Origin of the sequence: uncultured Gemmiger sp. (assembly GCF_934561205.1) — a bacterium.
Taxonomy (GTDB): domain Bacteria; phylum Bacillota; class Clostridia; order Oscillospirales; family Ruminococcaceae; genus Gemmiger.
Window position 1 is genome coordinate 55,293 of record NZ_CAKTFU010000006.1, and the last position, 55,078, is coordinate 110,370.

The 55,078-nt window shown below is 57.1% G+C and carries 63 protein-coding genes and 2 tRNA genes (2 of these 65 only partly in view); 20 read left to right on the forward strand and 45 right to left on the reverse strand.

What is annotated here, in order from left to right:
- The 4 genes from ybeY to Q0I19_RS05340 form a co-directional block, all read right to left on the reverse strand.
- Positions 1-270, reverse strand: partial view of an rRNA maturation RNase YbeY gene (ybeY, locus tag Q0I19_RS05325; protein ID WP_294759147.1) — the 5' portion only. Its footprint begins 231 nt before the window's first position; 270 of the gene's 501 nt are visible here — the first part of the coding sequence; the start codon lies at positions 268-270; its stop codon lies off the left edge, out of view.
- A 47-nt stretch (positions 271-317) separates the two neighbouring features.
- On the reverse strand, positions 318-1,316 hold the full coding sequence (locus tag Q0I19_RS05330) for a PhoH family protein (protein ID WP_294759148.1): 999 nt from the start codon (positions 1,314-1,316) through the stop codon (positions 318-320).
- Positions 1,317-1,453: 137 nt separating this feature from the next.
- The gene (locus Q0I19_RS05335; protein ID WP_294759149.1) at positions 1,454-2,626 is read right to left on the reverse strand and encodes a sporulation protein YqfD; all 1,173 of its coding nucleotides are present in this window, start codon (positions 2,624-2,626) and stop codon (positions 1,454-1,456) included.
- On the reverse strand, positions 2,580-2,894 hold the full coding sequence (locus Q0I19_RS05340; protein WP_294759151.1) for a YabP/YqfC family sporulation protein: 315 nt from the start codon (positions 2,892-2,894) through the stop codon (positions 2,580-2,582). The genes Q0I19_RS05335 and Q0I19_RS05340 overlap by 47 nt, the downstream gene beginning before the upstream one ends.
- A 56-nt stretch (positions 2,895-2,950) precedes the next feature.
- Here Q0I19_RS05340 and Q0I19_RS05345 point away from each other — a divergent pair, with 56 nt between their 5' ends.
- From Q0I19_RS05345 to Q0I19_RS05355, 3 genes are read left to right on the forward strand one after another with little or no spacing between them, the layout of a single operon-like run.
- Positions 2,951-3,979: a hypothetical protein gene (locus Q0I19_RS05345; protein WP_294759152.1), complete on the forward strand. Its 1,029-nt coding sequence runs from the start codon at positions 2,951-2,953 to the stop codon at positions 3,977-3,979.
- Between the two features lie 4 nt (positions 3,980-3,983).
- Positions 3,984-4,205, forward strand: a complete 222-nt coding sequence (locus tag Q0I19_RS05350; RefSeq protein ID WP_294759155.1) for a hypothetical protein — start codon at positions 3,984-3,986, stop codon at positions 4,203-4,205.
- Positions 4,206-4,208: 3 nt separating this feature from the next.
- Entirely contained in the window at positions 4,209-5,060 is an 852-nt protein-coding gene (locus Q0I19_RS05355) for a hypothetical protein (protein ID WP_294759157.1), read from the forward strand.
- Between the two features lie 329 nt (positions 5,061-5,389).
- Here Q0I19_RS05355 and Q0I19_RS05360 read toward each other — a convergent pair whose 3' ends face one another.
- The 4 genes from Q0I19_RS05360 to Q0I19_RS05375 form a co-directional block, all read right to left on the reverse strand.
- Entirely contained in the window at positions 5,390-6,004 is a 615-nt protein-coding gene (locus Q0I19_RS05360; RefSeq protein WP_294759158.1) for a hypothetical protein, read from the reverse strand.
- Positions 5,994-6,896, reverse strand: a complete 903-nt coding sequence (locus tag Q0I19_RS05365) for a Bro-N domain-containing protein (protein WP_294759160.1) — start codon at positions 6,894-6,896, stop codon at positions 5,994-5,996. Before Q0I19_RS05365 ends, Q0I19_RS05360 begins: the two co-directional genes overlap by 11 nt.
- Before the next feature lie 104 nt (positions 6,897-7,000).
- Entirely contained in the window at positions 7,001-7,909 is a 909-nt protein-coding gene (locus tag Q0I19_RS05370) for a recombinase family protein (protein WP_294759161.1), read from the reverse strand.
- A gap of 98 nt (positions 7,910-8,007) precedes the next feature.
- Positions 8,008-8,083: transfer RNA gene (locus Q0I19_RS05375), tRNA-Thr, on the reverse strand.
- Between the two features lie 134 nt (positions 8,084-8,217).
- Here Q0I19_RS05375 and Q0I19_RS05380 point away from each other — a divergent pair.
- Positions 8,218-8,787 (forward strand): rhomboid family intramembrane serine protease, encoded by a 570-nt coding sequence (locus tag Q0I19_RS05380; RefSeq protein ID WP_294759163.1) that lies wholly within the window; start codon positions 8,218-8,220, stop codon positions 8,785-8,787.
- A 166-nt stretch (positions 8,788-8,953) separates the two neighbouring features.
- A complete protein-coding gene (locus Q0I19_RS05385) occupies positions 8,954-10,309 on the forward strand; it encodes an MATE family efflux transporter (RefSeq protein ID WP_294759164.1) in 1,356 nt (451 codons plus the stop codon).
- A 126-nt stretch (positions 10,310-10,435) separates the two neighbouring features.
- Here Q0I19_RS05385 and Q0I19_RS05390 read toward each other — a convergent pair whose 3' ends face one another.
- The 8 genes from Q0I19_RS05390 to Q0I19_RS05425 form a co-directional block, all read right to left on the reverse strand.
- Positions 10,436-11,038 carry a sporulation protein YunB gene (locus Q0I19_RS05390; protein WP_294759166.1) on the reverse strand — a complete coding sequence of 201 codons (603 nt, stop codon included), beginning with the start codon at positions 11,036-11,038 and terminating at the stop codon, positions 10,436-10,438.
- An 85-nt stretch (positions 11,039-11,123) separates the two neighbouring features.
- A tRNA-Ala gene (locus tag Q0I19_RS05395) sits at positions 11,124-11,199 on the reverse strand.
- Between the two features lie 277 nt (positions 11,200-11,476).
- Positions 11,477-12,868 (reverse strand): aminopeptidase, encoded by a 1,392-nt coding sequence (locus Q0I19_RS05400; protein WP_294759167.1) that lies wholly within the window; start codon positions 12,866-12,868, stop codon positions 11,477-11,479.
- A gap of 58 nt (positions 12,869-12,926) precedes the next feature.
- Positions 12,927-13,520 (reverse strand): lytic transglycosylase domain-containing protein, encoded by a 594-nt coding sequence (locus Q0I19_RS05405; RefSeq protein ID WP_294759169.1) that lies wholly within the window; start codon positions 13,518-13,520, stop codon positions 12,927-12,929.
- Positions 13,517-14,119, reverse strand: a complete 603-nt coding sequence (gene coaE / locus Q0I19_RS05410) for a dephospho-CoA kinase (protein ID WP_294759170.1) — start codon at positions 14,117-14,119, stop codon at positions 13,517-13,519. Before coaE ends, Q0I19_RS05405 begins: the two co-directional genes overlap by 4 nt.
- Positions 14,116-15,135 (reverse strand): L-threonylcarbamoyladenylate synthase, encoded by a 1,020-nt coding sequence (locus tag Q0I19_RS05415; RefSeq protein WP_294759172.1) that lies wholly within the window; start codon positions 15,133-15,135, stop codon positions 14,116-14,118. Before Q0I19_RS05415 ends, coaE begins: the two co-directional genes overlap by 4 nt.
- Entirely contained in the window at positions 15,132-16,214 is a 1,083-nt protein-coding gene (gene prfA / locus Q0I19_RS05420; RefSeq protein ID WP_294759174.1) for a peptide chain release factor 1, read from the reverse strand. The genes Q0I19_RS05415 and prfA overlap by 4 nt, the downstream gene beginning before the upstream one ends.
- Positions 16,215-16,261: 47 nt before the next feature.
- Positions 16,262-16,450 (reverse strand): DUF951 domain-containing protein, encoded by a 189-nt coding sequence (locus Q0I19_RS05425; RefSeq protein ID WP_294759176.1) that lies wholly within the window; start codon positions 16,448-16,450, stop codon positions 16,262-16,264.
- Between the two features lie 128 nt (positions 16,451-16,578).
- On the opposite strand from Q0I19_RS05425, the gene Q0I19_RS05430 reads away from it, so the two are divergent.
- Positions 16,579-17,487 carry a S1 RNA-binding domain-containing protein gene (locus Q0I19_RS05430; RefSeq protein ID WP_294759178.1) on the forward strand — a complete coding sequence of 303 codons (909 nt, stop codon included), beginning with the start codon at positions 16,579-16,581 and terminating at the stop codon, positions 17,485-17,487.
- Between the two features lie 63 nt (positions 17,488-17,550).
- Positions 17,551-18,138 carry a DUF4364 family protein gene (locus Q0I19_RS05435; RefSeq protein WP_294759179.1) on the forward strand — a complete coding sequence of 196 codons (588 nt, stop codon included), beginning with the start codon at positions 17,551-17,553 and terminating at the stop codon, positions 18,136-18,138.
- A 286-nt stretch (positions 18,139-18,424) separates the two neighbouring features.
- On the opposite strand, the gene Q0I19_RS05440 is transcribed toward Q0I19_RS05435, so the two are convergent.
- From Q0I19_RS05440 to Q0I19_RS05460, 5 genes are all read right to left on the reverse strand, one after another.
- Complete coding sequence (locus tag Q0I19_RS05440; protein WP_294759180.1) at positions 18,425-19,141, reverse strand: ABC transporter ATP-binding protein; 717 nt, start codon at positions 19,139-19,141, stop codon at positions 18,425-18,427.
- Positions 19,142-19,143: 2 nt separating this feature from the next.
- Complete coding sequence (locus tag Q0I19_RS05445) at positions 19,144-19,905, reverse strand: ABC transporter ATP-binding protein (RefSeq protein WP_294759182.1); 762 nt, start codon at positions 19,903-19,905, stop codon at positions 19,144-19,146.
- On the reverse strand, positions 19,906-20,976 hold the full coding sequence (locus Q0I19_RS05450) for a branched-chain amino acid ABC transporter permease (RefSeq protein ID WP_294759183.1): 1,071 nt from the start codon (positions 20,974-20,976) through the stop codon (positions 19,906-19,908).
- Between the two features lie 10 nt (positions 20,977-20,986).
- On the reverse strand, positions 20,987-21,871 hold the full coding sequence (locus Q0I19_RS05455; RefSeq protein ID WP_294759184.1) for a branched-chain amino acid ABC transporter permease: 885 nt from the start codon (positions 21,869-21,871) through the stop codon (positions 20,987-20,989).
- A 133-nt stretch (positions 21,872-22,004) separates the two neighbouring features.
- Positions 22,005-23,201, reverse strand: coding sequence for an ABC transporter substrate-binding protein (locus Q0I19_RS05460; RefSeq protein WP_294759186.1), 1,197 nt, complete (start codon positions 23,199-23,201; stop codon positions 22,005-22,007).
- 319 nt (positions 23,202-23,520) lie between these two features.
- Here Q0I19_RS05460 and Q0I19_RS05465 point away from each other — a divergent pair, with 319 nt between their 5' ends.
- Positions 23,521-24,096 (forward strand): xanthine phosphoribosyltransferase, encoded by a 576-nt coding sequence (locus Q0I19_RS05465; protein ID WP_294759188.1) that lies wholly within the window; start codon positions 23,521-23,523, stop codon positions 24,094-24,096.
- A gap of 505 nt (positions 24,097-24,601) precedes the next feature.
- Here Q0I19_RS05465 and tsf read toward each other — a convergent pair.
- From tsf to Q0I19_RS05575, 22 genes are all read right to left on the reverse strand, one after another.
- On the reverse strand, positions 24,602-25,519 hold the full coding sequence (gene tsf / locus Q0I19_RS05470; protein ID WP_294759190.1) for a translation elongation factor Ts: 918 nt from the start codon (positions 25,517-25,519) through the stop codon (positions 24,602-24,604).
- A 41-nt stretch (positions 25,520-25,560) separates the two neighbouring features.
- Complete coding sequence (gene rpsB, locus Q0I19_RS05475; protein WP_294804678.1) at positions 25,561-26,286, reverse strand: 30S ribosomal protein S2; 726 nt, start codon at positions 26,284-26,286, stop codon at positions 25,561-25,563.
- Positions 26,287-26,502: 216 nt separating this feature from the next.
- The gene (pfkA, locus tag Q0I19_RS05480; RefSeq protein WP_294759194.1) at positions 26,503-27,477 is read right to left on the reverse strand and encodes a 6-phosphofructokinase; all 975 of its coding nucleotides are present in this window, start codon (positions 27,475-27,477) and stop codon (positions 26,503-26,505) included.
- Positions 27,478-27,631: 154 nt separating this feature from the next.
- Positions 27,632-31,165: a DNA polymerase III subunit alpha gene (locus Q0I19_RS05485; protein ID WP_294759196.1), complete on the reverse strand. Its 3,534-nt coding sequence runs from the start codon at positions 31,163-31,165 to the stop codon at positions 27,632-27,634.
- Positions 31,158-32,090, reverse strand: coding sequence for a DNA-binding protein WhiA (gene whiA / locus Q0I19_RS05490; protein ID WP_294759198.1), 933 nt, complete (start codon positions 32,088-32,090; stop codon positions 31,158-31,160). Before whiA ends, Q0I19_RS05485 begins: the two co-directional genes overlap by 8 nt.
- An 18-nt stretch (positions 32,091-32,108) precedes the next feature.
- Positions 32,109-32,972 (reverse strand): RNase adapter RapZ, encoded by an 864-nt coding sequence (gene rapZ / locus Q0I19_RS05495; protein WP_294759199.1) that lies wholly within the window; start codon positions 32,970-32,972, stop codon positions 32,109-32,111.
- Between the two features lie 17 nt (positions 32,973-32,989).
- Positions 32,990-33,919 (reverse strand): UDP-N-acetylmuramate dehydrogenase, encoded by a 930-nt coding sequence (gene murB, locus Q0I19_RS05500; RefSeq protein ID WP_294759200.1) that lies wholly within the window; start codon positions 33,917-33,919, stop codon positions 32,990-32,992.
- Between the two features lie 16 nt (positions 33,920-33,935).
- The gene (locus Q0I19_RS05505; RefSeq protein ID WP_294759201.1) at positions 33,936-34,892 is read right to left on the reverse strand and encodes an ROK family protein; all 957 of its coding nucleotides are present in this window, start codon (positions 34,890-34,892) and stop codon (positions 33,936-33,938) included.
- Positions 34,889-35,638: a phosphatase gene (locus Q0I19_RS05510; protein WP_294759202.1), complete on the reverse strand. Its 750-nt coding sequence runs from the start codon at positions 35,636-35,638 to the stop codon at positions 34,889-34,891. Before Q0I19_RS05510 ends, Q0I19_RS05505 begins: the two co-directional genes overlap by 4 nt.
- A gap of 31 nt (positions 35,639-35,669) precedes the next feature.
- Positions 35,670-36,602, reverse strand: a complete 933-nt coding sequence (gene hprK / locus Q0I19_RS05515) for an HPr(Ser) kinase/phosphatase (RefSeq protein ID WP_294759204.1) — start codon at positions 36,600-36,602, stop codon at positions 35,670-35,672.
- Positions 36,603-36,741: 139 nt separating this feature from the next.
- Positions 36,742-38,631 carry an ABC-F family ATP-binding cassette domain-containing protein gene (locus Q0I19_RS05520; protein WP_294759206.1) on the reverse strand — a complete coding sequence of 630 codons (1,890 nt, stop codon included), beginning with the start codon at positions 38,629-38,631 and terminating at the stop codon, positions 36,742-36,744.
- Between the two features lie 57 nt (positions 38,632-38,688).
- Positions 38,689-39,441, reverse strand: a complete 753-nt coding sequence (locus Q0I19_RS05525) for a YjjG family noncanonical pyrimidine nucleotidase (RefSeq protein ID WP_294759208.1) — start codon at positions 39,439-39,441, stop codon at positions 38,689-38,691.
- A 15-nt stretch (positions 39,442-39,456) separates the two neighbouring features.
- On the reverse strand, positions 39,457-39,591 hold the full coding sequence (locus Q0I19_RS05530) for a hypothetical protein (RefSeq protein ID WP_294759209.1): 135 nt from the start codon (positions 39,589-39,591) through the stop codon (positions 39,457-39,459).
- 44 nt (positions 39,592-39,635) lie between these two features.
- A complete protein-coding gene (locus tag Q0I19_RS05535) occupies positions 39,636-41,366 on the reverse strand; it encodes a GDSL-type esterase/lipase family protein (RefSeq protein WP_294759210.1) in 1,731 nt (576 codons plus the stop codon).
- Between the two features lie 257 nt (positions 41,367-41,623).
- Positions 41,624-42,418: an ABC transporter ATP-binding protein gene (locus Q0I19_RS05540; protein ID WP_294759212.1), complete on the reverse strand. Its 795-nt coding sequence runs from the start codon at positions 42,416-42,418 to the stop codon at positions 41,624-41,626.
- Positions 42,411-43,358 carry an ABC transporter permease gene (locus Q0I19_RS05545; protein ID WP_294759214.1) on the reverse strand — a complete coding sequence of 316 codons (948 nt, stop codon included), beginning with the start codon at positions 43,356-43,358 and terminating at the stop codon, positions 42,411-42,413. The genes Q0I19_RS05540 and Q0I19_RS05545 overlap by 8 nt, the downstream gene beginning before the upstream one ends.
- Before the next feature lie 97 nt (positions 43,359-43,455).
- Positions 43,456-44,460 carry an ABC transporter substrate-binding protein gene (locus Q0I19_RS05550; protein ID WP_294759216.1) on the reverse strand — a complete coding sequence of 335 codons (1,005 nt, stop codon included), beginning with the start codon at positions 44,458-44,460 and terminating at the stop codon, positions 43,456-43,458.
- Between the two features lie 796 nt (positions 44,461-45,256).
- The gene (locus Q0I19_RS05555) at positions 45,257-46,345 is read right to left on the reverse strand and encodes a tyrosine-type recombinase/integrase (protein WP_294759217.1); all 1,089 of its coding nucleotides are present in this window, start codon (positions 46,343-46,345) and stop codon (positions 45,257-45,259) included.
- 138 nt (positions 46,346-46,483) lie between these two features.
- Positions 46,484-46,870, reverse strand: a complete 387-nt coding sequence (locus tag Q0I19_RS05560; RefSeq protein ID WP_294759219.1) for a nucleotidyltransferase substrate binding protein — start codon at positions 46,868-46,870, stop codon at positions 46,484-46,486.
- Positions 46,854-47,138 (reverse strand): nucleotidyltransferase domain-containing protein, encoded by a 285-nt coding sequence (locus Q0I19_RS05565; protein WP_294759220.1) that lies wholly within the window; start codon positions 47,136-47,138, stop codon positions 46,854-46,856. The genes Q0I19_RS05560 and Q0I19_RS05565 overlap by 17 nt, the downstream gene beginning before the upstream one ends.
- A gap of 65 nt (positions 47,139-47,203) precedes the next feature.
- Positions 47,204-48,340 carry an exonuclease domain-containing protein gene (locus Q0I19_RS05570; RefSeq protein WP_294759221.1) on the reverse strand — a complete coding sequence of 379 codons (1,137 nt, stop codon included), beginning with the start codon at positions 48,338-48,340 and terminating at the stop codon, positions 47,204-47,206.
- A gap of 21 nt (positions 48,341-48,361) precedes the next feature.
- Positions 48,362-48,979: a LexA family transcriptional regulator gene (locus Q0I19_RS05575; protein ID WP_294759223.1), complete on the reverse strand. Its 618-nt coding sequence runs from the start codon at positions 48,977-48,979 to the stop codon at positions 48,362-48,364.
- A 159-nt stretch (positions 48,980-49,138) separates the two neighbouring features.
- Here Q0I19_RS05575 and Q0I19_RS05580 point away from each other — a divergent pair, with 159 nt between their 5' ends.
- On the forward strand, positions 49,139-49,348 hold the full coding sequence (locus tag Q0I19_RS05580; RefSeq protein ID WP_294759225.1) for a helix-turn-helix transcriptional regulator: 210 nt from the start codon (positions 49,139-49,141) through the stop codon (positions 49,346-49,348).
- Between the two features lie 108 nt (positions 49,349-49,456).
- Positions 49,457-49,663, forward strand: a complete 207-nt coding sequence (locus tag Q0I19_RS05585; RefSeq protein ID WP_294759227.1) for a helix-turn-helix transcriptional regulator — start codon at positions 49,457-49,459, stop codon at positions 49,661-49,663.
- A gap of 40 nt (positions 49,664-49,703) precedes the next feature.
- Here the strand turns inward: Q0I19_RS05585 and Q0I19_RS05590 are convergent, their stop codons facing one another.
- Complete coding sequence (locus Q0I19_RS05590; protein WP_294759228.1) at positions 49,704-49,844, reverse strand: hypothetical protein; 141 nt, start codon at positions 49,842-49,844, stop codon at positions 49,704-49,706.
- Positions 49,845-50,064: 220 nt separating this feature from the next.
- On the opposite strand from Q0I19_RS05590, the gene Q0I19_RS05595 reads away from it, so the two are divergent.
- Together Q0I19_RS05595 and Q0I19_RS05600 are read left to right on the forward strand one after the other, a co-directional pair.
- A complete protein-coding gene (locus tag Q0I19_RS05595) occupies positions 50,065-50,238 on the forward strand; it encodes a hypothetical protein (RefSeq protein WP_294759230.1) in 174 nt (57 codons plus the stop codon).
- The gene (locus tag Q0I19_RS05600; protein ID WP_294759231.1) at positions 50,198-50,659 is read left to right on the forward strand and encodes a hypothetical protein; all 462 of its coding nucleotides are present in this window, start codon (positions 50,198-50,200) and stop codon (positions 50,657-50,659) included. Before Q0I19_RS05595 ends, Q0I19_RS05600 begins: the two co-directional genes overlap by 41 nt.
- A 26-nt stretch (positions 50,660-50,685) precedes the next feature.
- Here Q0I19_RS05600 and Q0I19_RS05605 read toward each other — a convergent pair whose 3' ends face one another.
- Complete coding sequence (locus Q0I19_RS05605) at positions 50,686-51,510, reverse strand: DUF4393 domain-containing protein (protein ID WP_294759233.1); 825 nt, start codon at positions 51,508-51,510, stop codon at positions 50,686-50,688.
- 169 nt (positions 51,511-51,679) lie between these two features.
- On the opposite strand from Q0I19_RS05605, the gene Q0I19_RS05610 reads away from it, so the two are divergent.
- From Q0I19_RS05610 to Q0I19_RS05645, 8 genes are all read left to right on the forward strand, one after another.
- On the forward strand, positions 51,680-51,985 hold the full coding sequence (locus Q0I19_RS05610) for a helix-turn-helix transcriptional regulator (RefSeq protein ID WP_294759235.1): 306 nt from the start codon (positions 51,680-51,682) through the stop codon (positions 51,983-51,985).
- Positions 51,986-52,110: 125 nt separating this feature from the next.
- On the forward strand, positions 52,111-52,263 hold the full coding sequence (locus Q0I19_RS05615) for a hypothetical protein (RefSeq protein ID WP_294759237.1): 153 nt from the start codon (positions 52,111-52,113) through the stop codon (positions 52,261-52,263).
- Positions 52,257-52,457, forward strand: coding sequence for a hypothetical protein (locus Q0I19_RS05620; protein WP_294759238.1), 201 nt, complete (start codon positions 52,257-52,259; stop codon positions 52,455-52,457). Before Q0I19_RS05615 ends, Q0I19_RS05620 begins: the two co-directional genes overlap by 7 nt.
- A 10-nt stretch (positions 52,458-52,467) precedes the next feature.
- Complete coding sequence (locus tag Q0I19_RS05625) at positions 52,468-53,133, forward strand: hypothetical protein (protein ID WP_294759240.1); 666 nt, start codon at positions 52,468-52,470, stop codon at positions 53,131-53,133.
- Positions 53,111-53,380, forward strand: coding sequence for a hypothetical protein (locus tag Q0I19_RS05630; RefSeq protein WP_294759241.1), 270 nt, complete (start codon positions 53,111-53,113; stop codon positions 53,378-53,380). The genes Q0I19_RS05625 and Q0I19_RS05630 overlap by 23 nt, the downstream gene beginning before the upstream one ends.
- 3 nt (positions 53,381-53,383) lie before the next feature.
- Positions 53,384-53,752, forward strand: a complete 369-nt coding sequence (locus tag Q0I19_RS05635; protein ID WP_294759243.1) for a hypothetical protein — start codon at positions 53,384-53,386, stop codon at positions 53,750-53,752.
- 123 nt (positions 53,753-53,875) lie between these two features.
- The gene (locus Q0I19_RS05640; RefSeq protein WP_294759245.1) at positions 53,876-54,073 is read left to right on the forward strand and encodes a hypothetical protein; all 198 of its coding nucleotides are present in this window, start codon (positions 53,876-53,878) and stop codon (positions 54,071-54,073) included.
- A gap of 261 nt (positions 54,074-54,334) precedes the next feature.
- On the forward strand, positions 54,335-55,078 hold the 5' portion of the coding sequence (locus Q0I19_RS05645) for a hypothetical protein (protein ID WP_294759247.1). It continues 90 nt past the right edge of the window; 744 of the gene's 834 nt are visible here — the first part of the coding sequence; its start codon is at positions 54,335-54,337; the stop codon falls past the right edge of the window.

A 55,078-nucleotide genomic window follows, 5' to 3' on the forward strand; every position in this document is an offset into this window, starting at 1 on the left:
AATTTTGCAGCCGTTGTCCTCGTCGATGTCGTACTCGCCGTTTTCGCCCATCGGGAAACTGAGCACGTCGGTGGCGGAATCCTTATTGCGGTATTCCAGATTCAGCTCGTGGATGCGGTTGTTGTCCACAAAGGTGACGCTGATCTCGGCGGGGCCGTCAAACTTTTCAAAGTCCAGCACGGCGTTGCAGCTGCGGCGGATCAGAATCCGCAGCCCGGACGGAATTTTGATAACGTTCTGGTCATTGGTGATCAATACTTTATTGGACATAATATGCGAACCTCCTGCTCATTTTTGTTCGGTAGTGCGATATACTTTCAGCGCTTGTCGTCGGACACGGCGCGGTTTTCGGTTTTGGGAGATTTATGCTCGGCTGCCTGCTCATACGCGCGGACGATCTGCTGTACCAGGCGGTGGCGCACGACGTCCTTTTCGGTCAGGCGCACCTGAGCGATGCCGTCCACATGGCGCAGCACCTCCAGGGCGTCGATCAGACCGCTGCGGGTCTTTTCGGGCAGGTCGATCTGGGTCACGTCGCCCGTCACGACCACCTTGCTGCCCACGCCCATGCGGGTCAGGAACATCTTCATCTGTTCCGGGGTGGTGTTCTGCGCCTCGTCCAGAATGATAAAGGCATCGTCCAGCGTGCGCCCGCGCATGTAGGCAAGGGGCGCGACCTCAATGGCCTGCTTTTCAAACAATTTCTGGAAGGTCTCGGCCCCCAGCAAATCAAACAGCCCATCGTACAAAGGGCGCAGATAAGGGTCTACCTTGTTTTGCAGATCGCCCGGCAGAAAGCCCAGCTTTTCGCCGGCTTCGACTGCGGGGCGGGTCAGGATAATGCGGCTGACATCCTTGGACTTGAACGCCTTGACCGCCATCGCTACGGCCAGATAGGTCTTGCCGGTGCCGGCAGGACCCACGCCGAAGGTGACGGCATTTTTGCGTATGGCGGCGAGATATTCTTTTTGCCCCAGCGTTTTGGGGTGGATGGGACGGCCCTTGGCGGTGACTGCCACAAAATCGTCGGTCAGCTCGCGCAGGCGGCTTTCCTCCCCGCCGCGGGCCAGGCTCATGCAGTAGCGCACGGTCTGCTCCTCCAGCGGGGTGTGGTTCTGCATCAGGGTGACCATACCGTCAATGGCGCGCACGGCAGCGGTCACGTCCTTATCCTCGCCGGAAAAACGCAGCTCGGAGCCGCGGCATACGGCGGTGACGCGGAATTCTTTTTCCAGCATACGGATGTTGCGGTCGCCGCTGCCGAAAATGGCGGCGGCCAGTTCAATGCTGTCCAGTTCGATAGAGCGTTCTGCCAAAGAAAAATCCTCCCTATAATGTAGACTACACAATATCTCATTTAGATTATATCACAGTTATTGACAAAAGAAACTGTTAATTTTGCACAAAATTTTTTCAACAGTTTTGACGCGGCAAACAGTGCGTTTCAGGGAACTCAATCTTGCGCCGCCTGCGCAATGTCGGCGGTAAAAAGATAGCACACCTCGGCGCGGGCCGTGCCGTTTTGCACGGTGACGGTGCGCTGCTCCCGCAGAATTTCGGCATCGGGAAAGTCCGCCAGCAGGGCACGGCGGCAGTTCCGCAGGGCCAGTGCGCGGGCAGCGGCCTCGGACAGGGCTTGCGTCCGGGTCTGCCGCTGCCAAAAGGTTTCGCGCAAAAGATACCCCGGCAGGCAGATGCGCCCCATGCGCAGCGGCAGCCGGGCGGTGTCGGTGTCTCCTTCAAGCGGGGCGTCGTCCTGCAGCAGAAAGCGGCGGCCGAAAATGCACAGGGTAAGGCGCTGCGCCTGCCGCCCCGTAAGCTGTGCGGCCGTGACCTGCAAAGAGCACTGTGCGGCGTAGCTTTTCTGCACCTGCGCCACTACCCGCCCCGAAACCGGCTGGTGCACCTCACGCCCGCTGCGGTCAAGGCGTGTGCAGACGGCAAGGCGCTGGTTTTCGGCCACGAACTGCCCGGGCTTGACCTCGGCAAAGCCGCTTTGTACCTCGACGGCAAGCACCTCCCCCGCTGCCTTGGCGCGCAGAAAGCGGGCATCGGGCGCGGGCTGCACACTTTGGTATCGGCCGGGCGTGCTCTCCACAAACAGGCAGCCGTTTACAAAATTCAGACTGACCCAGCCGAAGGTGCCGCTTTGCCGCAGCACGGTGTTTTGCGCCGCCTGCAGCAGCGGTTGGGTCATGCGGCAGCCCTCGGTGATATGCTGCTCTGCCAAAACGGTGCGCAGAGCAGCCGCGCAGTCCGGGGACATCGTACCGAAGTCAATGCACCACAAATAGCCGGAGAAAACACGCAGCAGCGCTAAAAACAAAACAACGCCGCAGAGGATGCCGGGCCGCTGCAGCAGCCGGGCAGCTGCCCTGCCGGGGCCTTTGCGCCGCACGATCTGCACGGCACAGGGCGCGGCCAGTGCCGAAAAGGCAGCCAGGTCCCGCCCCCACAGGTACAGCGTGCAGCCGGTTTCGCTGGGGACGATGCGCCGCAGGCGTATCCCCTGCCCCGCCGCCCGACTGAGCAGTGCGGCAACGTCGGTGCCGCTGCCGCCGATTTGCAGCTGCAAAAGGTCAAACCGTGCGGCTGTCAGCCTTGGGCCATTTGTGCAAAAACTCAATGCGCGCCACCTCCCCCGCCAGCATCAGCCTTTTTCCCACAAGGGATTCTATTCGCAGGCGGCAGCCATAAAATGTTATCAGCACCCGTCCTGTATCCACGCAGATTTTTTCGGGCGTGAAGGTCAGTACGCGGCGGCAGCCGGACACCACGGCACGGCCGCCGCGCAGCTCGATTTCCGGCAGGGTGTAAAAGGCGGCGGGCGGCTGGGCAAACAGCGTCGGCGGCTGCGGGCGCGGGGACGCCTTGTGGGGTCTGCGGGGCTTCAACAGGGCATCCCTCCCATTCAAATCATCATTCCAGTATACGCGGGGGAGGTTGGGATATGAACCCTTTGCTCAAACGTGGGTTTTGGCTGGCGGCGGCATCGGCGCTGCTGGCAGGAGTGCTGGTGCGTCCCGATGCGGCGGCGCAGGGTTTTGCGCAGGGGCTGCGGCTGTGTGTGGGCAGCGTGCTGCCGGCGCTGTTTCCCTGCTTTGCGGCGTGCAGCCTGATTTTGGCACAGCTTACGCCCCGGCAGTGCCGCGCCACCCTGCTGCCGCTGAGCTGGCTGGGCGGGTATGCGGTGTGCGCACAGTTGACAGCCCGTGCGTACCGCCGGGGAAATATCGATACCCGCCGTGCGGGGCTGCTGCTGTGTTTGGGGTGCGGCGCCGCGCCCGGTTTTGTTATCGGCTGTGTGGGCGGGCTGCTGCTGGGCAGCGCGCCTTTGGGGTGGGTGTTGTTCGGCGCACAGCTGGCGGGCAATGCCGTTTCGGCGTTGGTTTGCCGTCCGCTGCTGCCCCCGTCAGGCAGACGGCGGCCCTGCATGGCAGGGACGGCTGCGTCCGCCACCCTGCCGCAGGCGGTGGGCGATGCCGTCAACAGCTGCCTGTCGGTGTGCGGATGTGTGGTGCTTTTTTGCACGGTATCGCAGCTTTTGCAGGTGCTTTGCCCGCTGCCCGCCTTGTATGCGGCGGCACTTTCGGGTGCGTTGGAGGTCAGTGCGGGGTGCGCAAAATTTGCCGCTTTGGGCGGGGCTGTGTCGGTGTACGGCTGCAGCCTGTGCCTGAGTGCGCTCAGCGCGTCGGTGTGGCTGCAAGTAGCCGCACTCTTGCCGCGGGAAATATCCCTGCGTCCCCTTGCCCTCGCGCGTTGTGTACAGGCGGCGGTCAGCTTGGGCATTGTGCGCCTGGCGCTGGGGCTGCTGCCGGGGGTGGCGCCGGCGCTGGCGGGCGGTGCCAACCGGCTGGTGGTGACGGAGCGTCTGCCGCCCGATGCCTTGGTTACAGGCACATTGTTTTTGGCGGCGGTGCTTTACAAAGGATACAAAACCTTATATAATAACAAGTATAATTATGAAGTAAATCGGTGAAGCTATGTTCAAAAAAACGTATTATGGGGCCAACATCGCCCCGGCGTGTGCCTACTGCCTGCACGGCACCCCGGCGGCCGACCCAAAAATGATTTTGTGCAAAAACAAAGGCGTAGTATCGCCCTATTATTGCTGCCGTAAGTTCAGCTATGACCCGCTGATGCGCGTGCCCCGCCGCCAGGTTTTGCCGAATCTGGACCCCAAAGATTTTTCGCTGGAGGATTGACCGATGCCCAAGGACAACAAAAAACAGCCCCTGCGCAGGGAGGCCCAACACCTGTGGAAGGAAAAACGCTCGGTAACGCTGGTGTATATTTTGCTGCGCACCTCGGTGGTGCTGGTAATGCTGGCGCAGATCTTCAACCGCAATTTTGAAAATGTGTTCCTTTGCGTTTTGACGCTGCTGCTGTTTATGATGCCCAGCGTTATGAAGCGCAAGCTGGACGTTGAGTTGCCCAACACGCTGGAGATCATCATTTTGCTGTTTATCTATGCGGCGGAAATTCTGGGTGAAATCGGCGCGTATTATGTCACCTTCCCCTACTGGGACACCGTGCTGCACACGCTGAACGGCTTTTTGTGCGCGGCGATCGGCTTTTCGCTGGTGGATATTCTGAACCGCAGCAGCAGCGAGCGGTTCAACCTGTCGCCGCTGTATATGGCGATCGTGGCGTTCTGCTTTTCGATGACGGTCGGCGTCATTTGGGAATTTTTTGAGTGTACGATGGATCAGCTGTTCTTTTTGGATATGCAAAAGGACACGGTGGTCAGCGCCATCGGCAGCATTATGCTGGACGCCCCCGGCGGCAACCACCCGGTGGTGATCAAAAATATAACCGATGTCATCATCGTGCAGGCGGACGGCACCCGGACCGCGCTGGGCTTGGGCGGGTATCTGGATATTGGTCTGCTGGACACGATGGAGGATCTGTTCGTGAATTTTATCGGCGCGCTGACCTTCTCGATCATCGGGTATTTTTATGTGAAGAGCCGCGGCGAAAATAAATTTGCCAAGCGGTTCATCCCTGTGGTAAACCAGGAAGCCAAGCCCGCAGGCGAAGCCCCCACGCAGTCAGAATAAAAAAGAAAACCCCGCGCGGTTCATTTTCGGAACCGCGCGGGGTTTTGTTTGTCTGAGTGTGATAAAAAAGATACCCTGTTCTTCTACTCTTTTGGCTTCAGAATTCTTGACACATCAGTAACTTGCCGTTTTTTATCCTTTATTCAGCCTTTCGATTTCTTATTGCTTTTGTGGAATTTCAATTTTCTGAAGTTCATGTGTCATTGGTTCTTGCCTCAAAAACCAATCTGCAATGTCATGTACATTCTCTATATCTACAACACGCCTTCTTACATAGTATTATACTCTTTTCTATTAGAACTATAGGAAACAAACTATAAACTTTCCTATTAATTTCTAAACACATTTATATTTTTCGGGTTTTCGTATATAAAATCTTCAATAGCTTGTCCTTTGGGAATGGTCAATCCCAGATGCTTTGAGTAATCCCGATTTCGCTTTCTGGGTTCAATTACATCAAACATAAGCGCAGTAAAATTGCGTTCTTGTTTCCAAAGTACTGAAACATTACTATCATCAACAGATTTTAATGCAGTATTGTAAAAGTATACTAAGAATTCCAAACAAATATCTCTATACCCCTGATATGCAGATGGCTTATCATGCCCAAAGTAATCCCCTTTGATAACATTGGGAAAATAAAATCTTCCGATTTCTGTCAGTGCAGATAGTCTGGAAAGCATTTCCGTTTTCTGTGACTGAAATTCATCAGAAAAGAATTCTTGACTTTCCATAGAATGGATAATCCGTATCATAATTTCTACCACAGAAGTATACCATTGCAAAAGCTCTTTTCTATAATTTTCTGTCAATTCATACTTTTTCGTACTTGTTACAATTTTATATATTCCACCAATGACAGCAATAAGTACAGTTACTACAATTCCAATGATTGCGATTATCGAATCTGTGCCAAGAGAAAGGCTTACGATTTCATTTTTCATCTAGAATTTTCTCCGGATCCTGTAATAATGTCACATCTGTACTTGCTTCCAGCATCTCCGTCACAACATGATTCAACTCTGCTGCCCCCTTACTGGTAATTGCAGGCCGTCCCGTCTGCTGCTCAATCTGCTTCCGCGCTTCACCTGCAATCGAACCGCCACGGCGCGCCACATCGCGGTTTTGCTGTAAGCCTTCCGGCTGCTCAGTCTGGGAGATTTCTTTTGTGGACACTTCTGCCAGCATATTCAGCACCAATTCCAAGGTACTCATATTATCCCGCAGGCTTTCCTTTTTTAGCCCTTTCAGATTCTTATACTGCCGGGTACTCATACCACTCCACGCGCGGGTGATTTCGTCGGTCAAAACCGCATACTCCGCGTTTTTCTCGATGCCGCGGTCTTTCCATTCATCCGTCAGTTCCTTGCGGGCCGAAATTGCCTGCAAACGCTGATTGATCCATTCCCGCGTGTACCCTTTTCGCTCATAAGTGGAAACCAGTCGTTCCGCAATGCGTTCCGGGTCCAGTGTTTCCTCTATGCGCTCCCGCCCAACTTGTGCTAGCCACAATTTCATCGGTTCCGCCTTGGGGGATGGGATGGACTGGATGATGCGGAACAGCTGCTGTGTGTTGGCTACATCTGTTTTGTAGCGTTTTCCGTCCTTGGGGGATTTCAATTTCAGTTGGTTACAATCTGTTACCAACTGACTGCCCTCGTCTTTCAGCCTCTTTTTGGTGACTTTCCAGTAGTTACGCGCCGTGTCATAGTCCTTTGCATCAGTCAGCACGGATACCACATCCACAACAGAGAAATACCATTCCTCGTTTTCCTCGTCCCACGCGGTACGAATCGCCTGATCTTCAAAAAGCTGAAGCTGTTCGTTTTCATTCATTATAAAGTCACCCGCTTTCCAAGAGATTTCCTATTAATAGGATAGCAAATTTCACACGGATTAGCAAGAAAAACTCTCCATGTTTTTAACTCAAACCAAGCATCTTACATTTTATGTTTCCGTCTTTGTACATCTTCAAATATTTCTTTTGATACAATCGGCTCATGCGCATTTTCCACCAGAAACATACTCTGCTCACCACAATTTTTCTTTTGTTTTCCGGTCAGAAAATCCGGGGTGCAGGTCTTTTGCAGTAAAAGGTTTCCCATATATTTTTCATTGCTCAGCATACGGTCTATTGTGGATGTACTCCACTCGGATTTTCCGGTGACAGTCTTTATGCCATTTTCCTCCAGATACCGTTTAATCTTGCGCACACCATAACCCGCCAAATACAACGAGAATATCTTCCGTACAATTTCAGCCTCTTCCGGTACAACTACCAGTCTACCGCCTTTATCCTTAGTATAGCCTAAAAAGCGGGCATGGTTTAACACAGCTTTGCCACTGCGCATACGTTGGCGAATGCCAAACTTGATGTTCTCACTTTTCGCGGCACTTTCTTCCTGTGCTGCCGCAAGTAAAATGGATAGCAACGCTTCGTTGACTTCCATTGTATTGATTTGTTCTACATCGGATAACATTGCAACATTCATTTTTTTCAGTCTCCTTATCGTGGATAATGTTTCTACTGTATTTCTTCCGAACCGACTTAATGACTTAACCAGAATCAAGTCAAATCTGTGTTTTTGGGCATCATTTAGCATTTCAATATAGCCATCACGCCCTTCTCTCCGTGTTCCTGACCCAACATCCTTATAAATTTTATAAAGTTTCCAATCAGCATTTTCGCTTACCAATTTTTCAAAATATAGTTCCTGCATTTCAAGGCTTCGCAACTGCTCCGGCGTATTTTTGCTGACTCTGCAATATACAGCCACTTTTAGAATTTTGTGCTTAGTTTTCTTGCTGCCTTCAATCCTTGGTAAAATTATGTGTATCTTTTTCTTCAAAAAAATTCCCCCATGTTAACTATAACATGGGGGAAAGCACTGTACAAAGCAAAAAATAAAAGCTACATTCAAAGTAAATTTGAATGTAGCTTTTAACATGGAGCTGGTGGCCGGACTTGAACCGGCGACCTGCTGATTACGAATCAGCTGCTCTACCGACTGAGCCACACCAGCAAAGGGATAACACTATCATTATACAGATTTTTAAGGCTAAGTCAAGCCCTTTGTGGCAAAAATCTCGGCGGGAACTCGACAACCGGCGTATCTGCGTGGTATAATAGCAAAAAATGCAAAAGGAGCTGTTGTCCATGAGCCGCCGCACCTTAAAATTGCAGTACAATGCGCCGGTCACCCTGAACTTTTTCTTTGCCTCGCTGGCAGCGCTGCTGCTGGGCTATGTTACCGGCGGGCGAAGCACACAGACATTCTTCTGCGTCTACCGTTCGTCCCTGACGGACCCGCTGTTTTATCTGCGGCTGTTCGGCCATGTGCTGGGCCACGCGGATTGGAACCATTTTATCAACAATATGCTGTTGTTTTTGGTCGTTGCCCCGCCGCTGGAGGAAAAATACGGCAGCCGTACTCTTTTGTGCGGCATTGCCATAACGGCGGTGATTTCCGGCATTTTGCAGTGTGTGTTTTTTCCTGCCAGTGCGCTGCTGGGGGCGTCCGGCATTGTGTTTATGCTGATCATGCTGGCCAGCCTTGCGGGCAGCCGCGGCGGCGGGGTGCCGGTCACGCTGCTGCTGGTGGGCGCGCTGTATCTGGGGCAACAGGTGTATGCCATCCTGTTTGTGCGGGACAATGTCGCCAACTTTATGCACATTGTGGGCGGCGTGTGCGGCACGGCGTTCGGCTTTGCCGTGCGCAAAAAATAACCGCTTGACAAAGCCGAAACGACGTGGTAAAATATCCCCACTAAAACAAGGGTAGCACGATGCGCCCCTTGTGTGGATTTTTACAGTCAAGACTACTTTTCGCCACACAACGATTCTTTCAGGGTCGTTGTGTGGCTTTTTTGTGTGCAAAAAAGGAGGAACCCCCTTGCAGGAAACTTACATGAAGGAAAAACCAATTTTTCCCCTGCTGATGTCCCTGGCGCTGCCGATGGTCATCTCGATGCTGGTAAACGCGCTGTACAACATTGTGGACAGCCTGTTCATCGCCAAAATCAGCGAGGACGCTTTCACGGCGCTGTCGCTGGTGTTCCCTGTGCAGAACTTTATCAACTCCATCGCCATCGGCTTCGGTGTGGGCATCAATGCCATGATCGCGCTGCATCTGGGCGCAGGCAACCAGGAGCAGGCGGACCGCGCCGCAACGCAGGGACTGGTCATTTCGCTGCTGCACGGGCTGGTGCTGACCGCGGTGAGCATCCCGCTGATGCCCGTGTACCTGCGGCTGTTTACCGACAGCGAGCAGACCGTGGCGCTGGGCGTGACCTACGCGAGCATCGTGTTTTCCTTTTCCACGGTGCTGATGGCCTCGCTGGCCGTTGAGAAAATTTTGCAGTCCGTCGGGCGGATGAAGCTGACCATGGCGGGGCTTTCGCTGGGCGCGGCGGTCAACATTGTGCTGGACCCTGTGCTGATTTTCGGCTGGGGGCCGATACCCGCGCTGGGCATTGCCGGTGCGGCGCTGGCTACGGGCATCGGGCAGACTATGACGGTGGTTATGTACCTGCTGGTTTGCCCGCGTATGGAGCTGCCGGTGCATCTGCGGCGCAGATATCTGCGCCCGCAGGCCCGCATGACGCGGCAGCTGTACGGCATCGGCATACCGGCCATTTTGAATTTGGCGCTGCCGTCGCTGCTGGTGTCGTTTTTGAACGGTCTGCTGGCGGGATATTCGCAGAGCTATGTTGTTGTGCTGGGCATATATTACAAATTGCAGACCTTTTTGTATATGCCCGCCAACGGCATTGTGCAGGGCATGCGCCCCTTGATCGGCTACAATTACGGTGCGGGAGAGCAAAAACGCGTCAAAAAATTGTTTGACCTTACGCTGGGGCTGAGTGCTGCCATTATGGCGGCAGGCACGGTGGTGTGCCGTGGCTTTGCAGGCAGTTTAATGGGACTGTTTACCGCCAATGCCGAGACGCTGGCCGTCGGTGAACAGGCATTGCGGTGCATAAGTATGGGCTTTTTGGTATCTGCCGTGTCGGTGACGGCCTGCGGTGCACTGGAGGGTCTGGGCAAAGGAACGGCCTCGCTGGTGATTTCTCTGGTGCGGTATACGGTGGTCATTATGCCGACGGCTTGGCTGCTTTGTCGGGCGTTCGGCGTGGCGGCGGTATGGCATGCGTTTTGGATCACCGAGGTGCTGGCAGCGGCGGTTTCGTTGGCGGTTTACCGCAGGAGCGTGCAAAAACCGCGCAGCAATGCAATACAAAACGGATAAAAACGGCAGCAAAAATTCCGGAAAAGCCGCCAAAGAACTGTGCCGAGAATAACAAGCGCAGCAAACGGGCAGGGTGCACAACCCTGCCCGTTGTTGTTTTGCAAGGGAAAACGCCCTTGCGGGGCGCTACGATTGGCTGTAATATTGCGGTACGCCGCCCGGCAAGAGGAGGGTGACCAGCGGGATCTGCCCCGTGTAGGTCAGCGTTTCTATCTTGCTGTCCAAAATCAGGTCCATCGTCAGGGTCAGCTCGATTTGCGCTGTGTAGCGGGTCGTGTTGACCGAAAGCGACTCGGTGCTTTCGCGCAGCTGCGCCTGTGCGTAGCCGCGCGGCTGCAGCGAAAACCGCCACCCCGGCCCGCAGTCGCTCAGCAAAGTGTCGTTGGTCAGGGAGCCGAAAGGGACCGTGTAGGTGATGGGGCCGCTGTCGGCCAGATAGCGCTGTGCGGCGTCCACGCACTCCACGCACAGGGCGTTGACGGCGGCGGTGTCCAACTGCCAGCTCTCCCCTGCTGCGGCGAACAGGCTTTGGGGCTGTACGGTGCGGGCAGCGGCGGCTACGGCCTCGGCAGCGGTGCGGCGGGCTTCGTACTCGGCCAGCTTGTGCAGCGTGGGCTTGATGCGGGTGTTGACATAGCGGTCAAACTGCCACAGCCCGCTGAGCAGCGCCAACGGCAGCAGCAGCGGCAGAGCCGCGCGCCGCCAACCTTTGCTTGCCCTGCGCCGCATACGCCCCACCCCCTGCCGACATTGTATGCCGCAGGGGGATTTTTTGACAAAAGAAAAAGACCGCAACCTTGCAGTTGCGGTCTTGTGGTGGAGAATACCGGGATCGAACCGGTGACCTCTTGCATGCCATGCAAGCGCTCTCCCAGCTGAGCTAATCCCCCAGACTGTCGCTTCGCTTTGTTCCGGCGACAGTTGGTATTATAGCAAACGGGAGAGGCTTTGTCAACACTTTTTCAGAAAAAAGTTGTTGAGGAAACACCGCACAATTCCCGCCTGACGGCTTAAGCACCGCTCCGGCGGCTGCGGCACAGCATCTGCGTTGCCAAAATGCTCGATAAGACATCCAGTATTATCTGCGCTTTTGGCTTAGCATCTGCCGCACCTCGCTCGCCGTATCGGCACTTAGAATTATGCGGTATTACCTTGAATTTCCGGCTATTACTCTGCATCCTCGCAGAAGGCTTTGAAGGTCAGGTAGGCCATGTAGACGTCAGCCTTGGAAACGACCTCGAACGGGGCGTGCATGGACAGCACGGGCACACCGATATCAATGGTGTCGATGTCCTGGTTGGCCACATACTTGGCAACGGTGCCGCCGCCGCCCAGGTCCAGCTTGCCCATCTCGCCGATCTGCCAGACGATGTTGTTCTTGTCCATCAGGCGGGTCAGGTAGCTGACGGTCTCGGCGCTGGCATCGCTGGTGCCGCCCTTGCCGCGGGAACCGGTGTACTTGTACACGGCCACACCGCGGCCGGCGTAGGTGCCATTGTCCGGCTCAAAGGCGTCGGCAAAGGTCGGGTCGTAGGCGGCGGTGACATCGGCAGACAGGCACTTGGCAGCCTTGCAGGCGGTGATGTAGTCGGCACCCTGCCCGGCGCAGAGCTGCTGCAGGAAGTGGAAGGTGTACATGCTGTTCAGGCCGGTGACACCGTCGGAGCCGGTCTCCTCTTTATCGGTCAGCACGCAGACGCTGGTGTAAGCGGGGTTCTTGACGCCGATCTCGGCCATCAGGGCGGGGTATGCGTCCACGCGGTCGTCGTGGCCGTAAGCACCGATCATAGCGCGGTCCAGGCCGATGTCGCGGGCCTTGTGGGCGGGCACGACCTCGATCTCGGCGCGGGTGAAGTCGCGCTCGGTGATGCCGTAGGCTTCGTTGAGCATGGCCAGCACGTTCAGCTTGACGCGCTTTTCGGTATCCTTGTCGGCAATGGGGGTGGAGGCGATCAGAACGTTCAGCTCCTCGGCCGTGATGCCCTCGGCCAGCGTTTTGGCGTTCTGCTTGGCGCCCAGGTGGGGCAGCAGGTCGGTGATGCAGAATACGGGGTCATCGTCCTTTTCACCGATGCAGACATCCACCTGGCTGCCGTCGGCGCGGAAGATCACACCGTGCAGCGCCAGCGGGATGGTGGGCCACTGGTACTTGCGGATGCCGCCGTAGTAGTGGGTGCGCAGGTAGCCGAAGTCCTCCTTCTCGAACACGGGCACGGGGCGCAGGTCAAGGCGGGGAGAGTCGATATGGGCAATGTTCAGGTGGAAGCCTTCCTCCAGGCTCTTGGTGCCGATGGTGGCAGCCAGCACGCACTTGGCGCGGTTGATGGCGTAGACTTTATCGCCGGGGTTCAGCGTTTCACCGGCGACAAAGGGGCGGTAGCCGGCGTCCAGCAGCAGCTTTTCGGCGGCCTTGGTGGCTTCGCGCTCGGTCTTGGCGGCGTCCAGAAATGCCTTGTAGCCCTCGCAGAAATCCTGCGCGGCGGCGAGGTAATCGGGGGCGAGGTCGGCTACACTCTCGTTTTTATAGAGCAGTGCCTTGAGTTCTTCGGTAGTTTTCATAGGGAGTTCCTTTCTTCTTCTTACATCCGCGGTGCCGCAAAAGGCGCAGCATCGCTGTTTATTGATCAGAGTAAATCTCTTGATACCGTTGATAGCCGGTGGTGATTTTATGCACATACCGCCGCATCTGCGGGTAAGGGTAGTGTGTAAGGGTTTGCCCGTCGGGCGAGCAGGCGGGGTCTGCCAGCAGGCCGTCCACCGTGCCCACGCCGCTGTGGTAGGCGGCGGCTGCGGTGGCCAGATGGTTGTCGTACCGCAGCAGGCAGTACGCCACAAAATAGCTGCCAAAGCGAATGTTGGTTTCGGGGTCGAACAGATCGTCGAAGGTCAGATCCTCGTCGGGGGCGATCTTCGTTTTGATCCAGTCAAAGGTGACCTCGGTGATCTGCATCAGTCCCCTGGCCCCCGCGTCGGACTGTGCGGCGGGGTCGAAATTGCTTTCGGTTCGGATAAAAGAGTATAAAATCAGCGGGTCTATGTCATATTTTGCGGCGTAGTAGGTAACGTATTCGCTGTAGCGGCAAGGGTATTCGGCGCGGGCGATCCGGCTGCGGAAAAAAACCGAAACCAGCAAAATGCCAAGGGCAAGCAGCACCGCCAGCCAGCGCAGAAGCGGGTGCCGCGTTCGATATTTTTGTTGTCGGCGGGTCATAGGCCTCCTTCCCTCAGCTGCCGCAAAAAGCAGCCGATCTTGTCTTTAAGCTGTGCCTCGGAGCCGTCGTTGACGACCTCCCAGCGGGCGGCCGCGCGCAGCGTTTCCAAAGGGGTCTGCGCGTCCAGACGGCGGCGCGCCATTTCGGGCGCAATGCCGTCCCGCGCGCAGATGCGGGCAACGCTTATCTCATAGGGTGCGGTAATCAGCAAAATGCCGTCGCAGCGGCGCTCAAAGGGCGTTCCCACAATGACCGCACCGTCCACAAAGGCAAAGTCGGCCCCTGCCGATTCAGCGGCCTGCAGGCGCTGCTCGATGCGGGCTAAAATTTCCGGCTGGGTCACGGCGGTCAGGGCGCGGGTGCCCGCAGGCGTGGCAAAGGCGCGGTCGGCCAGCAGGCGGCGGCGCAGCTGCCCTGCCTCGTCCAGAATATCCGCCCCGAATCGTTCCTGCAAGGCGGTCAGGCAGGGCGAGCCGGGCAGCAGGACCTCGCGGGCGATGAGATCGGCGTCAATACAAGGATACCCCTGCGCGGCCAAAAATTTTGTCGCACTGGATTTGCCGCAGCCCGAACGCCCGGTAATACCGATAATTTTCATACATCCTCCACACGGAAGGCCGCGGCGCGGATCAGGCGGTTGTACACGGCCATCGAGACGCCGTCCTGCTCGGGGCAGCGGGCATACACGATGCGCGCGCCCTGCTTGTCCAGCTCGCGCAGGGCGGAGAACAGGTGATGTGCCTGGGTGGCGCCGTCGTGGTTTTTGCCGTATTCGATGTACGGCACGGGCAGCGTTTCGCCCTCGCCGTCAAAGCAGAGCGCCCAGACGCCCGGCTCGGCGTGGGCGCGGACATAGGCGGTGTAGGCGTCCAGACTGCCGCGCAAAATCGTGACCTGCGCCTTGGGGGCGTAGTGCTTGTATTTCATGCCGGGGCTGCGGGCGATCTCGCCGTCCTTGAGCTTTTCGAGGATGGCAGGGCTTACGATGACTTCCTCGCCCAGGACAGCCTCCAGCTGCTCCTTGGTGATGTAGCCGGGGCGCAGCAGCATCGGCTTCTCCCCCACCACCGAAATGACGGTGGACTCGACACCGACGGCGCTCTCGCCGCCGTCAAGGATCAGCGGCAGGCGGCCGTCCATATCGGCCAGCGTGTCGGCGGCGTTGGTGGGGCTGGGCTTGCCGGACAGGTTGGCGCTGGGCGCGGCAAACGCCACCCCGCTTTGACGGATGACCGCCTGCACCACCGGGTGGGACGGCATACGCACGCCCACGGTATCCAGCCCGGCACAGGTGACGGGGCTGACCTCGCTGCCCTTGGGCATGACCATCGTCAGGGGTCCCGGCCAGAAGGCGGCGGCCAGCTTTCGGGCCCGCGCGGGCACTTCGGACACGATGCCGTCCAGCATCTGCATGCCGCAGATGTGTACGATGAGGGGGTTATCCTGGGGGCGGCCCTTGGCCTCAAAAATTTTTTCAACAGCCGCACCGTTGCGGGCATCGGCGGCAATGCCGTAGACCGTCTCGGTGGGCAGGGCAACCAGCTCCCCTTTTTGTAAAAGCTCGGCAGCCAGCGCTACCGATGCATCATTGACAGGCAAAACTTGCGTTTTCATGGTGTATCCTCGTGATTCTGCTTTAATTTTTCTTCCCGATCGGCTAAAATCAGCGGCTCGATGACGCGGTCAAGGTCGCCGTCCAGCACGCCTTGCAGGTTGCGCAGCGTCAGACCGATGCGATGGTCGGTGACGCGGTCCTGCGGGAAATTGTAGGTGCGTATCTTTTCGCTGCGGTCACCGCTGCCGACTTGGCTTTGGCGCTGGGCGTTGTAGGCCTCGTCGTAGGCGTCCTGCTTTTGCTGCAGCAGGCGGCTGCGCAGGACTTTCAGGGCGCATTCCTTGTTTTCGCGCTGGCTGCGTTGGTCCTGACATTCCACCACCGTGCCCGTGGGCAGGTGGGTGACGCGGATGGCGGAGGAGGTCTTGTTGATGTGCTGACCGCCCGCGCCGGAGGAACGGAAGGTGTCGATGCGCAGATCCTTGGGGTTCAATTCAAACTCCACTTCCTCCGCTTCGGGCATAACGGCGACCGTCACGGTGGAGGTGTGGATGCGCCCTTGGGTCTCGGTTTCGGGCACGCGCTGTACGCGGTGAACGCCGCTTTCAAACTTTAAGCGGCTGTATACGCTGTCCCCTTCCACCGAAAAAACGATCTCCTTGGTGCCGCCCAGCTCGGTGGTGTTTTCGCTGACAGTCTCGCACTGCCAGCCCTGCTTGGCGGCGTACATCGTGTACATGCGCCACAGGCTGTGGGCAAACAGGGCGGCTTCCTCGCCGCCCGCGCCGGCGCGAATCTCCAAAATGACGCTTTTTTCGTCATCGGCGTCCTTGGGCAAAAGCAGCAGCTTGAGATTCTCTCGGCTTTGCGCCAGATTGCGGGCAATTTCGCAAAGCTCCTGCTGTACCATAGCGGTAAACGCCGGGTCAGCCTCCTGCTGCAGCAGCTGCTGCGCCTCCTGCTGTTCCTGCTCTAAGCGGCGGCAGCGGCGGTATTCTTCAATTAGGGGGGTAAGTTCCTTGTAGTCGCGCATCATCTGCGCGTAGGCGTTGGCGTCGGCCGCAGCCTCGGGGGTGGACATTTTGTAGGCCAGCTCCTCGTAGCGGCGCTCGACGTCGTGCAGATCCTGTATGGGCATAGCTTCTCCTTGCAGTAACGATTTTGGGGCGAATACGGCAAGGGGCGCTACTGCTTGGTGTCGCGCAGAATTTTTTTAATGTTGCGCTCGATTTTAGCGCGGGGCAGCATGATTTCATGCCCGCAGCCCCGGCAGCGGATCTTGAAATCCATACCGACGCGCAGTACATCAAACTGGTTTGCCCCGCAGGGATGCGGTTTTTTGGTTTGCAGGATATCCCCGACCTGAACGTCCATGATGCAGCCGCCTTTCTGAACAGATATACATGTTCTATTATAGTACGTTTTGTGCTGATTTGCAAACCCTGTGCATAAAAGTTATCAACCGCTTTTGCGGAAAACAAATGAGAAGTGAGGAACCGAAAATGCTGGAATATCGTGCTGAAGGTCTTTGCCGCAACGCCAACACCCTGACCCCCGAGGAATGGGAGCGCTGTATCGCCGCCGGGGAGGTGCTGCAAAGCACCGCCCTTGCCTATGACACCGACCGCTGCCTGCGGTTTGAAATTGCCGGGCACCGTGCGCGGATGCCCTTTGCCGAGTGCGTGGACACCGCCCCCGGCGAGGAGATCAAGGACATTGCCGTGCTGACCCGCGTGGGCCGCCCCACCTGTTTTATCGTGACGGGCAGCCAGCGGGACGAAAACGGCGAGGAAATTTACCTGCTGTCCCGCGCAGAGGCCCAGCGGCAGTGCAAGCGGCAGTATCTGGATACGCTGGAGGCTGGCAGTGTGCTGCCCTGCACCGTGACGCATATTGAGGGGTTCGGCGCGTTTTGTGATATCGGCTGCGGCATCGCGGCGCTGCTGCCCATCGACTGCCTGTCGGTGTCGCGCATTTCCTCCCCTGCCGACCGTGTGCGGGTGGGGCAGCAGCTTTTGTGCGCCATCAAAAACCGCGACGCACAGGGGCGCATCGTGCTGACCCTGCGCGAGCTGCTGGGCACCTGGAGCGAGAACGCCGCCTGCTTTGCCCCCGGCGAGACGGTGGTGGGCATTGTGCGCAGCGTGGAGGAGTACGGCGTGTTTATTGAAATTGCGCCGAATCTTGCCGGGCTGGCCGAGGCCGACCCCACCCTGACGCCGGGGCAGACCGTGAGCGTGTACATCAAAAATATCCTGCCCGACAAGATGAAGATCAAGCTGGTGGTGGTCAACAAAAACCTGGGGCAGCCGCTGCGGTTTGAGCCGCACTATTTTGTGACGCGCGGGCGCATCAAGAAATGGATCTACTCGACCCCGCAAAGCCGCAAGCAGATCGAAACGGTGTTCTAAAACACTTGCAAGGCGCAAAAGCAGTGTGTATAATAGAAGAAAACGACTTTGTAAGGCAAGGATGTGACATACTTGGCAGAAGCATTTACCGCGGGGGTCAAGCCCGGCGGACTTACCGACAATTTGCAGATACGCATTTTGCTGTGCTATATGATCAAGACGGCAGGGCCCATTACGCGGGAAACGCTGCAGGGCGCACTTTTGCAGGAGCAGCTGGTCAACTATTTTGAGTTTGCCGATGCGCTGGCCGATGTGGAAAAGCAGCAGCTGGTCCTGCACGATGCCCAAAACGACAGCTACACCGTGACCGACAAGGGCTTTACGGTGGCGACCACCCTGGCGCAGGATCTGCCCCGCACGGTGCGGGAAAGCGCGATTCGCGGCGTTTTGCAGATCCAGAGCTGGCGGCACAAGGCAGCCATGAACCGCGCCGAGGTGCAGGAAAACCCTGACGGCTATGCGGTGGTGTGCACGATCGGTGAGGACGGCCGCGATGTGTTCCGCCTGGAATTGGCCATGCCCGACAAGCTGGTGGCGGAGATGGTCAAGAACAACTTTATTGCGCACGGTAATGTTTTGTACAATAAGGTGATGGATATCCTTTCCCAGCCGGGCGACGAGCAGGACCGCCCCCCGGCAGCGCTGTTATAAACAACAAAGCGGTGTACCCCGTCAGGGGTACACCGCTTGTTTTAGTAATGTAGGGAGGAGTCTTGACCCCTCCTTGCTGCTTTGCGGTTGCAACAACATAACGGGTTCGTCCGTAGGCACGGCTACTATGCCGCCCGCCGCAGCCGTCCCGGCAATGCAACCCAACGGGTAAACGGCACGGAACGGTCAAGACCGTTCCCTACAAACCTGCCGAAGGTTCGCAATCTCCCGGTTCAGTTTCTTGGCAAACAAAATCACCCCCGGCAGATGCCGGGGGTGATTGGTATCAGCAGCCCAGATACGCCTTGCGCACCTCGATGTTGTTGGCAAGCTCGGTGGCTTCGCCTTCCATCTTGATGGTGCCGGTTTCCAGAACATAGGCGCGGTTGGCAATTTCCAGCGCCATCTTGGCGTTCTGCTCGACCAGCAGCACGGTCACGCCGTTTCGGTTGACCTCGCGGATGATCTTAAAAATCTCCTTGACAAGCAGCGGGGACAAGCCCATCGACGGCTCGTCCAGCAGCAGCATCTTAGGCTTGCACATCAGGGCACGCCCCATGGCAAGCATCTGCTGCTCGCCGCCGGACAGCGTACCCGCAGGCTGGTTGCGGCGCTCCTTTAAGCGGGGCAGCAGGTCAAAGACCATATCGTAATCGCTCTGGATGGCGTCCTTGCCGTCGCGGCGGGTGTAAGCGCCCATCTGCAGGTTTTGCTGCACGGTCAGCCCGCTGAACACGCGGCGACCCTCCGGCACCTGCGCCAAGCCCTGGCGGATGATCTTGTGCGGCTCCATCTTGCTGATGACCTGGCCGTTGTAGTCAATTTCGCCGCTTTGCAGCTTCAACAGGCCGGAGATGGCGTGCATCGTGGTGGTCTTGCCGGCGCCGTTGGCACCGATCAGCGTGACGATCTCGCCCTCGTTGACATGGAACGATACGTCCTTGATGGCGTGGATGGAGCCATAGAACACATTGATATTTTTAACAGAAAGCAATTCGCCCATGGTCAGTCCCCTCCCAGATAGGCCGCAATGACCTTGGGGTTATTGCGGATCGACATACCGTCGCCGCGCGCAATCACACGGCCGTAGTCCAGCACGGTGATCTGCTCGCAGATGCCCATAACAAAGTTCATATCGTGCTCGATCAGCAGCACGGCAATGCCGAACTGGTCGCGCACACTGCGCACGGTCTGCATCAGTTCCTCGGTTTCGTTGGGGTTCATGCCGGCGGCAGGCTCGTCCAGCAGCAGCAGCTTGGGGTTGGTGGCCAGTGCGCGGGCGATCTCCAGCTTGCGCTGTTTGCCGTAGGGCAGCTGGCTGGCCTTTAAGTCCGCCTGACCGTCCAGATCGAAGATCTTCAGCAGTTTTTTGGCTTCACGGTTCATCTCGTGCTCAATTTCACGGTATTTGGGCAGACGCAGGATGCCCGTCCACATATTGTACTTGTACTGGTTGTGCAGACCGACCTTGACGTTATCCAGCACGGTCATCTCGTTGAAAAGACGAATGTTCTGGAAGGTACGCGCCACGCCTGCCTTGCTGATCAGCTCGGGGCTTTTGCCGGTAATGTCCTTGCCGTCCAGCACGATGTTGCCCTCGGTGGGCTTGTAGACACCGGTCAGCATATTGAAAACGGTGGTTTTGCCGGCACCGTTGGGGCCGATCAGCCCGTACAGATGCCCTTTTTCGATGGAAAGGTCAAGCTGCGCCACGGCCTGCAGACCGCCGAACGCAATGCCTAAGTTGCTGACTTCCAACAGTGCCATTTACGCCACCCCCTTCGGTTCGTCCTTGCCCGTTTTGCGGAAACGAGCCACCACTTTTTTGCGCCATTCGATCATCTGCGGGCTTTGCCCGAAAATCATAACCACGATCAGGATGATGGCGTAGATGAGCATGCGGTAATCGTTCATGCTGCGCAAAATCTCCGGCAGCACGGTCAGCACGGTGGCCGCAATGACCGACCCGCGCAAATTGCCGATGCCGCCCAGAACTACAAACACGAGGATCAAAATCGAGGTGTTGTAGTCAAACTTTTTGGCGACCAGCGAGGAATAATTCAGCGAGTAAAGCACGCCCGCCATACCGGCAAACACGGCGCTGGTAACAAACGCCATCAGCTTGTATTTGGTGATGGGAATGCCCACCGAGCGCGCGGCGATCTCGTTGTCGCGAATCGAGGTGATGGCGCGTCCTGCGCGGGAATTGACAAGGTTCAGGATGACCACCAGCGTCAGCACGACCAGCACAATGCCGATGGTAAAGGTGGAGGCTTTTTTGATGCCGGTGATGCCCATGGCGCCGTTGATCAGCACCTTGCCGTCCGCTGCAAGGTGCAGCGAGTCGGTATCCTTTAAGGAGAAATGCAGGCCCTTCGAGTCAATGCCGAGGTTGCAGGCGTTCATAAAGTTTTTGACGATCTCACCGAACGCCAGCGTGACGATGGCGAGATAGTCGCCGGACAGGCGCAGAACGGGCACACCGACGACAAAGCCGAACAGACCCGCCACAATGCCGCCGACAACAAACGCCAGCAGCAGTGCCAAGGGCTTGGGGCAGGCGGTGTCATACAGGCAGACCCAGACCAGCGTGCCGGAAAAAGCGCCCACGCTCATAAACCCGGCGTGGCCGAGGCTCAGCTCGCCCAGAATACCGACGGTCAGGTTCAAAGAGACCGCCATGACCACATAGGCGCAGATGGGAACCAGCTGGCCCGCAAAGGAGTTGGTCAGCAGACCGGCAGCGCTGAGGATCTGGATCAGCAGATAAAAGGCCAGCACGATGCCGAAGGTGATGAAATTGCTCTTGGTGGAGCGTTTCATGGTTTTGAAATTCATAGCAGCCACCTTACACTTTCACGTTGACTTTCTTGCCCAGCAGACCCGTGGGCTTGACGATCAGCACCACGACCAGAACAAGAAACACGATGGCATCAGACAGCTGGGTCGAGATGTAGGCCTTGCTCAGGTTTTCAATAACGCCCAGCAGGATGCCGCCCAAGAACGCACCGGGGATCGAGCCGATGCCGCCAAAGACCGCCGCCACAAACGCCTTGATGCCGGGCATGGCACCGGTGGTGGGCTGCAAAGTGGGATAGGCGGAGCAGAGCAGCGCACCGGCAACGGCGGCCAGCGCCGAGCCGATGGCAAAGGTCAGCGAAATGGTGGCGTTGACGTTGACACCCATCAGCTGGGCGGCGCCGCGGTCCTCGGACACAGCCAGCATGGCGTGACCGGCGGGGGCATACTTGATAAACAGCATTAGCGCGATCATAATGACAACGCAGGCGGCAATGGTGACGACCGTTTCCGCCGGGATGCGCAGCTGCCCGTCAAACAGCGAGATGGGGGCAAAGCCCTTGACGACCGAGGTAAAGCTCTTGGGGCTGGACGTCCAGGAAAGCTGTGCCACCTGCTGCAAAAGGTAGCTCATACCGATGGCGGTGATCAATACAGCCAGCGACGGCGCGTCGCGCAGAGGACGGTAAGCGATGCGTTCAATCGTGACGCCCAGCACGGTGCAGACCACCATCGACAGCACGATCGCCAGGATGGGGTTCAGCCCTGCCGAGCCAAACGCGAAAAATACAATGTAGCTGCCAATCATGATGATATCGCCGTGGGCGAAGTTCAACATTTTGGCAATGCCGTAGACCATCGTGTAGCCAAGGGCAATCAGCGCGTAGACGCTGCCCAGGCTGATACCGCTGATCAGATAAGAGAAAAATTGCATTGCGAAGAACACCTCACTCTATCCCCTGCCGGTGTTTTGCCGCAACCCGTGCAGAAGAATTTTTTACTGCCAATACAAATAAAATGACGGCTGTCGGACATAATGACCCGGCAGCCGCCATCGGCTACAAAATTTACATAGCGGCGTAGGCACCGTCTTTGATGACGACAGCCTTAGGAGCCTTGGATACTGCGCCGGAAGCATCCCAAGTCATACCCTCGCCGGTCAGACCGTCAAAGGTCATACCGGTGATCTGGGTCTTGAGGGCTTCGCACAGGTCGGAGGCGCTCATATCGCCGTTCAGGTTGCCTGCCTTGACGGCATCGTAGATGGCGTAGACAACGTCATAGGCATCGGCGGCGAACTGGTTGGGGGTATCGCCGTAGGCTTCCTTGTAGGCGGTAACGAAAGCCTGCGTCTTTTCATCGGCAGCGTCAGCGGCGAAGGGGGTCAGAAGCATCAGACCTTCAGCCAGAGAGGTGTCGAAGCCCTTGATGGTCAGGATGCCGTCCATACCGTCGCAGCCGAAGAACTTGGGGGTATAGCCGCTGCTGTTGGCGGAGATCAGGATCTGAGAAGCCTCCTGATAGTAGATGGGCAGGAAAACAAGGTCGGCACCGGCGGTCTGGCACTTGGTCAGCTGGGTGGACAGGTCGGACTTATTGTCGGCGGTGAAGGCTTCGTCTGCGACGACTTCCAGCCCCTTGGCGGCAGCCTCGGCCTTGAACTTGTCATGGATGCCGGTGGAGTAAGCGTCGGAGGAGTCGTAGATGATGCCGACCTTGGTGCCCAGTGCATTTTCGGCGATGTAGTCTGCAGAGGCAACGCCCTGGTTGGGGTCGGTGAAGCAGATCTGGAATACATTGTCACCGGTCTGGATGACAGCCTCGGCGGAGGCAGAGGGGGTCATCATAAACAGGTTGTCATTGGCGGTCTCGGCAGCTACGGCCAGGGACGGGGTAGTGGTGGTGGGGCCGGCCAGAACCTGCATGCCCCAGTCTTTCAGGCTGTTGTAAGCGTTGACGCTCTTTTCGGCGTCATGCTCGTCGTCCTCAAACTTGAAGTCGAACACGGTGTAACCGGCAGCCTCGTTGATCTCCTTGACAGCCAGCTCCTCGGCGTTCTTGACCGCCTGACCGTAGATGGCAGCGCCGCCGGTAACGGGACCGATGCCGCCGATCTTGATCGGGGTGAAGTCCGCGGATGCGGTGGTGCTGCCGGTGGAGGCAGCTGCGTCGGAGGACGCGGCAGAAGAAGCGGCAGAGGAGCCGCAGGCGGCAAGGCTCAAAGCCATGGAAGCTGCCAAAACAGAACTAACGAACTTTTTCATATCTCTTTCCCTCCTAAGGATTGCAACACTTGAAAGTCGCACAACTTTGTGTTGCAAGATACTCATTATTATAGCGAGCAAAATTCAACTTTGCAAGAGTATTTATTGCCAGTGTTGCTGCCTTTTTTGCGGCGAATTATGGTAAAAACCACAAATTTCGGTTACAAAATTTTGTCAATATGAAAATATGCAGGAAAATGCCGTTTTTCCTTTGTAAAATCCTTGCAAAATGCCGCGAAATTTGCCATAATATAAGGAAACCATCAAAAATGTAAAAGCGATACGCGCATTTTTATAATCGGAAAGGGGCAGCCGCCAGATGAAACTGTTGGAAGAGCGCATTTTGCAGGAGGGTCAGGTTCGACCCGGCAATGTATTAAAGGTAGATTGTTTTTTGAACCACCAGCTGGATGTTGACTTGCTGAGCAAAATCGGTGAGGAGTTCTACCGAATTTTTAAGGATGACGGCATCAACAAGATTCTGACCATTGAGGCCTCCGGCATTGCCATTGCCTGCATGACCGCCCAGTACTTCAAGGTGCCCGTGGTTTTTGCCAAAAAGGCCAAGAGCAAGAACATTGACGGCGACGTGTTTACCAGCAAGGTGCAGTCCTTCACCTACGGCAAGGAGTACGACATCACGCTGGCGAAGAAGTTCCTCTCCCCTGCCGATAAGGTTCTGGTGCTGGACGATTTCCTTGCCAACGGCAAGGCCATGAAGGGTCTTTTGGACGTATGCGAGCAGGCGGGTGCGCAGGTGGGCGGCATCGGCATCTGCATCGAGAAGGGCTTCCAGCCCGGCGGTGCGGAGCTGCGCGCAGCCGGCTATAAGCTGGCCAGCCTCGCCATTGTCGATTCCATGAGCGACGACGGTCTGACCTTCCGCAAACAGTAAGAATAAAAAAGAACAGCCGCTGTCTGCGCTTGCAGACAGCGGCTGTTCTATACTGCCGATAAACTCCTCGGCGGGGTGGGGTCACCCCGCCCTACGGGGCAACAAAAATTATTGCGCGGTAGGGGCGGGGCATGCCCCGCCCGCGATTGTATATTATAATGAATATAACGGGTTAGTCCGTAGGGGCGGCATATATGCCGCCCGTTGCAACCGCCCGGATATTACGATATACCGGGAAAACCGCACGGGACGCATTTATGCGTCCCCTACAAACTACCGGAAATTTGCATTTTCCCCAATTATTACTTACCTCCCGGTTATTCGTAGGGAGGGGTCTTGACCCCTCCTTGCTGTCTTACGGCAGGAGCAACATAACGGGTACTCCGCACGGGCTCGCCCCTACAAGCGAAGGACAAATTCGTGCCAACCGCCCATTTGCCCGAGGCAAGCAAAAACCCCGCCCTGCGGAAATTCCACAGGGCGGGGTTCGTTTTGCATTCAGTGATTAGCCCTTGACAGCTGCAGCAACCTCGGCAGCGAAGTCCTCGGTGCGCTTCTCAAGACCCTCGCCCTTGGTGTAGTGGACGAAGCTCTCGATCTGGATGTCGCCGCCCAGAGCCTTGGCGGTGTCGGCAACGTACTTCTTGACGTCGATGCCGCCGTCCTTAATGAAGGCCTGATCGACCAGGCAGGCTTCCTTGTAGAACTTGCCCAGCTTGCCGATGGCCATCTTCTCTTTGATGGCGTCGGGCTTGTTGGCGGTCTTGGGATCGTTGGCCATCTGGGCGAGAACGATCTCCTTCTCCTTGTCCAGAACGTCGGCGGGAACGTCGCTCTCGTTCAGGTAAGCGGGGTTGGCAGCGGCGATCTGCATGGCAATGTCCTTGCCAAAAGCAGCAAACTCAGGCTTGGCAGCAACGTCGTCGCTGGTGGCAAACTTGACGATAACGCCGTGGGTGCCGCCGCCGTGAACGTAAGCAGCGCAGTGACCCTCGTAACGGGCAAAGCGGCGAACCTTGATGTTCTCCTTGATGACCAGGATCAGAGCCTTCAGGGCATCATCCACGGTGCCCTCGCCCATCTTGGTGGCCATCAAGGCCTCAACGTCGGCGGGGTTGGTCTCGGCGATGACGTTGGCGAGCTCCTTGGTGAACTCAACGAACTTCTCGTTCTTGGCAACGAAGTCGGTCTCGGCGTTTACTTCAACAACAACAGCGCAGTTGTCGAAAGAAACGGCATACACCATGCCCTCGGCGGCGATACGGCCGGCCTTCTTGCTGGCGGTAGCCAGACCCTGCTCGCGCAGGATCTCAATGGCCTTGGCGAAGTCGCCGTCAGCCTGGGTCAGTGCCTTCTTGCACTCCATCATGCCGCAGTCGGTCTGCTTGCGCAGCTCCATAACGTCCTTTGCAGAAATAGCCATAGTACACGTTTCCTTTCTGTGTTATGCGTTGGGGGGGCAAATTAGTCCTCTTTGCCCTCGGTCTCGGCGGCGGGAGCGTCCTGAACGCCCTGCTTGCCTTCCAGAACGGCACTGGCCATAGCGCCGGAGATCAGCTTGACAGCGCGGATGGCGTCGTCGTTGCCGGGGATAACGTAATCGATTTCATCGGGATCGCAGTTGGTATCAACGATAGCAACAATGGGGATGTTCAGCTTGCGGGCCTCGGAAACGGCGATGCGCTCCTTGTGGGGGTCAACGATGAACATAGCCTTGGGCAGGGTCTTCATGTTCTTGACGCCGCCGAGGTACTTGTCCAGCTTCTCCATCTCCAGCTCGAGCTTGACAACTTCCTTCTTGGGCAGCAGATCGAAGGTGCCGTCAGCCTGCATGGTCTTGAGCTGCTCCATACGATCGATGCGCTTACGGATGGTGCGGAAGTTGGTCATCATGCCGCCCAGCCAGCGAGCGTTGACATAGTGCATGCCGCAGCGCAGAGCCTCGTCGCGGATGGACTCCTGAGCCTGCTTCTTGGTGCCGACGAACAGGATGTCGCCGCCCTCAGCTGCAACTTCCTTCACGTAGTTGTAAGCCTCGTCCAGCTTCTTCACGGTCTTCTGCAGGTCAATGATATAGATACCATTGCGCTCGGTGAAGATGTACTTAGCCATTTTGGGGTTCCAGCGGCGGGTCTGGTGACCAAAGTGGACACCGGCCTCCAGAAGCTGTTTCATAGATACGACTGCCATTGTAATTTCCTCCAATAAATTTAGTTTTTACCCTCCGCATTGTGGGGTCATGTTTTCTAACCGTTTTGCGTATTACCGACAAAAAGGCACAAAAAAACAACGCAATGCGTGTGTATTGCCGTAGTATAATACCACAAGCCCGCCGAAATTGCAAGTGTTTTTTGCAATTTTGTGCGGGCTTGTGCGAATTTTTTACGTTTTGCCTTGTTTTGCGCCTCAGATGGAGATGGCGTTGGCGATATCGATCATATCGCGGTCGATGGTCTTGTGCATGGACAGCGCCACGTTGACATCGTAGTCCACGATCTGACCGCCGGACAGGGCGACAACGCGGTTGGAGATGCCCTTATCCAGCAGATCGATGGCGTGGTAGCCCATCAGGGAGGCGTTCACGCGGTCACGGACCGAGGGAGAACCGCCGCGCTGGATGTGCCCCAGAATGGTCGCGCGGGTGTCAACGCCGGTGGCAGCCTGGATCTGGTTGGCCAGCTCCTGAGAGTTGACAACGCCTTCGGACACGATGACGATGAAGTGCTTTTTGCCGGTGATCTGGGTCTTGCGCATACGGCTGAGGATATCGCGCTCAAAATCAAACGGGATCTCAGGCAGCAGAACCGCCATGGCGCCGGTGGCAATGCCCACGTTCAGCGCCAGATAGCCAGCATGGTGACCCATGACCTCGACAACGCTGCAGCGGTCGTGGCTCTGGGTGGTGTCGCGCAGACGGTCGATGGCTTCGACGGCGGTGTTCATGGCTGTGTCGTAGCCGATGGTGTACTCGCTGCAGGCGATATCGTTATCGATGGTGCCGGGAATGCCCACGCAGGGAATGCCCAGGTTGGACAGCGCACGGGCGCCCATGAAGGAGCCGTCGCCGCCGATGACCACCAGCGCGTCAATGCCCAGCTCTTTGCAGCGGGCCACGCCCTTGGCCTGGCCTTCCGCCGTCTTGAACTCAAGGCAGCGGGCCGTATACAGGATCGTGCCGCCGCGGTGGATGATCTCGGACACGCTGCGCACGTTCATTTCGTACACTTCGCCGTCGATCAGACCGTTGTAACCGCGCTGGATGCCCATCATGCGGTAGCCCTTGCTGATGCCGGCGCGAACAATGGCACGGACGGCTGCGTTCATGCCGGGCGCGTCGCCGCCGCTGGTCAGAACACCGATCGTCTTGATTTCTTTAGCCATAAGAAAATCCCTCCTGTTTTGGGGAAATGCCGGACGCGGTGGATGCCGGCATATTGAATACAATAGAATAATTTTTTAACAATCCATACAACAACCTCATTATACCACAAGATGTGCTGAACGATTATGGACAATTCTCTCAAAGTGCATGGATTTATTTTGCAGAATTGGGCAAATTCTGCACTTTTACGTTGTCTGCCCCCAAAATTTGTGTCAGTTCTGCGCGCAGCAGCGGGTCATCGACCACCGCCATGTGCCGCGCCAGCATTTTTTTGCCGGTGTCGGCAAAGCGGAAATAGACCTTGGTAGTGCCGCCGTCAAAGATGTTGCAGAGCAGGTTCTCGACCTTGTGCATTTCGGCGCATTGGCGGGAGGGCACGGTCAAAAAGTAGCCGCTCACCCCTTCCCCGCTGACCTCGCGCTGCACCCGCTGCACACGGTTGCGGCCAAAGGTGGCGGCGGGGTCATAGCTGTCGATGGGCTGGATGCCGTCCACCACCAGACGGGCGGCCTCCTCCTCTTTTACGGATACGCGCCCGTGTGCCACGATGACGGCGTTCTCCTGCAATGCGGCGCGGCAGTCTGCCAGCACGCGGGGGAAGATCAGCAGCTCCATAGTGCCGGTCAGATCCTCCACGGTGGTGAACGCCATCAGGGTGTTGGACTTGGTGGTCATGATTTTATTTTTGACCACGATGCAGACCAGCGTCACCTGTTGGTTATCGAACTGCCTGGCGTCCTCGCCCTGCAGCTGGGCGACCGTGCAGGTGGAAATTTGGGAGATCTGCGCGCGGTAGGCGTCCAGCGGGTGGCCGGACAGGTACAGCCCCGAAACCTCCTTTTCCATCTTGAGCAGCTCGGAGGTGGAATATTCCGGCATGTCGGGCACGCGGAACTCGTTGGCGGGCGCAGCGTCGCCGCTGAGCATACCGAACAGATCCATCTGCCCCTCCAGATTCTGGCGGGCGTCGGTCTCTATACTTTTTAATATACCCTCCACGCTTTCCAGCATGGCGCGGCGGCTGGATTCCAGCCGGTCGAAGGCACCGGCCTTGATGAGGTTTTCCAGTGCGCGGCGGTTCAGCTCGTTGCCGCGCAGCCGCTTGCAGAAATCGTACAGGCCGCGGTACGGCTCCCCTGCCCGCAGGCGCACCACGGCGTCGATCAGCCCGCGCCCCACGCTTTTTACGGCGTTCAGACCAAAGCGGATGCTGTCGCCGTCGGCGGTAAAGCCGCCGCGGGAGACGTTGATGTCGGGCTGCTGTACGGTGATGCCCAGACGCTGGCACTCGGTGGTATATTCAATGACCTTGGAGGTGTTGTCCAGCACACTGGTCAGCAGGGCGGCCATGAACTCCTGCGGGTAGTGGCATTTGAGGTAGGCGGTCTGGAACGCCACATAAGCGTAGCAGGCGGCGTGGGACTTGTTGAAGGCATACGATGCAAAACTGATCATATCATCGTAGATTTCGTTGGCGACAGCCTCCGGTATGCCGTTCTTGACGCAGCCGTTGCATTCCTTGCCCGGCTCGGTGCAGCCGTGGACAAAATGCTCGCGCTCGGCCTCCATGACCTTGAGCTTTTTCTTACTCATGGCGCGGCGCACGTTATCGGCCTGACCAAAGCTGAAGCCCGCCAGCTCGCGGCAGATCTGCATGACCTGCTCCTGATAAATGACCACGCCGTTGGTCACATCGACGATGTGCGCCATCTTGGGGGTCTTGTAGGTGATCTTGTCCGGCTCGCGGCGGTTGCGCAGGTAGGTGGGGATGGAATCCATCGGGCCGGGGCGGTAGAGCGAGATCAGGGCGATGATATCTTCGAGGTTTTTGGGGCGCATACCGACCAGCACCTGCGTCATACCCGTGGATTCAAGCTGGAAGATGCCCTCAGTTTCGCCCTTGGCAAGCATGGCGTAGGTGGCGGGGTCGTCGTAGTCGATGTTCGCCATACGGAACTCCGGCTCGCGGCGGCGCACGGCGGTCTCGGTATCGTGGATGACGGTCAGCGTGCGCAGACCGAGGAAGTCCATCTTCAAAAGCCCCAGACGCTCGATCTCCACCATATTGAACTGGGTCACGGGCAAGCCGTCGTTGGTGGAAAGCGGCACATATTCGGTGGCAGGCTCGCGGGTGATGACAACGCCCGCGGCGTGGGTGGAGGCGTGGCGGGGCATCCCCTCGACTTTTAGCGAGGTGTCGATCAGATCGTGGACCTGGCTGTCGGCATCGTAGAGTGCCTTTAAGTCGGGGCTGACCTCCAGCGCCTTTTTCAGCGTCATTTTCAGCTCCATGGGGATGAGCTTGGCGACCTTGTCCACGTCCTGATACGGCAGCCCCATCACGCGCCCGACATCGCGCACGGCGGCACGGGCCGCCATGGTGCCGAAGGTAACGATCTGCGCCACATGGTCGCGGCCGTATTTTTCGTTGACGTAGTCGATGACCTCCTGACGGCGCTCGTAGCAGAAGTCAACGTCAAAGTCGGGCATGGAAACGCGCTCAGGGTTGAGGAAGCGTTCAAAAATCAGATTGTAGCGGATGGGGTCGATGTCCGTGATGCCCACACAGTAGGCTGCCAGGCTGCCCGCGCCCGAACCGCGTCCGGGGCCGACGGGGATATCCCGGCTTTTGGCGTAGTTGATAAAGTCGTAGACGATGAGGTAGTAGTTGGTGTACCCCATGTTTTTGACGACGTTGATCTCATAGGCAAGGCGCTCGCGCAGAGCGTCGGTGACCTTGCCGGGGTAGCGGCGCTCCAGCCCCTCGTAGCAGAGCTTTTCAAAGTAGGCCTGGTTCTCCATGCCGTCGGGCGCTTTGAAGTAGGGCAGCTTGGTGTCGCCAAAGGTAAAGGAAAAATTACACTGCTCCGCAATTTTGTTGGTGTTCTCGCAGGCCTCCGGCACCAGAGAGAACAAATCGTACATCTCGTCGGTGCTTTTTAAGTAGAACTCGTCGGTCTGGAACTCCATGCGGTCGGCATCGGCAATGGTCTTGCCGGTCTGGATGCACAGAAGGATGCTCTGCATCTTGGCGTCGTCGCGGCTGATGTAGTGCGCATCGTTGGTGGCGACCATCGGGATGCCGGTCTCCCGCGCAAGGCGGATAAGCTGCGGCAGCACGACCGAGTCCTCCTCCAGACCGTGGTCCTGCAATTCCAGATAGTAGTTCCCTGCCCCGAACAGATCGCGGAAATACAGGGCGGTCTGCTTGGCGCGCTCGTAATCCCCTGCCAAAATCGCCTGCGGCACCTCGCCCGCCAGACACGCCGACAGGCAGATCAGGCCCTCGTGGTACTTTTCGAGCAGCTCCTTGTCCACGCGCGGCTTGGAGTAGAACCCCTCGGTAAAACCGGCGGACACCATTTTAATTAAGTTTTTGTAGCCGGTCTCGTTTTTGCACAGCAGCACAAGGTGGTTGTTGCCGTCGATGCGGTTGACCTTGTCAAACCGCGTGCGGGTGGCAACGTACACCTCGCAGCCGATGATGGGCTTGATGCCCGCCGCCTTGGCGGCATCAAAAAATGCCACGCAGCCGTACATAACGCCGTGGTCGGTGATGGCGCAGGCGGTCTGCCCCATCTCCTTTAAGCGGTCAAACATACGGTCGATGCGGCAGGCACCGTCCAGCAGGCTGTACTCGGTATGCACATGCAGGTGGGTAAATTGGCGTTGGGTCACATCAGACATGGTTTGCGTCCTTTTCGGTGGTGCGGGGCTGCAGGCGGGCGGCAGCCTCCTGAATGCGTTTCATCCGGTGGGAAAGCCCCGCCTTGCTTACGGGCGGGTCAAATTTTTCGGCGAGCTTGGCCAAGGGCAGATCGGGGTACTGCATACGCAGTTCGGCGGTCTGACGCAGGTTTTCCGGCAGGGTGTCCAGGGCGTTGGCGGCGCGCAGCTGCCCGATGGCAAGCTGTACCTGTACGGCGGCCTGTACGCTTTTGCCGATGTTGGCGGTCTCGCAGTTGGAAAGGCGGTTGGTCTTGTTGCGCATCTCGTTGTAGACGCGCTGCTCCATAATGCGCATGGCGGCGCCCCCTGCGCCCATAAAGGTCAAAAGATCCTCAATGTGGTCGGCGGCCTTGATGTACACGGTGTTGGAGCCTTTGCGCAGGGCGCGGTGGGGGTAAAAATGGTGCTCGGCCAGCATGGCCTCCAGCTGCTGGGAGAGGTAATGTCGGGTGGACAAAAACTCTAAATTGTAGCTTTTTTCGGGGTCGGTCATGGTGCCGCAGCACAAAAAGGCTGTGGAAATAAACGCCTGTACGCAGGTTTGACACTTGAAGTGGTCGGGGCGGATGCGCAGGGTCGGCTCCTTGCCGGTATGGCCGAACAGCGCCAGCATCTCGGCTACCTGTGCGGGCTCCTTGACGCTGAACTCATACACAAAGCCGGTGGGGCGTTCCTTGCGCAGTATGCTGCCCTGGATGCCGCAGCGGCGGTAGAGCTTTTGGGCAAAGGCGGCCACGCCCTCGTTTTCGGTTTGCAGTACGATGCCCCGATCATCAAAGTATTTACCAAAACAGGCCACCGCATAGGCGGCGGCCACGGTGCAGCAGGACTTGGTGATTTTATGGCGCAAAATTTCGTTTTTGACTTCTTGCGAAAAACTCAAGGCTTGGTTCTCCTATGCTCACAGTGTTCGGGCGGCGTCGCGGTGCAAAACGGCGGGGGCATAGCCCTGCTTTTGGCAAAAATCCGCGATCTTGCGCGCAAAAGTAATGGAACGGTGCTTGCCGCCCGTGCAGCCCACTGCGATCATCAGCTGGCTTTTTCCCTCCTTGATATACAGCGGCAGCGCGTAGGCCAGGAAATTTTCGTACCGATGCAAAAGCTCCTGCGCCTCGGGGAAGGACATGACATAATCGTACACCTCGGCGTCCAGGCCCGTCTTGTGCTTTAATTCCGGCACATAGAAGGGATTGGGCAGGCAGCGCACGTCCAGCACAAGGTCGGCCTCCTGCGGGAGGCCGTATTTGAAGCCGAAGGAAACCACGGTCAGGGCCATGGGGCTTTCGCCCTTGTCCAAAAACAGGCTGCAGACGCGCTCTTTGTTCTGCGCCGTGGAAAGAAGTGACGTATCTATAACATATTTTGCTTTATCGCGCAGAGGCTGCAAAAGCGTGCGCTCGCGGTGGATGGCCTCGGTGATGGGCACTTTTTGCGCGATGGTGATGGGGTGCTGGCGGCGGGTCTCCTTGTAGCGGCGCTGAATGACGGCATCGTTGGCATCCAGAAACAGGATGTCATACTCGATTTTTTTTGCGTCCAAATCAGCCAGAGCCTCTTTGAGTTCCTCGGCAGAGCGCACACCGCGCACGTCCATGACGACCGCCACGCGGGAAAGCTGGTTTTCGCCCTGCAGGGCAAAATCCACGATACGCGGCAGCAGTGCGGCGGGAATGTTATCGATGCAGAAAAACCCGATATCCTCCAGCGCGTTGACAGCCATCGACTTGCCCGCACCGGACAGACCCGTAACAATTACAAAGTTCATGTCACATCACCGTAAAATTACTTAACAACGCGAATTTCTCGCTCCAAAACATAGCCGGTCTTTTCCAGAACGACCTTTTTGACCTGTTCGGTCAGGGCCAGCACGTCGGCGCAGGTCGCACCGCCGCGGTTGATAACGAAGCCGCAGTGCTTCTCACTGATCTGGGCGCCGCCCACCTGCAGCCCGCGCAGGCCGCAGTCCTCGATGAGCTTGCCCGCAAAGGCGCCCTGCGGGCGCTTGAAGGTGCTGCCGGCGCTGGGCCATTCCAAGGGCTGTTTGTCCCGGCGGCGCTGCAAAAAGTCCTGCATCTGCGCGGTGATGGCGTCCTTATCCCCTGCCGTCAGCCGCACGCGTGCTGAAATGATGCACCATGCGGGGTGTTGCTCAAATACGCTGGTGCGGTAGCCCAAAGCCAACTTGGCGGCGGGCAGTGTGCAAAGTGCGCCGTCCTCGTTCAAAAAGGTGACCTCGGTCAGCACGTCCTTCATCTCGCCGCCGTAGGCACCGGCGTTCATATACACGGCACCGCCGACGGTACCGGGGATGCCGCAGGCAAATTCCAGCCCGGTCAGGCCGCGCTTTTGTGCCTCGGCACAAAGGCGGCCCAGGGTGGCCCCGGCGCTGACGGTCAAAACGGCAGCGCCGTCGGGCTGCCCCTCGCAGGTCACAGGCTCGTCGATGCCGCGCAAATCTATAACGGCACCGTCAAAGCCCTCGTCGGAAAACAGCGTGTTGGAGCCGTTGCCAAGCAGATACCGCCGCACGCCGTAGGCGCGGCAAAGCGCCAGCATTTCACGCAGCTGCGCGGTATTTTTGGGCGCCAGCCAAAAGCAGGCTGCCCCGCCGATGCGAAAGGTCGTGTGCGGGGCCAAAGGCTCCTGCTCGGAAAAAGGCAGGTCGGCCTTGCCGAGCGCCTGCCGAAGGGTAACTGCAGTTTGCTGCTGCATAGTTCCTCCTCGTTTGTCAAATGGAACCGGCCAGCGCAGCTGCGCCGATGACACCGGCGTCGTTGCGCAGGGTGCAGGCGCAGATCTTGGGGTATTTGCCGGTGGTGGTGCCCTGCGTTTCTTTTTCGGCGTAGGCGCGCACGGGTGCCAGCAAAACCTCGCCCTGGTTGGACACACCGCCGCCGATGCAGATGACCTCCGGCTCAAAGGTGTTGATGACGTTGGCAATGCCGCAGCCGATGTACTCCATCCAGCTTGCCAGCACCTGCTTGGCCAGCTCGTCGCCCTTTTCGGCGGCATCGAAGGAGGTCTTGGCGTTGACGTGGTCAATGTCGGGGACGATCTTCCACATCAGGCTGTCGTGGTGCTGCTCCATGGCGGCTTTGGTCTCGCGGGTCAGGGCGCTGGCGGAGGCGTAGCGCTCCCAGCAGCCGCGGCGGCCGCAGGTGCACTGGATGCCGTCCTTGACAAGAACGGTGTGGCCCATCTCACCGGCGGCAAAGTTGAAGCCGCGCAGGATCTTGCCGTTCAGGATGATGCCGCTGCCGATGCCGGTGCCCAGCGTGATGATGACGGCATCCTTGTAGCCCTTGGCACCGCCCGCGATGTACTCACCGTAGGCGGCGGCGTTGGCGTCGTTTTCGACATAGACCTTGCAGCCCAGCAGCTTTTCCATATCGGGGCCGAGGTTCCAGTCGTGATAGCCGAAGTTGGTGTTAAAGCCGACAAAGCCGGTGTTGAAGTTGACGCTGCCCGGCGTACCGATGCCAACATAGGCTATGTCGGAGAAGGCAACCTTATTCTCACGCGCGACGGCACGGCACAAATCGGCCAGTGCCTTTTCCAGGTCGGCGGCGGGGCGCGGCAGACGGGTCGCCCAGGTGATCTTGCCCACGATGTCGTAGTTTTCGTCCACCAAACCGGCGGTCATGGTGGTGCCGCCCAGATCGATACCGATAGTATACTTGCTCATAGTAAAATTCCTCCTATTTCGTTCGCACAGGCGCGCCCGTGCGTTTTCAGCTCGTCGATGAGATTTTGTGCCGTGGCATTGACGACCAGTTCCTGCGGGAACTGCATTTCGTCCAGCAGGGTGCCTAAAGAGCGTGTGTTGTTTTGCAGCTGGGGTACGCTGTGGGCGTCGCTGTTTACGGCGATGCGGCAGCCGTATTTGGCGCAGGTCTCCAACAGCAGGCGCATATTGGGGATGCCGTCCCGACGCACATTGGCGGAATTGCCGTTCAGCTCCACGACCTTGCGGTTTTGGGCAAAGACCTTGACCACGGTGTCGTAATCGTAGCGGTAATTCTGCTGCTCGGAATGGCCGATGCAGTCCACATAAGGTTTTTCGGCAACCGCCAGCCAAAGGCGGGTCGCCTCCTTACAGGTCAGCACACCGGGCATACAGGGGCTGTGGATGGAGGCAACCACCCAGTCCATGCCGGCAAGCATGGTCTGCGGCAGGTCCAGCCCGCCCTTGGTGTCCATGACGTTGACCTCGGCACCGTAGAGTACGGTCACCCCGTTTTGCCGACGCGGCAGGGCGCTGAGGTTGGCAAAATGCCAGATGTGCGGCGCGTCCGGCATGGCGGGCGCGTGGTCGGTCAGCGCCAGCACCGCCAGGCCCATTTCGCGGGCGGCGGCGGTCATTTCCGTTAAGGTGTTGAACGCATGGGAAGCGCAAAGGGTGTGTGTGTGCAGATCTGCGATAAATTGCATAGAATGTGGTTGCCTTCTCTTTCCTTATGGTTTACAGGGAGATATCGTCCTGCAGGCCCAGCTGAGCCAGCAGCTCCTTGGCGGCGTTGTAGCCCATTTCCTTCTGGCGGTTGTTGATGGCCGCCGTTTCCAGAATGACGGCGAGGTTGCGTCCGGGCATGACGGGAATCAGAATGCTGGGGATCTTGACGCCCAAAATGTCGTAGTAGCTGGTCTCCAACCCCGTGCGGTCGTAGTTTTTGGTGCGATCCCACGGTTCAAGCTGGACGACCATCTCGACCTCGACGCTGGAACGCACCGAGCCGATGCCGAACACCCGCGCAACGTTGATGATGCCGATGCCGCGCAGCTCGATAAAGTGGCGGATGTTGGCGGGCGCGGTACCCAGAATTTTGCGGTAGCTGATCTTGCGCAGTTCAACGGCATCGTCGGCGATCAGGCGGTGACCGCGCTTGACCAGTTCGATGGCCGTTTCGCTCTTGCCCACGCCGGAGTCGCCCAAAATCAGGATGCCCTCGCCGTAGACTTCCACCAGCACGCCATGGCGGGTGATGCGGGGCGCCAGCTCGGTATTCAGCGTGGTGATCAGCACGCCCATCAGGGCGGAGGTCATCTCTGTCGAAAGCAGGATCGGCACGCTGTACTGCTTGGCAAACTGCATCATTTCCGAAAGCGGCTGCAGCCCGCGGGACAAAATGACGGCGGGGGGCTGGAACTCAAACAGCTTTTCCAGGTGGGTGTTGCGCAGGCTGGGGGAAATTTCGTCCAGGTAGGACATTTCCGTCAGGCCGATGATTTGCAGACGTTTGCTGTCGAAGTTTTCGTAATATCCGGCCAGCAGCATGCCGGGGCGGTTGGCTTCGGTGGCGGTAACTTTGATTTTTTCCAGTTCGCAGGGGGTGTAGGCAACGGTCAGATTGGCTTCGCTGGCGAGCTTGGCCAGCGACACGGAAAATTCAGACAAAACAGGACGCTCCCTTCCGAATCATACTTACCATTATTATAGCGTAAGGGCAGTTTTTTGTACAGTAGTTGACGAAAAAGATTGCCAAAAAAATATCCGCCCCGAAGGGCGGATGGGACGTTGTTTTGGGCGGCGGGGCTTACTCCCCTTCTGCCTCGAAGGATTCCTGTTCCTCGGCGAGTTTTTCCCACTCGTCAAACAGTTCCTGCTGGTGGAAACGGGTGTCGTCCAGCTCGTCGCATTTGTCGCGCAGCAGCAGATGGTCGCGCAGCACCTCGGGGGCGTTGATGTCGTTTTCCAGCTCGACGATGCGGGCGCCCAATTCCTCGATCTCGGTTTCCACCGCCTTGATGCGGGCGCGTACCTCGGCGCGGCGGCGGCGCTGCTCCTTGCCGTAGGCTTGCTTTTTGGCGGTGTCGGCGGTCTTTTGCTGCTCGGAGGTCTTGCCCTGCTCGCGGTTTTGCAGTGCCTCCAGGTTGGGGTAAAACAGTGCCTGCCCGTTTTCCAGGTACAAAATCGGGCAGCCCAGCGTCTGCATCAGGTAGCGGTCATGGGTGACCAGCAGCAGCGTGCCGGTGTAGGCGGCAAGCGCCTGGGTCAGGCTTTCGCGCATGTAGATGTCCAAATGGTTCGTGGGTTCGTCCAAAAACATCAGGTTGGGGCGTTCCAGCGCCAGTTCGGCAAAGCGCAGGCGCGCCAGCTCGCCGCCCGAAAGCGACGCGCAGTCCTTAAAGACCTCCTCGCCGCGGTAGCCGAAGCGCGCCAGATGGCTGCGCACCTCCAGCTCGGTAAAACGGGGGTACTGGTTCCAGATGGCGTCAATGACACGCCCGGCGCGGTGTGCCTGCTGCTGGGTAAAAATGCCCGCCTTGGCGCCCGTGCCCAGCCGCACCATGCCGCCGCTGGGGCGGCGCTTGCCGTCCAGCACCTGCAGCAGCGTGGATTTGCCCGTGCCGTTGGGACCGGCAATGACCAGCTTGTCCCCGCGGTGTACGACATAGTCCAGCGCGTCCAGCAGGGTGCGCTCCCCGATGCGGATGGACAGGTTTTTCATAATGACCAGCTCGTCATACGGCTCGATATCGTAGGTGAAGCGGAAGTTCAGCTCCCGCGCCTCGTTGACGGGGGCTTCAACGATTTCCAGCTTTTCCAACTGCTTGCGGCGGCTCTGCGCCATTTTGGTGGTCGAGGCGCGCACAAGGTTGCGGTCCACATAGTCCTGCAGCTTGGCGGCCTTTTCCACGGCGGCATCGTGCAGCTTCTGCTGGCGCTCGTCGGCGGCCTCGCGCTGGGGCAGATACGCCGAGTAGTTGCCGCGGTAGGTCAGCACGGTCTTGCCGCGCAGCTCCCAGATGCGGGTGCAGACAGCGTCCAGAAAATAGCGGTCGTGGCTGACCACCAGCACCGCGCCGCGGTAGCTGCGCAGGTAGGCTTCCAGCCAGGCCATGGTCTCTAAATCCAAATGGTTCGTAGGCTCGTCCAGAATCAGCAGGTCGGGGCGCTCGACCAGCAGCCGCGCCAGGCGCAGGCGGGTCTGCTCGCCGCCCGAGAGCACCCCGGCGGGCTTTTGCCAGGTCTCGGCGGGAAAGCCCATGCCGTTGAGCACCTTTTTGATCTGGGTGTCCATATTGTAGGCGTCCATGGCGTCCACCACGGCGGTGCAGTGGGCAATCTGCTCGGTCAGCGCGGCATCGTCGGGGGTGTGCGCCAGCTGTGCCTGCAGGGCATCCATGCGGGACAAAGCGTCCAGTGCGGGGGCAAAGACCAGCTTCATCGTGGCGTAAATGTCAAGGTCGGGGTCCAGCCGGGCGTTTTGCTCCAGATACCCCACGGTCACGCCGGTGCCGAACGCCGCATCACCGCTGTCGGGCAGACTTTCGCCGCAAAGGATGCGCAGCAGCGTGGTTTTACCGGTGCCGTTGGCGCCGATCATGCCGATGCGGTCGCCCTTTTCAATGGCGGCGTTGACATCGCGCAGCACCTCGTGTTCGCCAAAGCTCTTGCCTAAATCTTTCAGTTCCAGCAGCATAGTTGTGTTCCTTTTTTCTCAAAAATACCGCTGCCGAAAAAGCAGCGGTACGGGGTGTTACAGGGCTTCGTTGCTGTGGCGGCGGTTGCGCACACCCAGGTTTTCCAGCTCCTCCGGCTCCATGACGATGCGGTACAGTTCCTCAAAGGAGGTAACGGTGTACTTGGGCTGGATGCCGGTGTTGTTTTCCTGATTTTTGAAGTTGACCCAGCAGGTGTCCAGCCCGGTATTGATGCCGCCCTTGATATCGGCCAGCAGGTCATCGCCCACTACCAGCACGCGGCGGCGGTTGGTGATGCCGAGGTCGCGCAGGGCATACTCAAAGAATTTGGCGCTGGGCTTGGCGGCACCGATTTTTTCGGAAATATAGATGCCGTCCATAAAGCGGTCAATGCCGGAGGCGGCAATGCGCGGCTCCTGCACGGAGATCGAACCGTTGGACACGATGGCCAGGGTCGCCACCTCGCCGAGTTCCTCCAGCGCGGTGAGCGCGCCCGGCATCAGGTCTGCGTGGGTGGAAAGCAGCTCCTCGTAGCGGTCGTTCATGGCAGCGCCCTTGCCGTTGTCGGGCACACCGACGGCCTGCATAAAGCGGGAAAACCGCACCTGAAACAGCCGCTTGCGGGTCAGCTGACCCTTGGCCAGGGCGTCCCACAGCTCACGGTTGACAGCGTGGTAGGTCTCGCAGGCGGCGGCATCGTGGGGCAGATCGTACTCGGTCAGCATATCGGTAAGGGCCTGGCGCTCGGCGGCGTCAAAGTCCAAAAGCGTGTTGTCTACGTCCAACAAAACACAGGTATAAATGGCCATTTTGCAGGTTACTCCTTAGTTTTGGGCTTCCTCCGGCAGTTCCTCGGGCACGGGGTCATCGGGCGGGAAGTTTTCCACGCTGCCGTTGGTCACATCGTTTTGCCCGTTGTCGGGGACAAACCCTTCTTCACATTCAAAAAAGTAGAGCATTTCGGTCACCTCCGCTTCAGTATATGCCGAAGCGGGGCGCAGGGTCACTGCCCCTCAGTGCTGCTGCCGGAATCGGTGGATACGGAGGTGGATTCCGGTGTGGGAGTCGGCGTCGGCGTGGCGGTAGGTGTCGGCGTCGGCGTGGCGGTAGGTGTCGGGGAGGGCGTAGGTGTCGCTGCCTTTACCGTGATGGTCACGGAGGCGTCCGCGCCGTTGTTCTTGGCATGGATAGTATAAGTACCCGCGGCATCGGCGCTGAAGGTGGCAGAGTCGCCGCCGGCGGTCCAGCTGCTGCCGTCGCAGCTCCAGGTGGTGTCGCCGCTGGCATTTTCGACCTTGGCGGTCAGGGAGACGCTTTCACCGGGGGCGATTTCGTTGGTGTTGTAGGAGATGGAAATCTTGGTGGCCTGCACCGTTACCTTAAACTCAGCGCTGGCGTAGGTGCCGTTGATCTCAATGCCGGCCTTGATGGTATACTCGCCGGCGGTTTCCCCCTTGAAGGTGTAGGAAGCTGCGTTGGTCTGCAATTCGCCGTTGACGGCCCACTGCAGCTTGGAGGCGTCATAGTCTTTGTCGCCCAGCTTGACGGTGCCGTTGACGGTCAGGCTTTCCCCCTGCTTGATGGTTACGTCGGTGCGGTCGAGCTTAACCTCAACGCGGGCATCATTGAACATGGCCTTGACGGACTTGCCTGCGCGGGAAACTACGTCCACGCGCTTGGCATCGGTGACGCCGTCGCTCCATTTGTAGAAAACATACCCTTCGGCAGCCACAGCGGTGACGGTGATGCTGTCACCCTCCTGGGCTTCGATTTCCAGCGTGGCAACGCCGGTTTGCCCGTTACCGTTCAGGGTGCCCTTGCTGTTGTCCTCCACCTCATAGCTGTACACGATGGGTTCCGGCGTGGGGGTGGGGGTCGGCGTGGCTACGCCCATGGCAGCGGCGGCGCGCTTGGGAATATCGTTGGTATCGGGGCGTTGGTCGTCGGTCTGGTAGGCGTGGTTCATGATATAGTTGGCCAGAGCCGTTGCGCCCGAACGGGACAGCCCGCTGCCGGAGAAATAGGTGGCCTCGCCGTAGCCGGATTCGGTTTTCAAGACCTCGGCCGTGTTCAGGTACTTGCAGCCCAGATCCTCACACAAGGCGGCGATCCCCTGGTTGTACTGGTCGATCAGCGTCTGCATGACGGCGGCGTTGTCGGCGGTCTCCAACACGGGGGCCACACCGGCGGCGATGATATCACAGTAGGAGTAGGCAGCCTTAATGTTCTGCAAAAGCTGCTTGTAATCGGTCAGGAAGGCGGAGGCCTCGGTACCGGCGGCGGCATCGGCGCTGCCCAGCGTTACGATGACGCGGCGGGGTTTCATCTTGGCGATGGCCTGTAAAATGGTGTAGGAGTTGGAGTCCTCCTCAAAATAGACGCAGCTTTCGCGCCCGGCCTGGGCGATCAGCAGGCCGTCCTTGCCCACATACTGATCCAGCGTAATGCGGCTGTCCTGCGACAGGGTGACAGCCATCTGATCCCCCGCAAAGACGCTGGAGGTGATGTAGCTGTCGTCGGCCGTGGTGGCACCCAGCACGGCGGAAAGGCTGGTGTCCAGCGGGTAGGCATCGGGGTCATAGCCGTTCTTCTTGCCGCCGGAGGACGGCTTTGCCAAAAAAGTGGCGATGATGATGCTTACGATCAGCGCCGCCGCACAGGCTGCCAGTACGATGCAGGCCTTGCGCTGCGTGGGGCTGAGTTCTGCTAGGCGGCGGGATTTATCTTGGTTCATTCTGAGACCTCCTGATAAGGTAAAGGGCGGCGCATCCGTCCGTACCCGGACATACAACACCCAGTATAGTAACAGTATATAGTCAGCATTATAACACAAACGGGGTGTTTTGGATATGGTTTTCAGCAAAATGTCACAGATTACAATTTGGTTACAAACGAAGCGGCAAGGCAAACGATTGTTTGCAGACACAAAAAAAGTGCCCACTTGCGCGGGCACACGGAAATCCTGTGCGGTGTTGCCTTACTAAAATTTGCTTAGGACAGCAGCATACGGTCGTTGTCCAGGCTGCCGCCGCTGACCTGCTCAAACCGCTGCAGCAGGTCGCTGACCTGCAGGTTGGCTTTTTCTTCGCCGCGCACATCGTAAATGACGTGGCCCTCGTGCATCATGATCAGGCGGTTGCCGTACTTGATGGCGTCCTTCATATTGTGGGTGATCATCAGGGTGGTCAGGTGGTTCTCCTCCACGATCTTCTGGGAAAGCTCCAGCACCTTGGCGGCGGTCTTGGGGTCCAGCGCGGCGGTGTGCTCGTCCAGCAGCAGCAGCTTGGGGCGCTTGAGCGTTGCCATCAGCAGGGTCACGGCCTGGCGCTGTCCGCCCGAAAGCAAGCCGACCTTGCTGGTCATGCGGTTTTCCAGCCCTAAATCCAAGGTTTTCAGCAGCTCGTAGTATTCGTCGTGCTCCTTTTTGGTGATGCCGATGCGCAGCGTGCGCTTGGCACCGCGCCGGGCAGCCAGCGCCAGGTTTTCGTCAATTTGCATGGTGGCGGCGGTGCCCATCATGGGGTCCTGGAACACGCGGCCGATGTACTGCGCGCGCTTATGCTCCGGCAGGCGGGTGATGTCCTGCCCGTCCACGAGGATCTTACCCATATCGATGGGCCACACACCGGCAATGGCGTTCAGCATGGTGGACTTGCCCGCGCCGTTGCCGCCGATGACGGTGACAAAATCGCCGTCCTGCAGGGTCAGCTCCAGCCCGCGCAGGGCAACCTTCTCGTTGACGGTGCCGGCGTTAAAGGTCTTGTAAACGTTTTTGATCTCAAGCATGGTGCTTCTCCCCTTTCTTGACAGCGGGCTTGGTGAAATACTTGCCCTTCCAGTACGGAATGGCAAGGAAGGCAGCCACTACCAAGGCGGTCAGCAGCTTGAGGTCGTCGGTGGAAAGCCCCAGACGCAGTACGAAGTTCATGACAATATAGTAGATGATGGCACCGATGATGGACGCCAGCAGCTTGAGGGCAAAGTTGCGGAACACGCGGCTGAAGATGACCTCGCCGATGATGACGGCGGCCAGGCCGATGACGATGGCGCCGCGTCCCATATTGATGTCGGAGAATCCCTGATACTGTGCCAGCAGACCGCCGGACAGCGCAACCAGACCGTTGGAGATCATAAGTCCCAGAACGGTGGCAACGTTGGTGTTGATGCCCTGTGCGCGCGCCATATGGCGGTTGGCACCGGTTGCACGCAGGGCGCAGCCCATCTCGGTGCCGAAAAACCAGTACAGAGCGGCGATGGTCACAAGGCAGAAAACCACCAGAATCAAAATGGGGTTGTGCAGAACCGGATCGCGCACATAGCGCCCGGAAACCAGCAGGTCATATTTGTCTACACTGATGGGCAGGTTGGCCTTGCCGCCGCCGGTACCCGTACCCATGATGCGCAGGTTGACCGAGTACAGCGCCAGCTGGGTCAGGATGCCGGCCAGAATTGCGGGGATGCCGCAGGCGGTGTGGAAAAGCCCTGTCACAAGCCCCGCCAGCATACCGGCGGCGGTGGCGGCGACCAGCGCCAAGCCCACGGGCACGCCGTTGAGCACCAGCACGACACAGACCGCACCGCCGGTACCCAAGGAACCGTCCACGGTCAGATCGGCAACGTCCAGAATACGGTAGGTCAGATACACGCCGATGGCCATAATGCCCCAGATAAGCCCCTGGGCCACGGCACCGGGCATGGAATTGATCAGGGAAGTAAGGAAAGACATAATAAAACTCCTCTGCGTTGTTTTTGGGAAGCACCAAAACAGCGGGCAAAGCGCTGTGCGCACTTTTCCCGCTGTTATGGGTGATGTGTCAGACCGATCAGCCGATGGCTGTGTAATCGTCGGGAATGGTCAGACCCAGCGCCTCACAGTTGGCGGCATTGTACTTTTTGGTGACATTGGGGGCGTACTGAACCGGCATGGCGGAAACGTCCGCGCCCTCGGTCAGAATCTTAACGGCCATCTCGCCGGTGGCGTAGCCAAGGTCGTAGTAGCTGATGGACAGGGTGGCAACGCCGCAGCCGCTGCAGATGCCCTCCTCGCCGGCAACGACGGGAACCTTGGCGGGCAGCACCACGTTGGCGATGGCCTCGGTGTTGGAGGCGGCGGTGTTGTCGGTGGGGATGTAGATGACGTCGGAGGCGTCAGCAGCAGTCTGGGACACCGAGGTAACGTCGTTGGTGTCGGTGAAGGCGTAGCGGCTTACGGTGAAGCCCATGTCGGTCAGGTAGCCCTCCATAACATCGCACTGGTATACCGAGTTCGGCTCGGCGCTGCAGTACAAAAGACCCACGTTTTTGGCGTCGGGGAACAGCTCCTGGATCATGGCTGCCTGCTGATCCAGCGGGGCCAGATCGGAGGTGCCGGAGATGTTGTTGCCGACGGTGCCTGTCCAGTCGGAGATATCCAGCGCGGTGGCGTAGTCGGTGACCGAGGTGCCCAGCACGGGGATGGTGGCGGTGGCCTGCGCGGCTGCCTGCAGGGGTGCGGTGGCGTTGGCCATGATCAGGTCAACGTTATTGGAAACAAAGCCGTTTACGATGGTGGCGCAGTTGGCGGAATCACCGGAGGCGTTCTGCTCGTCAAACTTGACAGCGTCGCCCAGCTTGGCAGTCAGAGCGTCCTTAAAGCCCTGCGTGGCGGCGTCCAGCGCCTCGTGCTGCACCAGCTGGCAGATGCCGACGGTGTAGGTCTTGGCGGCCGCGCTGTCCGCCGCAGAAGCAGCGGCGGAGGAAGCAGGGGCAGACGAGGACGCGGCACCGCCGCATCCGGCAAGGGCGGCAGCCATTGCGGCGGCCATGGCAACGGAAACGATTTTTTTCATATTCTTATCCTCCCAAATTCGGCAGCAGCCTTGGCAGGCGTACCCACTGTTTGGTGCAGGGGTCCCTCTGTACTGCCGATTTAATGTGTTAAAGTATAGCACACTTTAGCACACTAAAGCAATAGACAATGTGAACAATATGCGGGGCGTTTGAGAAGAAAATTTTTCTGTATTGACGAAAGGGGGGCAGAGTTAAGAGTGGAGAATTTAGAGTTGAAATTCGGTGTGTCCGCGGTGCGGACACGTTTTTATACATTGCCCGGATGGCTGCGGCGGGCGGCATATATGCCGCCCCTACCAACCAACCCGTAAAATTATCATCACCGTAAAACCGCGGGCGGGGCGTGCCCCGCCCCTACCCCGCTATTTTTTATTGCCCCGTAGGGCGGGGTGACCCCACCCCGCCGAGGAATTTTGCGGCGGGGACGCCCTGTTCGACTCCTCAGCAGCTCCATAAAAAACGCCCCCCGTGCCGGGGTACGGCACGGGGGGCTCCGAAATCGCTGATGGGTGTCTCCCGCGCCCTCGCAAACAGCCCACCGGGCTGATTTGCGCCCCGCTGCGGCGGGAACGGGCTGTTCGACTCCTCAGCAGCTCAACATAAAAAAGCAGCCCTATGCCGGGACACGGCATAGGGCTGCTTTTTTATGGAGCTGATGGGAGTCGAACTACTCTCTCCAAATGCAGATGCTGAAAAAACAACGAATTGTCGCAAAATAAAATGGCGAGTGCAAGGCTGTTTTGACGGCATTTTATGCGGCTACAAGAAAAAGTGTGTACTTTTAGTGTGTACTGGTTACCCTGTGAGCCGTGCAAAAATTCCCTGCAAATTGTCCGAGGTACGGTTGTTGTCGCCCTCCAGGTAATGCGCATATTGACCGTAGGTGTCCATGCTTTTGCTGTGACCAACCAGTTGCTTCAGCTCCCCTGCCGGCAGTTCCTTGGCAATGCTCACAAATGTGTGGCGCATCTCGTAAAGGCTCAATTCCGGCATACCGTTGCAGCTTTGGTATTTGCGCCAGCGCCCGTAGTAGGTGTGCATGGATGACATAGGAAAGACGTATTCCTGCTTGCCGGTATACTGCTTTTGATCCTCCAAGACTTCCAGCGCGTATTGAGAAAGCACCACTGAGCGCAGGGCATTATCGTTCTTGCCGCGGGAAATCTTTCCGTGTACGTTGATGGCGCCGTGCAATTCGCAGACGTTACCTTTTATATCTTCCCATCGCAGCCCACGCATCTCGCCCGGACGCACACCGGTCAGTACCTGAAACCGGTAGTAATTTATGTAATTGTCCTGGCAGAGTTTGTTCCGGTACACCACGGTGTCTGTGGTCATCAACTTTTTCAGGTTGTCTACGGTCAGCGTGTCACGACCTTCGTATCTGGCCCCGGCGGGAATGGTCATATCGTCCAATTCCAGGGTACTCCAATGGGACTTGCGGCAGAACTTTGCAAATTGCTTGCAGTAGTTGGCAAAGTTCTGCAGGGTCTTGCGGGAAAGATTTTTCCCGGCTCGGCATCCCTGCGGGTGGGCGTAGGCGTAGTTAAGGATGTTTTGAAAATCCTGCTCTGTCAAGGCAGACACGGTTTTGCTGCCGAGCTTCGGCAGCAGATGAATCCGACCAAAGGATTCCATCTTGGCGTATTCTTCCTCGGACACCAGTCTTTTTTGCTCCAACAGCTTTGCCCAAGCATCTTTTACCTTGATTCGGTCGGTGCCGATCCCCTGCTCTAACCAAGCGTCAGCCTTACGGTTCGCCTCACGCTGACCGGTGCGACCGGGTTTTGCGCAGGTAAAGGTCTTGCGGATGCCGTTCTTCTGAACGTTGATTTGCCAGCGATGAGCGGATTCTATCCACGCTGCCGTGTTGGTTCGTTTCATGATGATACCCCCTTTTAATAGGTTAGCTTTGACAAGTCTGCCCAGAAGGTGGTATAATCGCAGTGTTGGTTGTGCGATGTCCATTTTGGGCAAGCCAATTTTCTTGACGCCTCACGGTTGCCGCCGTGGGGCGTTTTTTTATTCCCGATAAAAGGTGTCCAGCTTTTGCAGCACGGGCAGGTATTGCCCGCAGATGTGGGCGGCCACATCGATGGCGGTCTGCTCGTCGTAAACGTGGGAGGTAATATTGCGGGAACGGATGACGGCATCCCAAACGTCGGCGTCCTGTATAACACCGGCGGCGTAGGCTTCCTTCAGCACAGCGCGGGGCGAAACCACCGCCAGCACGCTGCCCTGGTCCTCCAGATATTCCCGCAGGGACTTCCACGCCAACTCAACGGTGAATTCAAACCGCTGGATCAGCCCATCGCGGTACAGCGCATCGTCGGGATCACGGCTGTACACGGCGACTGCCTGCTCCAACTGGGCTACAGCGTGGTGGTAGTTTTCAATCTTTTGCAGCATACAAGGTCACTCCATCCTTTTCAATGTTTTGCAAAAATGCGGGGTTCATATCATTGCAGATGTGAACGATGTCCAATTTCAGTAGCGTGGGCAGCTCCTCGCAGTCCATCCAGAAGCGCCCGTGGTTTTGCTGCGGCATACCGTAAACGGCAAGGTCGATGTCGCTGTTTTCGCGGTTGTCCCCTCTTGCACGGGAACCGAACAATACCAGCCGCCGCGCACCGTATTGCTGTGCCAGTGCCGCCAGCTGCGTATATAGCTGTTGCATAGGATGCCCTTTCCTTTCTGACCCGGCGGGCGGGCTTGCTTTTGCACTTAAATGCAACTATGTACTTACTTTTGATGTTTTAGGCTTTTTGTCCGTTTAATCAGGTCAAGATATTCCGTTTCGGAGATTTTTATAATATTTTGTCCACCTGCGATTAGATTGTCGGCTGTTCCATTTTTCCGAGCCACTGCCCATTCCGGTAAATGTGAAATGTCCCCTACAACAAGATACACGGTCTTTGTGTTTACCCTTTCCCGCAGGTTAGCACCGACATCGGCGAGAAGCCCTTCCAAATATTCACGATCCTGAACGAAATCGCCGGTAAAGGCAAAGTTTATATCAAAAAGAGGTGACCAACTGAAGGTATCAGCGAGTTCCTGCTTTTGCGCCTTGCGTCGTTCTCTCTCTTGACGCCGGAATTCCACATTGTCGGTACTCAGCTTTTTGATACAGTATTGCAGTAGTTGGTAAGTTGTTTTGGCGTCATCAAGTGCGCGATGCTTATTACCGGAATCTAAACACAGGCGCATGGAGAGATTTTGTAGACTGTATGACTTATAGGAAATACAGCGTCGAGCAATATTCAGCGTATCAATATAGGGAAGTGTCGAGATTTCAGGGTGGGTGACTAACGCACGTGAAACAAAAGCCAAATCAAATCGAACATTATGACCAACAATGACCTGCCCTTTGATTCGGGCGGCGATTTCAGGAACCACATCCTCCAATGGGGGTGCCTTAAGCAGGGCTGCCTGTGTAATTCCATTTACGTTGGTAGAACTCTTAGGTACAGGAATCGTAGGCTGAATTAACGTTGTGTATTCCTCTACAATTTTCCCGTCTTTGATGGTAAGAATGCCAATCTCAATAAGCTGGTCTTTTTTGGGACTTAAGCCAGTAGTTTCTGTGTCTAATACAATGTAATCAGTTAGATTTTCAAGATCCTGCAAGGAGTCTGGATGAGGTACCAATATAGCAGGAAGATTATTTTTGGTGAGCGCGGACTGCAGCATTGACAGAACAGTCTGAAAAAAAGCCAAAATAAAAATATAGGCAATAAAAAAGGAAAAGAGAGAACAGACAATAATCAACCCAGTGGACGTATGGGATTGTACCCAAGATATGATTCCATATGAGGTTAGCAATCCGGCAATGGCAGCAGATATAATTTGGGTACCTGTACGGACGACTTTGTTATTCATAACTAAACTCCCCTACATTGTTTATATCCCCCGGCAGAAGCCGACGGCTTTGCCTTCGATGTGGACGGTGTTCATATCCTCGCCAATAAGGATGATGGAGCTGAACGCCGGGTTTTCGGCGCGCAGTTCCAGGTGGTCCGGGAACACAAAGACCCGCTTGAGGGTGGCTTCCTCCCCGATGCGGACGGCTGCCACTTCCCCGTTTTCTACTTCGGGCTGGGTGCGTATGGCGACGATATCGCCGTCTTTGATTTTGGGTTCCATACTGTCGCCCTTGCAGGTCAGGGCGAAATCCGCCCGCCACGCGGCGGGAATGCCGATGCGTGCCTCAATGTTTTGCTCGGCAAGGATGGGGGTGCCGCAGGCGATGGCACCGACCAGCGGCACGGTGGACATTTTCGGCAAAGGCTCGAACCCGGCGGGGATGGCGGGGGCGTTTTCTTTCCACCCCATAAGATAAGCGGGGGTAGTGTTAAGCGCGCTTGCGATGTTCTTCAGAACGTCCACAGGAACCTTCTCAATGTCCCCTTTTTCATATCTGTAAATAGTAGCCGGAGAGACGCCTACCTTTTCGGCAAGCCTTTCTGCGGACATAGCAATTTCTTTTCTTCGGATTTTAATTAAATCACCAGTAGTCATAATGCCACCTCCTATCACAATAATATAATGAAACTTGCAAAAATGCAATACTCACAGAAAAAATATTTGCAAAATTGCAAGGAAAGGTATTGACTTGCATTTATGCGAGTGGTATTATAATCATGAACTCGCAAATATGCAAGAATTGAGGTGAACGAAATGCCCAATAGCATGGATGTCCTTAAAGAAAAAATTGCCGCAGCGAATCTTACACAAGATTTGCTGGCGGCTAAAATCGGGATGAATCCTAGTACGTTGTATCGAAAAATAAAGAGCGGTGGTGCGGGCTTTACCGTTGGTGAAGTTCATCGCATTGTAGACGAACTACATCTTACCGATATCGAGGCACAGGACATTTTTTTGTCTTAAAACTCGCAATAATGCGAGTTTGCGTCACGCTACTCTCCCCCAAACGCAGCTTCGCAAGTATGAAATCAGCAAAGCCCGCCCCGGCGGGACAGAAAAGAGGTGAAGCGAATGTTTCCGAACCTGTGGGTTCAAATGAAAAGAAACCATTGCACCCTACAAACCCTGGCAGAGCGTATCGGCGTTTCTTACGCATCCCTGCGAAACAAAATGAGCGGGAGAAACCAGTTCACTCTGCGCGAGATGCGCGCCATCCAAAGGGTTTTTGCAGATTGCAGCTTAGATTACCTGTTTGCAGAGTGCAGCATAAAAGACTGAGCAGTGTGGTCGCACACACTGCTCATCTGGTAGAAACTATTTACTTTTTCTTGCCACTGGATTTGGTCTGAGAAAGCGCACTGCCGGCAACGCTCTTGGATTTGGGACTGTAACGGTTGTCTTTCAAAATCGAAGATGCCTTGCTTGCAACAGCCTTGCTGGTTTGCTTGGTGTTTGCCATGTAATACCCCCTTTCTGCTAAAAGTGTAGCTATAATAGCACAGAATTAGCACTTTGTCAAACTATTTGCTAAAGATAGATAACAATAAAAATAGACGAACAAACGAGTATTACGATTTGGTAACAAACAAGTGCCAAACAAAACAAAAGAACTATAAACAGGACTGCGCATCGGAAACTTGCAAAGCCCGCCCCGGCGGGAAAGAAAAGAGGTGAACAGAATGACACGAACCCAGATCATTTGGGGCGCTGCTTTAATCGGCGACGTGCTGATGGCGATTGTAAAACTCGCCGAATGGTACTTTGAGGGTGTTCCCGGCACGGGCGTATGGTACGCAATGATGTGGTTTATCTATGTGGGGTATTCCACAGGAATTGCTGCTCTTTGCACGTAGTGCTAGAAATGGCGTCCAGCTTGGCAATGATATCAGAAAGAAGGGCAATGTTCTCGGCAACGTCAAGTTCCAAGACTGCCCTTTCCAGTCTGATAATATCGCTGCGGATGTCGGCAGGTACGTATCGGCAAATCAAGCCGGAATGCAAGCCGAAATTCTCAAGGGATTTCTGCGTCGGGGACAGGATGCAAGCAGTTGCAGACTGGACGTATTCATCAAATACCGCCCGACGGTGCAAGGATTCTTCCTGCGCGTCCTCGTGCGCGTACTTCATCCGGCGCATTATGCAGCGGAAAATACCATTTATAACTGCAGTGAGAATTGGCGACAGAATGGCACAAACCGCAATTACGGTGGTTGCGTCGGCAAAGGTCAAAAAGTTTTGCACAGAGTTCATAAAATCACCCCCTTCCCTGCCTGAATTATAGCACCCGGCGGGACAGAAAATCAGTAGCTATAACAAACCTTAATGAAAGAGGAACCAAGCGGTGTAAGCATAACGGCTCCCTTGATAATAAGTACATCGATGATCTTGTCTTTAGCGCCTGAAGAATCCGAACCGAAGAATTCGCCTATCTTTGACTTCATCTCAATATACTGAGGAAATTGCTCAAAAGGTTCATAGACAGCATCCGATGCAATGACGGAAGAATAATTTATTTCAATCAAGCCGAATCGCGCCAAGGAACTTATTGAGGATGCTTGGAGATCGTAGTCGACAATAGCAGCATTTGCTAAAAATGTGTTAGGATAAAAAACTTCGTATTGATCGCTTTCAAGCATTAAGTGGTATTTAGCGATGGGTAGGGATTTGTTGTCCTTAAACAATGACAAATTTTGCGCGTCGAGAGGTGACATCTGCTCAATCATTCCAGAAAAAGACGGATGTGCGTCGCGCTGAAATCGAATGTCAGCAGCGTTGACCAGCAGATTTTGAAACATTTCGCTCAGCTGTGGTTCATCTATGCAGAACCTTGCCTTCTCGGCTGCTGACCCGACAATTTGCAATTTGGGAGCAACAAGATATTCCGTTGGTTTGGCGAGTAGTTTTTGGTTTAAGGATTCCTTGAAAAGTTTTAGCTCGCACTCATACACAGTGCGCATTTTTTCTGCTTGGAAGTGGATGTTGCCGGTTTTTAAGCTGATAAGGTCCCTTAGTAATAAACCGATTTCAGATGCACTGGGACTGAGGAGTTCTTTGGCGGGCTCATCGATACATTTGGGGATTGCGTTGATGTTTAGGGTAGTTTCTGGGGAGTTTTCGTTACTCAATTTTATCATTCCTTTCTTGGAGGCCATATGGAAAAATTGACCCTTGTGTTAAAAATACTCATTACCGAGCAAAAAGTCAAATTCTACGATGCAATTTGTAGGATTTGCGAAAAAATTGAACAGCGGCTTAGGCAGAATAACCAATAAAAAGAATCGAAGGAGGTACCCCATGACCAATATAGGATTTACGGCGCTGATCCGCAGCAAGGGCTTTAACAAGCAGCGTCTGGGTGAGGCAGCGGGGCTTTCGCCCACGCAGATTTCCAACCGCATCAGCGGCAACTGCCCGTGGACATGGAAGGAAGTCAGCGCTGTGTGCGTTGCGTTGGGAATCACCTATGATGAGTTTGCGGGGTGTTTCCCGGCGGGTGATGTTCGGCGCTCGGCTGCCAGACCCGCCGAGGAGGCAAGCCCTGACGAAAAAGCGGCACTGGACGCTATGCGCCAACTGCTGACCGTACTGAAAGGAGCATGATTATGACAGCAAAAAAAGAGACCGCCTCGGTACGGACATACCGAAACGGTCAAAAATGTGCGACTAACCAAAAGCACAGTTCTATTGTACACGATATCGCCCGATTTGGCAAGGGGCTTGCCAAGGTGACAGCTGTTTTTTCGCTGGTGCTGGCAATGAACGCCCTGACCGCCCTGGCGCAGGGGCAGCTGACCCCCGCGCTGCCGGTGCTGGCAGGTAGTATTCTGACCGCCAATGCCGCGCTGGGCGTGCTTTGCGTGGAGGTGAAGGAATGCTGACCGCCGAGGAAATCAAAAAGGAATTTGAACACTGCGACCCCGCGCGGGAGCGCGACCTGCTGGACACCCTGCGGGAGCTGGCGGAGCTGCCGGGCAACTACCGCAATAAGGCACGGCAGTTGTTCCGCGCCGCCGATGCGGGACGGCAGCTGTATATGGCAAGAATCAAAGCCGGCTTTGCCGATGAGGAATGAGGGAAACACCATGAACCATGATCACGCCTTGGATGTAGTCAACCATATGTACCGGCTGTGCCTTACGGCGGCCGACACCACCCCCGCCCGCGTGGGGCGGGATGCCCTGCGCACCTTGTGGCGCAACCACCTGAACTGCCACGGCGATCTGCTGCGGCTGCAGGAAAGCGTGGAGGGGCTGGCAAAGGTGCTGTGGAACGCGTGGGATTTCTTCAGCTTTGAAAGCTTTGAGGGCGTTTTGCAGGATACCACTTGGGACGCCCTGCAGCTGCACAATGAAACCGTAAACCTTGTGGCGCGGGACATTTTGCACGCCCAGTACGATGTTGCCTACGAGATGGCGGCCCTGTGCTTTTGCGGTGACGGCAAAAGCGCGGCGTGGGGGCTTGCCCGGGAAACGCTGGACGCCGCCCACGAGGCGGGCTGCAAGGTTGCCGACCTGCCCCTGCCCAGCGAGGTGAAGGCGGTGCTGGCGGATATGACGGAGGTACCCACCGCGCAGACCGTTGAGTGCTATGCGGCAGAGCTTTTGTACAAGGCAGCGCAGTACGGCACGGGCGGCGCGGCGCAGGTCAAGGCATTGGCGGCAGCGCTGAAACCAGCGATCGCCTGCGGCTGCCTTGTGGCGGCGCTGGAGGGCGAGGTGATGCCAAGTGACCCGGCAGCAGCTGATTGACGCCTTGGCGCCGCTGGTGCTGGCAGACCGCCGCACCGAGGCTGCCGAAAGACCCAGAAGCACGCCCTACTACTTTTTGAACATCAACCACCCCGTGCTGCGGCGGTATTACCTAGACTACCTTACCAAAATTGGCGAGGCAGCCCCGCCCGGCGATGAAACCCGCACCCGCTTTGAGCTGGCCATGCTGCACCCGGCAGCGCTGAACAGCCTGGCGGAACACTATAAAAGTCAAGGGAGAATGTAAAAAATGGAAGCAAACAACAACGCGTACATCGGAAGATGCGCCATATGCGGACAGACCCGCGTTACCCCACCAACCTGCGCCCATACCGAGGATGAAGCCGATGTCTGGGCTACCATGAATTGCAGCTGCAAGGAGGGAGAGGACGCCCGCCGTCAGATGACTGCCAAGAAACGAATTTCTGAGATGTTCCCGGAACTTGATGGTGCGCTGAAGGACCTGCTGTATGAAATTACAGAATATATGCGGCAAGAGCGTTTGGGAAATACCGCTTCCATCAAGCTGCCCGGTGATGTGATTGCAAAAATAAAGTCGGGTGCCAAATTTGTAAACATCAAACGAGTAGAGAAAAAAGAACAGACGCAGACCCTGTAACTCCCCCGCCCCGGCGGGGCTTAGGATGCGCGTACCGTTACCGGCAGGAGCTTCTTCCTTCCGCCTGCCGCCCGGATCAGCACCGGGGCGCATCACCATACAGTACATCAGGAGGCTTTGCCCATGAAACGCGAATGCTACCAATGCCCGGACAGGCATCCGGGCTGCCATGCTGACTGCCCGCGCCACGCTGCGGGACGCGCCGACAACGAGCGCCGCAAAGCGTATGACCGGCAGTTCCGATACATTGACAGTATGCCCCAGACCAAAACCGCCCAAAGCAAGACGCGGGCACCCCGGCGCACCGGCGGGGCGAAATAACGGTTTGCACTCAACTGCAAAAAAGAATGACCGCCGTCCCTTGTAGCAGAAAGGGCGGCGGTCATTCCGAACCAAATACGACTTACCTATTATAATACAGCCCGGTGCGGCAGTCAAGCGCGCTTCCAACGGTCCGAAAAAAGTGGGCCGTTGGGGCGGCTTGTATAGGAGTTATTTTTAGCATCATTCCCACCCGATAAGACAATCCCCCGCGGGGCAGCCTTGCCATAGCAGCTGCCTGCCGGGAAAACGGAGGACCTTATGCGAAGAACCAACCGACAGTACATCCGCGAACAGCGCACCCTGTGCGGCAAGAATTACGCCGAGGTGGATTTTTGCCGCATTACGGAAAAGGAACACAAGGCAAGCCCGCGCGCCAAGAAAAGGTTTGCCAGCAGCCTTGCCCAGCAGGGGCGCAACGCCGAACGCGCCCGCCGCGTGTTTGTGCAGATCCTGAACACAAACTTTGACGAGCAGGGCTTTGCGCTGGTGCTGACCTACGAGGACGCTTCCCTGCCCGAGGATGACGAACAGGCCTGGCGCGATGTGCGCAACTACCTGCAGCGCGTCCGCCGCTGGGTAACACGCCGCTGGGGCAAGCAGAAGATCAAGTGGGTGTGCGTGACCGAGCATCAGGCGGAAAACCCGGAGCTGGGCGTCAAAGAGGTGCGCTACCACCACCATATGGTTTTGCAGGTGGACGGGCTGAGCGCCGAACAGCGCGCCACGCTGCGCCAGACGCTGGAGGATCAGTGGCACGATGCCGAAGGCTATGCGCTTGGCACCGTGAACGCCGACCGCCTGCAGCCCGAGCACGACAGCTTGGAAGGGCTTGCCAAGTATATGCTGAAATACCCCAAACGGCACAAGCGCTGGCACGCCAGCCGCGGGCTGGAACGCCCTGCCTACCCCCAGCCGCGCGACACCCACTGGACGGCGCGCAAGCTGGCAGATGCCTGTACCTTGCGCGTGGACGATGCCGATTATTGGGAGGCCCTGTACCCC

Coding starts and splice junctions, on each gene's coding strand:
- Q0I19_RS05345 (WP_294759152.1), top strand. CDS start 2,951: ATGAACCCTTTGCTCAAACGTGGGTTTTGGCTGGCGGCGGCATCGGCG.
- Q0I19_RS05350 (WP_294759155.1), top strand. CDS start 3,984: ATGTTCAAAAAAACGTATTATGGGGCCAACATCGCCCCGGCGTGTGCC.
- Q0I19_RS05355 (WP_294759157.1), top strand. CDS start 4,209: ATGCCCAAGGACAACAAAAAACAGCCCCTGCGCAGGGAGGCCCAACAC.
- Q0I19_RS05360 (WP_294759158.1), bottom strand. CDS start 6,004: ATGAAAAATGAAATCGTAAGCCTTTCTCTTGGCACAGATTCGATAATC.
- Q0I19_RS05365 (WP_294759160.1), bottom strand. CDS start 6,896: ATGAATGAAAACGAACAGCTTCAGCTTTTTGAAGATCAGGCGATTCGT.
- Q0I19_RS05380 (WP_294759163.1), top strand. CDS start 8,218: ATGAGCCGCCGCACCTTAAAATTGCAGTACAATGCGCCGGTCACCCTG.
- Q0I19_RS05390 (WP_294759166.1), bottom strand. CDS start 11,038: ATGCGGCGCAGGGCAAGCAAAGGTTGGCGGCGCGCGGCTCTGCCGCTG.
- Q0I19_RS05400 (WP_294759167.1), bottom strand. CDS start 12,868: ATGAAAACTACCGAAGAACTCAAGGCACTGCTCTATAAAAACGAGAGT.
- Q0I19_RS05405 (WP_294759169.1), bottom strand. CDS start 13,520: ATGACCCGCCGACAACAAAAATATCGAACGCGGCACCCGCTTCTGCGC.
- coaE (WP_294759170.1), bottom strand. CDS start 14,119: ATGAAAATTATCGGTATTACCGGGCGTTCGGGCTGCGGCAAATCCAGT.
- Q0I19_RS05415 (WP_294759172.1), bottom strand. CDS start 15,135: ATGAAAACGCAAGTTTTGCCTGTCAATGATGCATCGGTAGCGCTGGCT.
- prfA (WP_294759174.1), bottom strand. CDS start 16,214: ATGCCCATACAGGATCTGCACGACGTCGAGCGCCGCTACGAGGAGCTG.
- Q0I19_RS05425 (WP_294759176.1), bottom strand. CDS start 16,450: ATGGACGTTCAGGTCGGGGATATCCTGCAAACCAAAAAACCGCATCCC.
- Q0I19_RS05430 (WP_294759178.1), top strand. CDS start 16,579: ATGCTGGAATATCGTGCTGAAGGTCTTTGCCGCAACGCCAACACCCTG.
- Q0I19_RS05440 (WP_294759180.1), bottom strand. CDS start 19,141: ATGGGCGAATTGCTTTCTGTTAAAAATATCAATGTGTTCTATGGCTCC.
- Q0I19_RS05445 (WP_294759182.1), bottom strand. CDS start 19,905: ATGGCACTGTTGGAAGTCAGCAACTTAGGCATTGCGTTCGGCGGTCTG.
- Q0I19_RS05450 (WP_294759183.1), bottom strand. CDS start 20,976: ATGAATTTCAAAACCATGAAACGCTCCACCAAGAGCAATTTCATCACC.
- Q0I19_RS05455 (WP_294759184.1), bottom strand. CDS start 21,871: ATGCAATTTTTCTCTTATCTGATCAGCGGTATCAGCCTGGGCAGCGTC.
- Q0I19_RS05460 (WP_294759186.1), bottom strand. CDS start 23,201: ATGAAAAAGTTCGTTAGTTCTGTTTTGGCAGCTTCCATGGCTTTGAGC.
- Q0I19_RS05465 (WP_294759188.1), top strand. CDS start 23,521: ATGAAACTGTTGGAAGAGCGCATTTTGCAGGAGGGTCAGGTTCGACCC.
- tsf (WP_294759190.1), bottom strand. CDS start 25,519: ATGGCTATTTCTGCAAAGGACGTTATGGAGCTGCGCAAGCAGACCGAC.
- rpsB (WP_294804678.1), bottom strand. CDS start 26,286: ATGGCAGTCGTATCTATGAAACAGCTTCTGGAGGCCGGTGTCCACTTT.
- pfkA (WP_294759194.1), bottom strand. CDS start 27,477: ATGGCTAAAGAAATCAAGACGATCGGTGTTCTGACCAGCGGCGGCGAC.
- Q0I19_RS05485 (WP_294759196.1), bottom strand. CDS start 31,165: ATGTCTGATGTGACCCAACGCCAATTTACCCACCTGCATGTGCATACC.
- rapZ (WP_294759199.1), bottom strand. CDS start 32,972: ATGAACTTTGTAATTGTTACGGGTCTGTCCGGTGCGGGCAAGTCGATG.
- murB (WP_294759200.1), bottom strand. CDS start 33,919: ATGCAGCAGCAAACTGCAGTTACCCTTCGGCAGGCGCTCGGCAAGGCC.
- Q0I19_RS05505 (WP_294759201.1), bottom strand. CDS start 34,892: ATGAGCAAGTATACTATCGGTATCGATCTGGGCGGCACCACCATGACC.
- Q0I19_RS05510 (WP_294759202.1), bottom strand. CDS start 35,638: ATGCAATTTATCGCAGATCTGCACACACACACCCTTTGCGCTTCCCAT.
- Q0I19_RS05520 (WP_294759206.1), bottom strand. CDS start 38,631: ATGCTGCTGGAACTGAAAGATTTAGGCAAGAGCTTTGGCGAACACGAG.
- Q0I19_RS05525 (WP_294759208.1), bottom strand. CDS start 39,441: ATGGCCATTTATACCTGTGTTTTGTTGGACGTAGACAACACGCTTTTG.
- Q0I19_RS05530 (WP_294759209.1), bottom strand. CDS start 39,591: ATGCTCTACTTTTTTGAATGTGAAGAAGGGTTTGTCCCCGACAACGGG.
- Q0I19_RS05535 (WP_294759210.1), bottom strand. CDS start 41,366: ATGAACCAAGATAAATCCCGCCGCCTAGCAGAACTCAGCCCCACGCAG.
- Q0I19_RS05540 (WP_294759212.1), bottom strand. CDS start 42,418: ATGCTTGAGATCAAAAACGTTTACAAGACCTTTAACGCCGGCACCGTC.
- Q0I19_RS05545 (WP_294759214.1), bottom strand. CDS start 43,358: ATGTCTTTCCTTACTTCCCTGATCAATTCCATGCCCGGTGCCGTGGCC.
- Q0I19_RS05550 (WP_294759216.1), bottom strand. CDS start 44,460: ATGAAAAAAATCGTTTCCGTTGCCATGGCCGCCGCAATGGCTGCCGCC.
- Q0I19_RS05555 (WP_294759217.1), bottom strand. CDS start 46,345: ATGAAACGAACCAACACGGCAGCGTGGATAGAATCCGCTCATCGCTGG.
- Q0I19_RS05560 (WP_294759219.1), bottom strand. CDS start 46,870: ATGCTGCAAAAGATTGAAAACTACCACCACGCTGTAGCCCAGTTGGAG.
- Q0I19_RS05565 (WP_294759220.1), bottom strand. CDS start 47,138: ATGCAACAGCTATATACGCAGCTGGCGGCACTGGCACAGCAATACGGT.
- Q0I19_RS05570 (WP_294759221.1), bottom strand. CDS start 48,340: ATGAATAACAAAGTCGTCCGTACAGGTACCCAAATTATATCTGCTGCC.
- Q0I19_RS05575 (WP_294759223.1), bottom strand. CDS start 48,979: ATGACTACTGGTGATTTAATTAAAATCCGAAGAAAAGAAATTGCTATG.
- Q0I19_RS05580 (WP_294759225.1), top strand. CDS start 49,139: ATGCCCAATAGCATGGATGTCCTTAAAGAAAAAATTGCCGCAGCGAAT.
- Q0I19_RS05585 (WP_294759227.1), top strand. CDS start 49,457: ATGTTTCCGAACCTGTGGGTTCAAATGAAAAGAAACCATTGCACCCTA.
- Q0I19_RS05590 (WP_294759228.1), bottom strand. CDS start 49,844: ATGGCAAACACCAAGCAAACCAGCAAGGCTGTTGCAAGCAAGGCATCT.
- Q0I19_RS05595 (WP_294759230.1), top strand. CDS start 50,065: ATGACACGAACCCAGATCATTTGGGGCGCTGCTTTAATCGGCGACGTG.
- Q0I19_RS05600 (WP_294759231.1), top strand. CDS start 50,198: ATGTGGGGTATTCCACAGGAATTGCTGCTCTTTGCACGTAGTGCTAGA.
- Q0I19_RS05610 (WP_294759235.1), top strand. CDS start 51,680: ATGACCAATATAGGATTTACGGCGCTGATCCGCAGCAAGGGCTTTAAC.
- Q0I19_RS05620 (WP_294759238.1), top strand. CDS start 52,257: ATGCTGACCGCCGAGGAAATCAAAAAGGAATTTGAACACTGCGACCCC.
- Q0I19_RS05625 (WP_294759240.1), top strand. CDS start 52,468: ATGAACCATGATCACGCCTTGGATGTAGTCAACCATATGTACCGGCTG.
- Q0I19_RS05635 (WP_294759243.1), top strand. CDS start 53,384: ATGGAAGCAAACAACAACGCGTACATCGGAAGATGCGCCATATGCGGA.
- Q0I19_RS05640 (WP_294759245.1), top strand. CDS start 53,876: ATGAAACGCGAATGCTACCAATGCCCGGACAGGCATCCGGGCTGCCAT.